The following is a 57,671-nucleotide window of genomic DNA, read 5'->3' as shown; positions in this document are numbered from 1 at the left end:
TTGTACTCATCCAAAAGAATCTTCTTGATGAGGCGGCTTGTCCCAGGTTGAACAACGATATTCATAAAGGCATGTTGACGATCAACACGCAACAAGCGACGGGGCGCAACAGATGTTCCACCTACTCGTCTAGGAACAGTTGAGAGCCCATAGATGTAAGAACCGTCTTCAGTTGGCACCTTGGTAATACCAATTTCATTGATATCACGCGATACAGTCGCTTGAGTAGCCTTTAATCCCTCATTTTGAAGTAATTTTACCAATTCTCCCTGGGTCGTAATTTTATTTTCTTGGACAATCTTTCGGATTAACTCCAAACGATCATTCTTCTTCATTCTTTTTAAACTCCTTATGTGCTTGTGCTACAACTTCCTTAATAGAGGTTTGAGCATCATTTTGAGGAGAATTTGTCTTCTCCAAGTGTGCGAGAAACTCAATGTTACCATGACCACCTTGGATAGGTGAAAAGTTCAGTTCTTTAACTGAAAAGCCATAGTCAACCGCAAAAGCTGTCACTGTTTCTAACACTTTTTCATGGACACTGCTCTCACGGACAATCCCGTTTTTCCCAATTTGTTCACGGCCTGCCTCAAATTGTGGTTTCACAAGAGCAACAACTTGCCCCTCATCAACCAATATCTTAGCCAACGGCGGTAGAATCAGATTAAGAGAGATGAAGCTGACATCGATCGATGCAAAAGACGGTAGTCCTTCTGTAAAATCAACAGGTTCAGCATAACGGAAATTATATTGCTCCATGGAACGAACACGCTCATCTTGACGCAATTTCCAAACCAACTGATTGGTACCGACATCAACAGCATAAACCAGTTTAGCCCCATTTTGAAGCATAACATCAGTAAACCCACCTGTTGAGGCTCCGATATCAATGGTCGTCATACCTTCAACTGACAGATTGAAAACTTCCAAAGCTTTTTCAAGTTTGAGTCCTCCACGACTCACATACTTAAGCTTCTCACCTTTAAGCTTCAACTCTGTACCGTCGTCGATTTTTTCACCAGGTTTATCGTAACGCTCACCATTGATAACATTAACAACTAAACCTGCCATTACGCCACGTTTTGCTTGTTCTCGTGTTTCAAAAAGGCTTTGTTTATAAGCCAAGACGTCTACTCTTTCCTTAGGCATGGAGTCGTAACCTTTCTATGATTTCTATAATACTATCTTTCTTGAAACCTTGATTCTCAGCTAGATTTTGGAAAATAGCCTCCGCTTTATTGAGTGATTCCTCGAGGATAGCATGTGATTTTTCCAGACCAAGAAGAGCCGGATAGGTTGATTTCCCCGCTACTACATCTTTTCCAGGTGTCTTTCCAAGTTCTTCGAAATCAGCAGTCACATCCAAAATATCATCACGGACTTGAAAGGCAAGGCCGATCAAACGACCAGCTTCTTGGAGATTTTCCAAAACCTCTTGATCTTTTTGAGCAACAATACCAGCCGCCACAAAAGGAAAGGTTAAAAGCTTCCCAGTCTTATGCTCATGAATCTCAGCCAGTTGCGACAAATCAAGTTCCTGACCTTCACCCTTCATATCCAACATCTGGCCACCTACCATACCGAAGGTTCCTGAGGAATGAGACAATGCTTGAATCAATTGAACTCGAATTTCTGCTGATAGCTCTGTTTGAGCCAGAAGGTCAAAGGGATCCAAAAAGAGAGAATCTCCAGCCAAGATTGCCGTTGCTTCATCGAATTTCTTATGGTTGGTTAAACGTCCTCGACGGTAATCATCATCATCCATGGCCGGCAGATCATCGTGAATCAAACTTCCAGTATGAATCATTTCAAGACTTGCAGCAACATCGAAATGACTAGGAGTAAGCTCTAAACCAAATCCTTCAAGTAAATCTAAGAAAATCAGTGGACGAATACGCTTGCCTCCACTATCAACTGAATAAAGGATGGCAGTGATTAAATCACTTGATACAGGAAGATTCTTTTTTTGGTAGTAATCACGGATAGCCGCATCAATTTTATTTAGCTTGCTCATTAGGCATCCATTTCCGTTTCTGTACCATCTGCTTGCATGACCTTAACTAGTGTCTTTTCAGCATCTTCCAAGGTCTTCTGCAAATCTTTAGACAAGGCCATTCCTTTTTGGAACTCAGCAATAGCATCCTCAAGAGCAACATCTCCTGTTTCGAGCTTAGTGACAATGGCTTCTAAGTCCTGTAAATTTTCCTCAAATGTTTTTTTAGTTGACATTTTTCACCTCTACTTCTAGTTCTCCATCTCTCATTTGGACGGTTAATTGATCACCTTCGGTAATATTCTTGGTACTGGTTAAAGGTTTATCATTTTTTTTGACAATGGCATAACCCCTTGCAACAATACGGCTAGTATCTAGAGACAATAAAGCATCCTGTGCCTTTTCTAATCTCACACGGTTACCATTAATGGTGTTCTTGGTTGTGGTCACCAATAAACGTTGCAAAGACTCTCGACGGTCTTGATAGTTCTGAACACTACTCAGAAGATTTAAGCCTTGTAACCGTTGTTTCAAAAGTTCCGCTTTTTTTTGCTTTCGCTCGAAATCTTGACTCACGAAGGTTTCAAGCCTTGTTGTTAGTCGATCCAACTTTTGTAAATAACCATCGTAAAGGCGCTCAGGTTGCCTAAAGACAACAGATTGTGACAGTTTAGCTAAACGTTCTTGATTGTACTGTATACGTCTCAAACAGGCTTGATAGGCTCTATTTTGTCTTTCACGAATCCAAACCAAGGTATCGGCCTTTGATACTGGAGTAGCAAGTTCTGCCGCTGCTGTAGGTGTAGCAGCCCTACGATCTGCAACAAAGTCAGCCAAAGTCGTATCTGTTTCGTGACCAACACTTGAAATCACAGGTAGACGACTCTCAAAAATGGACTGAACAACAATTTCCTCGTTAAAAGCCCAGAGATCTTCAATAGAACCTCCACCACGACCAACGATAAGTAAATCTAAGTCATCCCTTTGATTGGCTTTTTGAATATTTTCAGCAATTTCCTGTGCAGCTCCTTCACCTTGAACCTTGGTAGGGAAAAGTAAGATTTCTACCCCTGGAAAACGACGACTAACGGTCGTAATAATATCTCGAATAACCGCACCACTAGGACTTGTGACAACCCCGATTTTTTTGACAAAATTAGGCAGCGCTTGCTTATGACGATCATCAAAGTAGCCTTCTGCAGTCAATTTTTTACGAAGCTGTTCAAACTGGATAGCCAAAGCTCCAATACCATCCGGCTCAGCCTTCTCGATAATAATGGAATAAGAGCCACTAGGCTCATAAATCTGGACACGACCTACGACATTGATCTTCATACCTTCTTCGAGTTCAAAACCAAGTTTTTTGAAAACTCCAGCCCAAATCGTCGTCTGAATAACAGCTCCTTCATCCTTAAGCGAAAAATATTGGTGACTCGGGCGGCGACGAAAATTGGAAACCTGTCCCGTCAAATATACCCTCTCTAGATAAGGATCACGGTCAAATTTCATTTTCAAATATTTGGTTAAGGATGTGACCGATAAATAGTCTGACACGACAACTCTCCTTTATTTAAGCTATCCTTGAAAACCTGAAGACATTAAAAAAGTTCTGCAGAACTATCATCCCCAAATCTTCTCAGTCGGCTTTTTAATTGTATACACGATTACTTAAAATTATACCAAAAAAGACTGTCAAAAGACAGTCTCAACCACCATTATCAGATGTTTTATATGGTTTCATTAATCGGTTGTATATTTTTTTGAAACGACGTCCCAAGAATCACTTGAACCGTCAATACCACCATAGGCTTCAAGTTGTCCCTTCTTATCTACACGGAAAAGAAGAACATCATTACCATAGGCATCATAAAGTTGAGCATAAACTAGGTTATCATCATCATCCGTCCATGAATAAACATTCCAACCTAGATTTTTATAATTTTCTCCAGTTGAACCTTGTTCTTTAGCATAGGTAGAAACAACCCAGTCTTCTAACTGTTGATCAGACAAAGATGAGGTATCAACTTGAGAGGATTGATTATCAGATGATGCTGCAGCTGCTTCCTTACTTTTTGCCAACTGACCATTTTTCCATGGATTTGTTTCACTCTCTTTTTGGTTATTACTATACCACATCAAGGTAACAACAGGAATAACCACTGCAAGTACTGCAACAACTCCAATTACCCATCTAATGATTTTAGGATCTTTGAGTTTGTCAAAACTCGAAACTTTTCTTCCCTTTGTAGTTTCATTTTTACGACGTCTAAATTCGCTCACAGCTTTTTCCTCTTTTTCTTGAAAGTAGTCCCTTTTTTTCTTTTCCTCTTGTTCCAAGAGCTTTTGCACTTCCCTACGACCCTGTGGATCACTCGTTTGAGCCAATGAAATCTGCAACTGAAAAATACGATTATCCAAAGCTTGCTCATATTCTTTGGCTGCTTCTCTATCACCATTATCAGCTAAGGCTCTCAGATACTCTTCATTACTGAATTCAGCCATTCACTAAATCGCTCCTGCTTCTAAATCGTTTCTTCTATTTTCTTAAAGCCTGAGACTTTTGTCAAGTTACTAGTTTGTAACAAATTCTTACAGTTGTAAAAAGCCGAAGAAAATCACATTCTTCAGCTTATTTCTTAGTTGTTTCTTTATAATACTTACAATAACTTTGAAGAGGACAGGTCTGGCATTTCGGATTCTTAGCTAAGCAATGATAACGTCCAAAGAAAATCATACGGTGATGGCTGATAATCCAATCCTTCTTTGGGATTTTCTTCATCAATTCTGCTTCGATTTCCTCTACACTAGCATCCTCTGGGGCGATATTTAGCCTTTTGGAAACACGTGAGACGTGCGTATCTACTGCAATCGAAGGAATGCCATAAACCTCAGCTAAAACCACATTAGCCGTTTTTCGTCCCACACCAGGTAGACTTTCCAATTCCTTACGCGTTTTCGGAACCTGTCCATCAAAATTCATTAAAACAGCTCTAGCAGTCTTGATGATGTTCTTTGCTTTATTTTTGTATAGACCAATCGTTCGCAAACACATCTCAACGTCATCAAGATTAGCCGAAGCCAAATCCTCAATTTCTGGATAACGCGCCCACAAGCCTGGTGTAATCTTATTAACAGCCTTATCAGTTGTCTGGGCCGATAAAATAACAGCAACTAATAGTTGGAAAGGAGTTTCCCACTCCAGCTCTCCATGAGCATTGGGAAACATCTCCCCCATGAGAGCTAGAGCCTCATTAACACGTTTTCTTCCTAACATTATTGGCCACCCCATAATTGACGGGCTGCATCCATACCTGTTTTGAAGTCATCCGAAACTTGGTGATGGTGCTTCTTACCTTGATGCTCCAAACGACGCTCTTCAACTTGAATTTTCGTCGTAATACCACTCAATTTCCAGTTACGCAAAACCCCTTTGATGTAATTCCAATTTGTCTTGCGGTTAAATACTGCTTCTTTCAAAGCCTCACGGATAAGTTCAGGATCAGTATGTTCTTCTTGGATTTCCTTGTTTAAATCTTCGATAACCATAGGATTCAAGATTCCCAAAGCTTGTTCTAACTCATCTGTTAATTGCTTGATGAGCTGTGTATTTGTTGGCTGACCAACGACAGGCCCGGTCGTTGTCTTTTCATTGCTCACTAACTTATCCAAAACTGCCAAGGCAGGTGAAGCATCTACAACCATCTCAATTTCATTATTAACCTTAATAGTCGTGAAGTCAAGGAGTCCAGCCTCAGTCAATGTCGTAATACTTTTATTAACCTCAGTTGGTGTCTTTCCAGTTGCTTGCGCTATTTGACTAGAAGCTACTTCTCCAATCTGAGTTGTCGTCTGTAGATAGAGAAACTGCCAAACGAGAAAGTCATCCGCAGATGGGAAAATATCCTTAAAGTGGAAAAATAAAGCATTAGGAAGGACCAGATTGCCTGATCGATACTGTTCAAAAAAACTCATATTTACCTTTCAGAGTAGCTAGACACCCCAAAAGTCTTTATGCGCTCACATAAGTCTTTTGAGAATGTCTACTACAAATAACCGTAGAATGAAAAATCGTCTTCCAACTCTTCTAAACGATAAGGTGTTTCTTGATATACCGCATAGTTAATCCAATTGCTAAAGAAAGCAGATGCCGCAAGATTCCAACGAAGTTTAGGCTCCTGACTTGGATCATCCTCTGGAAAATAGTTTGCTGGTACGTCTGGATTAATCCCTGCATCCAAATCTCTTCGGTATTCTCTTGCCAGAGTATCACGGTCATATTCAAAATGACCGAAACTATATACTTCACGAAGATTCTTACTTGCTAAAATGGATAAACCAACCTCTGGTCCTGACACAACAATGTCTAAATCCGTCTTGTCTTTAATATCCTCGAGCGTAACCTCAGTATAGCGTGAGTGTGGTGACACAAAGCTATCATCAAAGCCATTCATAAGGAAGTTTTCAGGCATGTCAACAGTTTGTTTATAGATTCCAGATAATTTCTCTGACAATGGAACCTTGTCGACTCCATGCTTATAATAAAGACCTGCTTGAGCTCCCCAACACAGATGAAGGGTTGAATAAACATGCTTTTTAGACCAATCAAAAACTTGTGTTAATTCTTGCCAATAATCCACTTCCTCAAATGGCATTTGCTCAACAGGTGCACCTGTTACAATGAGACCATCATAATACTTATGCTTAATTTCATCAAAAGTCTTATAGAAAGTTTCCATATGTTCGGCATGTGTATTTTTTGACTTATGACTAGCCATATAAAGAAACTCGACGTTAATTTGAAGTGGCGTATTAGCCAAAAGACGTAGTAACTGAGTTTCTGTCACTTCTTTAGTTGGCATAAGATTTAGGATTAAGACCTCCATTGGTCGAATATCCTGGCTACTAGCTCTGTTCTCATCCATGATGAAGACATTTTCCGAACGCAATACATCAAGAGCTGGTAACTTATTATCAAGTTTTATAGGCATAACAATATCTCCATCCTTATTTATTCTATCTTCATATTATAAACCGGGGAGGTATTGTTATCAAATATATATTTTCTCTAGTTAGCTATAGCTTTAAACTATATTTAGAGGCCACCTTTGTTTTAAAAGAGTTAAAAAGGCCCTAAGGCCTTTTGTTAATTCATAGATAGATTTATCCTGGGAAGTTCATCAATACTTTAGTATCGTAACCTTCAATAGCTTTACGTCCATTAAGACCATCAAGCTCAATCAAGAAGGCACAGCCAGCAACGACTCCACCTAGGCGCTCAATCATTTCAATTGTAGCTTTAACGGTACCACCAGTTGCCAAAAGGTCATCAACGATAAGTACACGTTGACCTGGTTTGATTGCATCAGCATGCATACAAAGTGTATCGACACCATACTCTTTTTCGTAATCTGCTGAAATCACTTCACGTGGCAATTTACCAGGTTTACGAACTGGAGCAAAGCCAATACCAAGTTCAAAAGCAACTGGACAACCAACGATGAAACCACGCGCTTCAGGACCAACAATCATGTCAATCTTCTTATCAGTCGCATACTGAACGATTTCACGGATAGCATAGCTATAAGCATTTCCATCAGCCATCAAAGGACTAATATCACGGAAAGTAACCCCTTCTTTAGGGTAGTTTTCAATAGATGCAATATAATCTTCTAATTTCATTTGTTCTTCCTATAGGCTTTTCGCCAAAAAAATATTTACATACCATTATAGCATGAATCTTCAGATTTAGAAAATGCTAACCCTCATTTCGAGACGAATCCTTTGGATTCAGACTCCCCTACTTATAAAGCCAGTCATAAATTTCCTGTGGTGTTCCCAAAGCCATAAGTTCTTGGAACTTAACGAGTCGTTTCAGATCTTGGAAAATCTGACTGTCCTCAATCACACGTTTTTCAGCTTCTTTATTGACTGTCATAACACCATTATCAATAGTCACAAAATCCAATTCATCAAAGATTTGAATCATCTTAATCAGGAGAATCTTGTCGATTTTAAGGTAATGACTGAGTTCATCCAGTTTATAGCGGACATCGAATTCTGGGAATTGGTAAATGGTTTTATAGAGCCTTGCAAATTGCTCTCTTGTTCCATAACCTGTCAGATAATAGGCTTCCTTAATGCTATTTTTAAAATAGATAGCCTGAAAATCTTTACCTTCAAACCACTCTTTTAATTCTGTCGCTGATTCAGGTAGGGTGTTGAGGACAACCGCAGGCTCTGTGTCTGCTGCTTCTTCTACCGATGGTAGACCTTCAGGCAGTGACATGTTTTTTGATCGAAAATCAAATAATTGAACACCATCCACACGCGCATCTTCTAGCATGAGCTGTAGCGTTGTCTGTCCATTCCAAACATTAACAGACAAGGTCACTGCCAATTCCAAACCTTGAGCTTGTTGAAATTCTTGAAGCAGATTACCTTTATTAAAAGCGACAACGTCAAAGCTATCCTTGCCTTGCTTCACCTTAAACTTAAGATGGACTCCATTTTGTCCCATTGTCCTAGCTTGAGTAACGGTAATATCATGTAGCCAAAAGACTGGCTTTTTATTATCCATACCAAAAGGTGCTAGTTTTTCAAGGCTCTTAATGGTATCCAAGCTAAGCTCGCTGAGTTGAAGCTCCTCGTCTAAATTAAGTGTATTTTTAGTGCTTGTATCGATGTCATTGTCATAGACATAATTGCACAAAATATCTGAGAGTTGACCAAGATTTTCCTCCGGAAGGGTCATCCCAGCCGCTCCAGCATGTCCTCCAAAAGCAGTAAAGATGTCTCGGTGGTCATCAAGGGCATGGAAGATATTGATAGATTCCAAACTACGGGCTGAACCCTTTGCCAAGCCATCTTCAATATTCAAAACCACTACTGTCTGGCTGATTTGCTCCATGATGCGCCCAGCCACAATACCTAGAACGCCAGGATGCCAACCTTCCTTGGCTAAAACTTGAACTGGTTTGTCCAAGTCTACCATGGTCATAGCTTCGTCAAAGATTTTTTGAACAACTTCCTTACGTTCTTCATTTTTAGCATTGATTTCCAGAGCAATGGCTTGAGCTTCCTCATCGTCAAACCCGGTCAGTAGTTCAATGGCTGGATTTGGATCATCTAAGCGTCCCAAGGCATTGAGTTGAGGAGCCAGTTTGAAACCTACCGTTTCTTCGGAAATTGTTGTTGGGTCCACATCTGAAATGCGGAGCAATTCTTGAAGCCCAATACGCTCAGTAGTCTTGAGAATTTCCAGCCCGACCTTTACCATAATACGATTTTCATCCGTTAGGCTAACCATATCAGCAATGGTACCAATGGCTACCAAGTCCAACATCTCTGTAGGAATAGTTTCAAGGAGGGCAGTTGCCAATTTGAAAGCTACACCACAACCTGCCAAATACTTAAATGGATAATCAGCATCTGGATGCTCTGGATGGACAATGGCATAGGCATCTGGAAGCTGTGCCGGCATACTATGGTGGTCTGTAACGATAACGTCCACACCTTGCTCTTGCGCATAAGCAATAGCTTCATTACCCGCTACTCCATTATCCACTGTAACAATGAGTGAAATGCCTTCCTGCTCAATGAAATACTTGTAGACACTTTCGTTTGGGCCATAACCATCTGTAAAACGGTTAGGCAAATAGACTCGAGCCTCAGCGCCCATCATTTCAAGGGCTTCCTTGACAATCGATGCTGATGTCATCCCATCCGCATCATAGTCTCCATAGACTAAGATTTGCTCGTAATTTTCAATGGCCTGACGAATCCTAGCCACTGCCTTGTCCATATCATGAAGAAGATAAGGGTCATGAAGATGTGATAGATCAGCCTTAAGAAAGTCTTCAAGGGCTTCTTCTGTCGTCACGCCACGTTCATAGGCAATCTTGGCTGCTGTTTCTGCCAGCCCATGTTCTTTGGCAAGTTTAAAAAAGCCAGCATCTGGCTCTTTTGTGTTTATTTTCCAATCATACGTTGATGTAATCATGTTTTTATATTTTCTCCCTGTCATCTAGTCTATCTATTATATCATGAATAAATTTATCATAGTGGATAGAAGCCTAAGTTTCCTAAAAAGAGAATGGAAAACATCGTAAGTTGCTTAGACTTGCGGTACATTTCCAATCAAGCCCTGCTTTTCTAGACAAAATAAAAGACTGAGTATTGCTCCTTATTTGACTTATGTTTTCTCAGATATTCCTTTCTTCTCTTCCTTTTATATAACTCAATTCTACTATCACTTTCAAGCAACATAAGGAAAAGCAAGAAAAAGATTCCCTATTTGGAAATCCTTTACATCAATATTTATAAATCATCCCTGTACAAGCTTGCTCTGAAAGTTCGACAAAGCCCAGAGATTGGTAAAAGGCTAGATTTTTCTCGCTACGATCAGTTGCAAGGAGCTTTTGATAGACATTGGGGAAAGTCCCTAAAGCCTCTTCTAAGAGTTTCGTTCCGATGCCTTGGCGTTGGTGATCTGGTCGCACCAAGAGGTCCTGTACAAAAATGACAGAGTGGCCATCTCCTACCAAGCGAATGTAGGCTACTAACTCTTCCTCATCATAGACTGCCAACTGCCAGAGACTGGCTTTGACAGCTTCTTCTAGCATAGCTGGGTTGTTGGTATAATTGGTCCAACCGACTGAACTGTACAGTGCGAGTAGGTCTGTCATCTCTGGAATCTCTTGTTTGTACTCTAACATCTTAACTCCTTTTTAATCTATAGTGCTGGAAGAAGGCGATATCCCGATAAGGGGACTCTTGGCAGACCGCCAGCTCCATCTTGAGCATAGACTCTCGCCATCCCTCTTGGTCTTTGAAGCGATTATCCTGCAAGGCATAAAAGACACGGATTCCTTGGTAGTCTTTATTTTCAAGAGCTAGATTTTCTATTACTGCATCTAGATCATAGGCTTGAGCCAAACCCATGGAGTGGGTTTCCAGATCTTGGCCTGCTAGTAAATCGAGGGCCTTCTGAGTATCATTTTCAAAGACGACGGTCTGTAGGACTCGGCCGACTTCATTGTGCTTGACGATAGAGAGCAGGCCTCCTGGTTTCAAGAGGCGGATGAATGCCTTGAGAACAGCCTTGCGATTCTCTACATACTCTAAGACATTGTGGCAGAGAATGACATCAAAGCTAGCATCCTCAAAGCTTTCTAACTGATCCAGACTCCCGACTAGTTGCTGATATGGGTAATCCTGGGTCCGCAAGGCTACCATTTCTTCATTGGGTTCTATAGCTAGAACTTGATTTTCTTGAGCCAAGTGGTTGGCCACAAGGCCAAAGCCACTGCCAAAATCAAGAACTCGCTTACCCTTGATATCCTGTAATTGGTCAAAAAGAATATCATAATAGATTTGACCCCAGGGTTGCTTGAGATTCTCTAAATACGCTTGGATATTTGCGGCCATCTAGTATCCTCCTATTTGTAGTTAAACACATTGGTAGCTAGTTTGTCCGAGATGCGTGGAAATAGCGTATATCCTTTGTGGGCAACTGATAAGAGTCGTGGTAGATTGACTTCACGTTTGTTTTTACCCAGAATACGGACAATCTTTTTAGCCACGTATTTAGGACTAAGGACAAACTTCTTAACACTTTCAAGATAGGCTCCAGAGGGATCAGCTTGATCAAAGAAGCTTGTCTCAATTGGACCAGGATTGACTGTAGTCACATAGACTCCTTTATCAGCTAGCTCCAGACGCAGGGCATCTGAGAAGCCAATTACCGCAAACTTTGTCGCTGCATAGACACTTGAGTTGGCTGTCGCAATTTTCCCCGCCATACTGGCGATGTTGATGATATGGCCATGGCCTTGCTCCACCATTTTCTCAGCCATCAGACGTGAAAAGGTCATCGTTGCAAAAGTATTGATATCAAACATATCACGTACTTCTTGGCTAGTGTAATGATCATAAGACTTGAATTCACCGAAACCAGCATTATTGATAAAGGCATCAATACGTCCAAATCGTTGATAGAGATAATCGACCATTTCTTTAATGGCACTGTCGTCTCTAAGGTCAATGGCAAGGCAAGTTTTATTTTCAACATGGCGATAACATTTCTCAAGTTTATCCTTGTCTCTTCCTAAGAGGATAATGCCATCACTGGGTGAGAGCTGCTTGACAATTTCTTGTGCAAGCCCTCCTGAAGCACCAGTAATAGCGATAATACGTTGTTTAGCCATTAAATCTCTACCTCTTCTAGGTCACGAACGATGTGGGTGTTTTCGAAAATTGTTTTAGCATCTGCTGCCATCTTACCGATATCACGCCCTAAGAAACGTGCTGATACGTGATTTAGAAGAAGACGTTTAGCTGACGCATCTTTAGCGACCTGTGCTGCTTGCATGTTGGTTGAATGCCCATGGCTCTTGGCAATTTTTTCGTCACCTTTACCATAAGTAGACTCGTGCACCAAGACATCTGCTCCCAAGCCAAGACGAACACTGGCATTCGTCTTACGAGTGTCACCTAAGATAGTGATAACCTTACCTTTCTTAGGTGCGGAAATAAAGTCCTTGGCAATGATTTTTGTTCCATCTTCAAGGACCACATCTTGCCCATTCTTAATTTGACCAAAAAGCGGACCAAATGGTACACCTGCTGCTTTAAGGGCCTCAGCATCCAAGGTTCCTTCAAGATCCTTTTGAACCACACGGTAACCAATACAAAAAATGGTATGATCCAACTTATCTGCATAAACAGCGAACTTGTCATTTTCCATAACCAAGCCAAGCTTATGCTCATCAATTTCCTTAAAATGCACATGGTAAGGGAGGCGTGTTCCAGAGGTACGAAGACTAGTCATAACATATTGTTTAATGCCGACTGGACCATAAACCTCTAAATCTGTTTGTTCTTCACTCGATTGGAAAGAACGGCTAGCCAAGAAACCAGGTAGGCCAAAGATATGGTCTCCATGCATATGTGTGATAAAGATTTTTTTAACTTTACGAGGTTTGATTGTTGTTTCTAAAATCTGACGTTGGGTACCTTCTCCACAGTCAAACATCCAGACCTCATTGATTTCATCGAGTAACTTCAGAACCAGACTCGACACGTTACGGGCCTTGGAGGGCTGCCCGGCACCCGTCCCTAAAAATTGTAATTCCATGACTTCCTATACTTTCTATCTATCGTTCTTCTTATTTCTGGACAATATAAGCCAGGCATTCACGCTGAGCAAAGCCATAATAAACAGTTTGCCCTTTATATTGAGACAAAAGTTCCACTAATTCGTCTTGATTGAAGCTAGCCAACTTAATGACATTTCCCTTCAATTTAGTTACACGACTAAGTAACTGTGTCTCAGGTGTTAACTCTTCCAATACTTCTTCATCAAAATCAACCTTGGTCATCTTAATTTGAGTGCCTTCAAGATAAACCTTATACTGCGGGAAAACTTGAGCAAGCTCAAACAAAATGCTAGCCGTTGGAACCTCTAAATGCTCGGCAAAGACTAAGGCCACCTCATCAGCATTTTCATAGCAAAATCCATAAGATTTTCCTGACAGATTGAGACGAATAAAAGGCTTGTGCTCATCAAAAGATGGTTCAGGGTTAAAGAGGTTCAACTCCTTTGAAAGGTCCAAATAGTATTCCGTCGCTGCTTCAGGAGATTGTTTTTGGTAAATCTCTGCAAAATAAGCATTAATCACGCTTGGTGGTGGCGTAATGAAAGCCAATTTTTGACTGTCAGAAAGGTCTGACAAGGTATTTTCTAAATAGACCTTATCTAAACTTGTAAAACCACCATATTTTAAAGCTAAATCCATATAATCAGTCATAAAATTCTTCCAATTTCCATTTATTTTTCGGTGAAATATAACCTGTAATTTCTTCCACTTCTGTCTCAAAAGTGTAGCTATCTAGCAAGGCTAATTGACTCAATTGATAAAGTTTATAAGCTTGATTCTGATGTACCTTAATACTAAAAGGTTCAAAAATCTGTTGAATTTCGTCAATCAAGAGTCTTCTGAGGGCCTCACGACTTCCCTTGTCACGTGCTGAGAGGCGAACATTAGGAAAGACTGTAGCTACTAGATTATCAGCTACATCCATCTTATTGTAAATTGCTAGACGAGGGATATCAGTCATGTCTAAGTCTTTGAGAATGTCTAAGACCACCTTTTCATGCTCTTCGTGATTAGGATCACTCGCATCAATGACATGCAAAAGAAGGTCCACATTACGACTTTCTTCAAGTGTTGACTTAAAGGCAGCAACCAATTCTGTTGGCAAGTCCTGGATAAAACCAACCGTATCTGTCAAGGTCACTTGAAACTGATCCTTTAAGTAAATTTTCTTAGTCGTTGCATCCAAGGTCGCAAAAAGTTCATTAGCCTCATATTGCTTATCATCCGTCATAAGGTTCATGATCGTTGATTTCCCAGCATTAGTATAACCAATCAAACCAATTTTAAAGGTACTTGAATCAACACGCTTTTCGCGAATGGTTTCTCGGTTCTTCTCAACAATTTTTAACTGGCGTTCAATATCAGCAATCTGGTTACGAATCGAACGACGATTAAGCTCCAATTGACTTTCACCAGGTCCACGGCTACCAATTCCCCCTGCTTGACGGCTGAGCATAATCCCTTGACCAGCTAAACGGGGCAACATGTATTTTAGTTGAGCTAGGTGAACCTGAAGTTTCCCTTCATGGCTTCTAGCCCTCATGGCAAAGATATCCAAAATTAATTGCATACGATCAATAACTTTTACGCCAAATGCTGCTTCAAGATTTGTATTTTGACGAGGCGTTAAACGGTTATTAACAATGACTGTAGTAATCTCATCCGCATCCACCATGGCCTTGATTTCTTCTAATTTTCCTGAACCCACGAAAGACTTACTATCATAGCGTTCACGTTTTTGGGTATAGCTAGCTACAACCTCTGCTCCTGCAGTTTTGGCAAGACTGGCAAGTTCCTCCATTGACATGTCAAAATGCTCTGTTTCTTGCAATTCAACACCTACTAAAATAGCACGTTCTTGCTGTTTGGCTGTCTCTATCATAGCAAACCCCTTTTCAAAATAGTCAACTTCTATTATACCACAGGCAGGAGCAAAGAAAAGGTCACAGACCTTAATTTTTTTCAAAGAAAAACAAGTTGGATTAACCAACTTGCTTCTTCTTAATGTTTACGTGTCGGTTTCTTTTTCGAACCCTTACGACGCTTCCCTTGATGAATGCTTGGCGTATTTTGAGAAATGGTTTGACGCATTTTCTCAGTGGCCTTATCAACCTTATCTTTAGCCTTGACCAATTCTTGAGAGGCCTTGGTAACGCTCTTCGAAGGCTTGTTTTTCTTAGACTTGCTCTTAGAAACAGGTTGCACTTGACTAGTTCCAGACGTACGCATACGACGAGACATAGCCAGGAGAATTTTATTTTCCTCGTTGAGGTTAGTCTGATAAGCCATTGAAAGCACCAAACCAACACCAATCAAGTTAGAGATGAGCGATGATCCCCCTTGAGAAATGAAGGGCAAAGGAATACCTGTCAGAGGAAGAATTCCAACTGCCGCCCCAATATTTTCAAAAATATGGAAGACAATCATCATGATAAAGCCTGTCGAAATAAAGGTATAAAAACGGTTGTTAGATTTGAACGTCACTCGCAACATGCGGTAAATAAGGAAGAGATAGGTTAAAAGAACCAATCCACCGCCTACCAAACCAAAATCTTCCGCAATGACTGTGAAAATCATGTCACTCTCACGAACCGGTACGTTCAACTCCAGATGATTAAAGCCTTTACCATAGATTCCTCCAGTACCAATCGAAATCATCCCTTGTGTCTGTTGAAAGGCGATACCATCTGCATAAGTGAAAGGATCCAACCAAGCTGAGATACGGTTAATCTGGTAGGTTTGCACCCCCATCTTGAGCATGGCTTCCTTACCCCAATCTGTAGTAAATACCATTACAAACAAGGCTAATCCTGTTGCAAAAGCTAGAACTACCGGCAAGATAATACGCCAGGATATCCCCGAAACCACTACGATACCGGCTAAAATAGCCAGAAAGACTAAGGCAGTCCCCATATCTCCTTGAAGAACTAGTAAACCTAAAACAGGGAGTGTGACTGCAACATATTGGAAGAGCAGTAACCAGTCATCCTGAAGGTTGGTCACTTCCTTACCTTGTTTAGCCCAAACACCTATTCTCGATAGGAAAAGGATGTAGGATATCTTCATAAATTCAGACGGTTGAAAAAGGGTAACTGATCCAATGCTTACCCAGTTTTTCGCTCCCGTCGAGGCTACCAAAGCAGGGGAATAGAAAACGAGAGGTAGAACCATAAGCCCCAGACCGAAAATATAGAGCCAGGGGGTTACCTTCCAAAGAAACTCTGTATTAAATAACATGACAACAAAAGCAAGTACTGAACCTAGAAAAATCCATAGTACTTGCTGGGACATGACTTGCACAAGATTCTTTGGGTAATCAAAATTAGTCGCTATAAATATCGAAACCAAACCAACCAGTAGCAATATAAGGACTGGCAAGAGAATCGAGTAATCTATCCGACTTTCAATAGTATTTTTTGACTTAGCCATGTTTACTCCAAAATAAAGATTTAGCAAGAGTTATTATACCACTTTTTTGCCCAGACAAATGACCTGAATGTATAAAAGTTAGACAATTTTTTACGAAAAAAGCAACCACAAAAGTGATTGACTTCTTTCATTCATTAATCTTAATTTGACACGTAGCCTTTTCCTTGAGCATTGAAGTATACCCATTGCCCTGAAGGAATTTTAACCCAACGATTAATAGCCTTTTCCCCTGTATGAACATCATAGTAAGAGATTGAGCCATCAGGATTCGCAGCTGTTGCACCTTTCACTTGCTTACCAGTTTGGTCAAAGTAAAGGTTTTGGCCGTTGATCGTCTGTTCGCCAACAACAAGTTCACCTTTGGCATCAGCATAATACCAGTTGTTGTCTCCAGTAGTGAAGAAGGTTGATACTAACTTATTACCAGTAGCTCCATGGTAGTATGAACGGCTGCCATTCGCATTTGTTGCAAAGTCACCTTTAACCTGTTTACCATCAGTAGCAAAGAAGAGTTTTTGACCGTTAATCACTTGAGCTCCTGTAACGACATTTCCCTTATCATCAGCATAATACCATCTATCATGACCGGTAGTGAAGAAGGTTGATACCAATTTATCACCAGTATTCCAATGGTAGAATGAACGACTACCGTCAGTGTTCATTACGAAGCCACCCTTAACTTGACGACCATTTGCATCAAAGTAGAGATGTTGACCATTGATAATCTGAGCACCTGTGACATTACGTCCATGTGAATCTGCATAGAACCAGTTGTTGTCCCCTGTAGTATAGAAGCCTGGTGTATGTGCCTTAGTCACAACACCCTTAGCATCGATATTAAAGGTTTGACCATTAACTACTAGTGATGTATCCACAAGTTTCACACCTGTAATGGCATCGTAGTATGAAGTCGTTCCATCAGGATTGTTCACGAACTCACCTTTAACTTGTTTACCTGACTCATCAAAGTAGAGCTCGTCACCATTGATGGTTTGCGCACCACGAAGAACATCACCTTCGTTATTTGCATAGTATGTAGCATCACCAACTTGGAAGAAGCGGTTCTTAACTTGAACACCTTTTTCATTGAAGTAAAGGTTTTGTTTACCTACCTTAGTAAATCCAGTGGCAACATAGCCCTTATCATTAGCGTAGTACCAATTACCATCTTGTTCAAAGAAGCCTGAGTACTTACGTTCACCTGAATCGCCACAGAAGAACATCAAATGTCCATCTTTTGTAGGAATGAAGATACCTTTAGCTTGGTAACCATTGTCATAGAAGTATTTTTCCTTACCTTCTACTTCAGTCAAACCAGTAGCCATGATGCCACCCTTGAAGAAGTATTGGTAGAATTTCTCTTCCTTACCACTGTCATCTTTAACGGTAACTTCTTTCCAACCAGTTTGAGTCGTCAATTTACCTGACTTACCATAAACCAATGATTGACCTTTGGCATTTTTAATAACACCATCAGTAAACATAACACCATTTGGCAAGAAGAAATAGTTTGAACCGTCGATAGCTTGTTCACCAGTTACAAGGTAACCCTTATCGTTAAAGTAGTACTGTTTGCCATTATATGTCACAAATTGACTCTTAGCTTGAGTACCAGATGTTGTGTAATAAGTTACCCCTGTACCATCATAAGCAAATCCAGTTTTAGCTTTTGTATCACCAGTCAAGGCTGCTGGAAGGAAGGTACCTTTATCGTTAACGGTGAAGTACAATTTACCATCGCTGAGAACGTAGTCAGAACCACGTTTTTGGATATTTGTACCGTTAAAGTACTTAGCTTCCCATTGTTTAATCTTCACAGATGGATCAATTGTCTTACCTGACGCTTCCATAACTTCTTTGAAGATTTCTGGATAAAGTTTTTGAAGTTTGTCGAGGAAGGCACCACCATACTGTGCTTGGAAATCATTTCCTGATGACTTAGTATTTGTCACATAGAGTTTATTAACCAAGCTAGTATCATCAAGCACCTTACCATGTGTATCTGTACGAGTAGCTGTCACTACTTCTTTACCTGGGAGAGTATACAATTGGTCTGGAACCCAGTCAGCAATGACTTGAATACCTTGTTTGTGAAGAGCCTTGAGGGCATCACGAAGGTCTTCTTTTGAACCGTATTTATTATTTTTGCTCATGGCAAAGTCATAACGGTCTGTGAAGGCATAACCATTTTCAATAATAGAATCAAGGAAAGTGCCATCTTTAGATGAGACATATTGAGGTGCAATTTCAAATGACGTAATGCCCCATGACTTGAAGAGGTCTGCATTAGCTGCAATCAATTTATTAGTATATTGACTGTCTTCTTTAACAAAGTCTTGGAAGTTTGAGAAACCTTCGTAAATCACTTGTGCTTCAAGGGCTGCAGAAGAGCTATAAACCTTATCCCCTTCTTTGTAGGCTTTTGTTGATGGTTTAGCAAGAACGTTTTGATCGTCAGTCGCACCTACTGGTACCCAAACTGAAAGGTAACCACTCATATCAACAGTCTTAAAGCCTTTGATTTCATCAGCTGTGAAGACAAGATTTCCTTGTGCATCTGTATATTTAACAATCTTAGTATCTGAATCATTCAATGAGGACACGATACCTTTATCCGTACCAAGCAAGAGTGGACGGTAGGCTTGGTTCTTGTGGGCTGCACCCATATTTACAGTAATCGTTTCACCATCTGCTAATTTCAAATCTGGGTTATTAGCAATAAGGGTCAACATACCAGAATTGCGGCCGTATTTTCCACCTTCTGTATCTGTCTTAGACATCAAATCTTGACCGTAACGGACAGAGACAAGAACTTCTTTGTTGTCTTTAGCAGATGACACGCCATCACCAGCAAGGTTATGGATATAAGATGTTTGTCCACCGGCTACATATTTAGAACGAGCTTTAAGAAGTGTCGTGATTTGGTCAAAGTATGGTGATTTCTTAGCCATGTATTGACCGTTATCAGTATACAAGTCTCCATAATAAACACGTGTTGCCGCACCCATTGTTTGAAGCATCAAAGCATAGGCAGCAGGAATATTTGAATGTGTATATTCCTTATCAACTTTCAACATATCCGCATTATAAATGTCGAAAGCCTGTTTCAATTGGTCTAATGTGAATGTGAAACCATCTGTTGTAGGATCAATTTTCTTACTGATAATGTCTGCGATAACCGTTTGAACTTCTGAGTCGTGTGCACGAACAAAGAGGTAGGTTGCAAAACCAAGTTGATCATATGAGGTAACTTCCGCACGGTTTGAAAGACCAAAATAACCACCGTTAATAAGGTCCTTCATTGATGCATTACGTGCACCTGTACCCTTATTCGTTACCGGACGAGTCAATCCATGAACAATAGACAAACGGAGACCATTATCCATAGAAAGGGCAGCTGTATTGTGTTCGTCAACATAATATGGGTCATTTTGTGACCAAGCTTCAAGAATTGAGATATTAGCAAGGGCACGTGCTTCAGACTCATTGACCTTGTAAGCAGCCTTCATGTATGAAGACACTAATTGAAGCATATCGATGCTGACATTGTCCACAGCATCAACACGGATACCATCGAAGTGAGCATCTTTGTCCTTGTCTCCAAAGACGATTTGTCCCCAGTTCAAGAAGTAATACAATTGGTTAAGCATTTCAGCTTGCACAATTGGGTTTGAGTTGTCGATATCGCTTGAAAGCAAGAACTCATAACCAGCATCACTACCACTCTTGATCTTATCGTTTGCCAAACGACTTGTTGCCGTTTGGTCAAGTTTACGGTAGTCTGAGTTAGCCCACTTCGTTAAATCACTATTAACAAAGAGGAGAGCCCCTTTTTGGAAGTGTTCTTTACCTGGAGATTCAGAGTTAATGTTCCATTTATCTTGGTCTTTAACAAAGGCTTCGATTGACTGACGCAACCAGTCTGTTGACTTATTAGCAGCAATCTTAACCTCAATCTTACGTTGAATGATTTGAGCAGCGGCATTCAAGCTAGCTTGAGAATTTTCAATCGTAAAGACATCTTTTGTTTCTTCACCATTGCTAAGAGCCTTAGTCATGTAGTTCAAGTAAGCTACTTGAGTATCCTTATCAGGCCACCAAGACATCAAAAGTGGACGAAAATCTTTTTCAGTTGACGCTTTCCAAGTTGTTCCTGCTTCAAGGATTTCTTTTGGACGGTACCAACTATCAGCTGTCAAATAACCATCAACAAGTTCAAAGCTTGCCTTTGTTGAATCGTAGGCAGCATTATTTTTTGTAAAATCAGTGACAAGATTTGTTGTTTCTTGTGTAAATGAATATGTTGATGTGCTTGAAAGGGCACCATTCTCATCAAAATAAAGGACCTGACCATTTACAGTAATGGCAAAGTTTTTCTTGTGTGATCCATCTTCTAAAAGATAGTAATATTTACCATCTTTTTCTTTTTTAATATTATCGAGTGAGACTGCAGCTTTAATTTCAGCTTCAGAAAGCTCTTTAGACTTCTCAGTCGTTGGAGCGGCTACTCCAGCATTTGTAGCTACTTCCGATGTTGTAGCTGTTTCTGGCTTAGCTACTACTTCTGGCTTGGCAGTCGTTTCAGGTTTTGCTTCAACCTCTACTGCTGCAGCTCTGTCACTAGTTGTTCCTGAATTTGGTTGAACTGTCGTTTCAGCTGGTTTGTCAGCAGTAATTGCTGCTCGCTCTGTTGTCGTGGCATTTGAAGTATTTGCCACTTCAGTTGTTGCTCCTACCTCTTTTTCAACCACAGGATTTGTATTTTCCCCGACTGTAGTTGTTGAAGGTGATCCATTAGTATTATTTATTTCTTCTGCAGAGGTGAGTGAAGATGTGGCAACACTACCACCTACAATGGTAGCCAAAGCTGCTGAAGCGACAGCCAAAGTAACCCACTGCTTCTTCACTTTATGCAGTTTATAGCGTACTTTATTTTCCATATTCAATTTTTCCCCAATATATTTTTTGTCTTAAAATCTACACCTTAAAGACTTACTTATTATATCATTTTTCACTATCAAAAAAAACTTAATACAACTTATTTTAATGACTTTTTTACCATCTTAATATTAAATTAAAAATCCGTCATGTAAGCGACTTGAAAGGGTATTTTTCAAAAAGAACCTTTTCCTAGAAAATATAAAAAAGAGAACCGAAGTTCTCCTTTTTAAATCAATTAGTTTAGCACTCTAGGTGGGTAAGCAAGACCATTCTTATCAAAGTAAACGTAAACTCCTGGTTGAATTTCTACCCATGTGCTAACAGCTCTCTTACCACTATCACCATAGTAATAGCTGATTCGACCATTGCCAGCACTTACTGTTTGCCCTTTTACTTGTTTACCATCTTTAGCAAAGTAATAAGTATCGTCACCAATTTTAACTTCACCAGTCACTGACTTACCATTAGCACCGATATAGTACCAATTGTTGTCTCCTGTTGTGAAGAACTCATTAGTCAAGCGTTCACCTGTTGCAGCATCATACTTGCTATAAGTACCATCTGCATTCTTAACAATACCACCCTTAACTTGGCTTCCGTCTGCATTAAAGTAGAGGTGTTGTCCATTGATAACTTGAGCACCTGTAACAGTCTTACCATTAGCGCCTGCATAGTACCAAACATTGCCATCAGTTGTGAAGAATTCGTTAGTCACTAGCTCTCCAGAACCTTCTTTGTACTTACTATAAGTACCATCTGCATTCTTAACAACGCCACCTTTAACTTGACTTCCATCTTCATTAAAGTAAAGTTTTTGACCATTGATAACTTGAGCACCTGTAGCGGCAACACCATTTTCATCGAAGTGGTACCATTTACCATCGATGTTCCTCCAAGTGTTCTTGATAGCATTACCAGTATGAGCTTCGAAGTAATAAGTCTTACCTTTATAGGTTGCTAACTTATCTTTAGTTTGGAAACCATCTTCACCAAAGTATTGTGTGGAACCATCGATAACAGTAAGACCTTTAGCCATGACACCTTCATTAGTGAAGTAACGGAATTTCACAACCTTAGATTCATTACCATCTTTATCAGTTTCAGTTACATCAAATTTAGTGTAACCACCCTTGTACATTTGACCTTTATAGTTATAAAGGTAAGTATTACCGTTAGCATCAACATAGAAGGCATTGCTCAACATGATACCATTTGGCAAGAAACGATAAACATCTTTACCATTTGGTGAGTATTCACCATTTGTAACCATGTGACCACGTGCATCAAAGTAATAGGTATTTCCATTGAAAGTAACAAAGGCAGATTTAGCTTGATTACCACTTGTACCGAAGTAAGTGATTCCCTTACCATCATTTGAGAACCCAGTAACAGCCTTTTCATTTCCTGTCAATTGAAGAGGAATGAAGTTACCTTCTTTAGTGACAGTGAAATATTTACCAGTTGCTTCATCGCTAAGTACATAGCCAACACCGCGGTCAAGAACGTTTGTTCCGTTGAAGTATTTAGCCTTCCATTGTTTCAATTTAACAGAATCATCAATTGGTTTACCAGTTGAGATCATGTTTTCCGTGAACATTTTAGGGTACTTAGCTTTAAGTTCAGCTAAGAATTCGCCACCATATTGAGCTTGGTAATCCCTACCTGATGACTTAGAGTTAGCTACATAAAGTGAGTGATCAATGATAGCATCTGCAATCTTACGTCCTGCACCGTCAGTACGAGTCGCTGTTACGACTTCTTTACCTGGCAATTGGTAAATTTGGTCTGGAACCCAGTCAGCGATTGCTTGGATACCCGCTTTGTGAAGGGCTTTAAGAGCATCACGAAGATCTTCTTTAGAACCATATTTATTGTTCTTACTCATGGCAAGATCATAACGATCTGCAAAGGCATAACCATTTTGGATAACTGAGTCAAGGAAGGTACCGTCATCGGCAGATACAAATTGTGGTGCCATTTCAAATGATGTTACGCCCCATGATTTGAACAAATCAACATTTTCAGCAATCTTACGGTTAGTATAGACTGAAGGATCTGAACCATCCGGGATAGTTTGGAAGTTTGAGAATCCTTCGTAGATCAATTGTGAATCATAAGCCTCAGTCGCTTTAAGGGTCAATTCGCCTTCTTTTTTAGCTTCTGTTGAAGGTGCTACACGGATATCTTGATCATCTGAAGCTCCGACTGGAACCCAAACTGCTACGAAACCTGACATATCAAATGTTTCATAACCCTTGATGTCATTAGCGCCGAAAGTCAAGACACCATTGCTGTCTGTTTCTTTCACGTAACCTGCTGCGATTGCCTCTGCATCAGATGTAAAGTTCTTGATACCATCAGCTGTACCAACAATCAAAGCACGGTATTTCTGGTTGGCATGGATTTTACCCATTTCAACATTAAGTTTAGCTGACTCATGCAAAGTCAATTTTGGATTATTCACTACAAGAGTTACCTGACCAGAGGTACGGCTGTATTTAGAACCTTCTGTATCGTCAGCTGTCATGATGTCTTTACCATAACGTACTGAAGTGTAGACTTCACTTGTGCGGTAAAGTTCAACATCTGAATTGTCCATCTTACCATCAGTTGGCAACCAGTAAGAACGTTGCGCTTGTCCACCAGATACATACTTGATACGGTTCTTCATCAAGTTAACGATGGTGTCGTGATATGGTGATTTAGTTTCCATATAGTGACCGTCATCTGTATAAAGGTCTCCATAGTAGACACGAGTGATCGTTTCCATGTTCTGCAACATTACAGCATAAGCTGCAGGGATGTTATTCAAGGTATATTTCTTATTGCTGCTGAGCATGTCTTTGTTGTAAATTTCAAATGCTTGCTTCATTTCAGAATCAGAGATAGTGAAACCATCTGATTTTTTATTGATTTCTTTCTTAATGATTTCAGCAATAATATCTTGAACGTTGTTATCATGGGCACGGATAAAGACGTAGTTTCCTGACGCGTCTCCGTATTTCTCATTGTATTTACCAATTGTAGACTGTTTAGCTGTACCGTCTTCGTTGTAGGCAGTGCTTCCATCTTTGTTAATCCAGTCAGTCTTAAAATCGCGTTGAGTCGTATTGAAAGTATTGTTATACAAAGGACTTACAGCTGGTGTACGTTCTTTGATTGGTTTAGCCAATGAGAAAAGGAGGGCCAAACGTTGTTTATTTTCCATGGCAAGCGCAGCACCATCAGTCTTGTCATTGTAATGGTTGTCGTTAAGACTCCACGCTTCAAGAACTGAGATATGAGCAAGAGCTTGCGCCTCAGATTTATTTACACCATAGTACTCACGGAAATAGTTTGTGTAGAGTTGAAGCATGTCAGCATTGACATTATCTACCGCATCGACACGGATACCATCGAAGTTAGCATCCTTGTCACCCATAACAATTGAACCCCAGTTCATAAGGTAGTGGATTTGGTTCAATTGTTCCGCTTGAACAACTGGGTTAGATAAGTCTACGTCATTAGCAAGCAAGAAGTCGAAGCCACCCATGTGGTTTGGGTCAGACTGCTCATCAAGAACTGACTTATTAATCGTACCAGTCTGGTTAGTAGCCGTACGGTTCAAAAGACGATAGTTAGAATTTGCCCATGGTGTACGTGAGTCATTCACATAAAGAAGGGCTCCACCTTGAAGGTGATCCTCTCCTCCACCTTTTGAATAGTTTTCAGTTTCTTTGTTCCACTGTGGTTGTGTCTTAACAAAGGCAGAGATAGTTTCACGCAACCATTGTGTTGATTTTTCAGCCTGAATCTTTTGTTCAATCTTAACTTGGATATCCTTAGCAGCACGATTTAAGTCTGCTTGCTTATCTGTGCTTGTGTACTTAGCCTCCAAGTTGAAGACTTTAGACATGTAGTTCAAGTAATTAACTTGCGTATCTACATTTGGCCACCAAGCCATCAAAAGTGGACGGAAATCTTCTGCAGTTGATGCTTGCCAAGTCACACCATCTTTGATGATAGAAACTGGACGGTACCAGCTATCAGCAGTCAAATAACCATTAATCAATTCAAAACTTGCTTCAGATGAATCGTAGGCACGGTTATTGATTGAGAAACCATCAACAATATTTGTTGTTCCAGGTGTGAAAGAGTGTGTTGATGAACTTGTAAGGGCGCCATCTTTGCCGAAGTAAAGCAATTGACCATTTACAGTAATGGCAAAGTTTTCTTTGTGTGAACCATCTTCATTAACATAGTAATATTTACCATCAGTGTATTTGATGTTTTTCAAAGAAAGTGCTGCTTCCACTTCTGAATCTTTCAAAGCAGCTTGAGGAGCTTTAACTTCTGTATTAACAACTTCAGCCTTGACGGTAGCTGGCTGTTCTTCTGCTTTTTCAGTTGTAACAGCTGGTGCATCTGTTGTCACAACTGCTTCTTTATTTGGAACAGCTGCCACTGCTACATCAGCAGTTGTTGCTGTTGTAGCTGCTTCAGCTGTTGCTTGTGTGTTCGTTGTAGTCGCTGTTTCTACAGCATTTGTTTCTTTAGCAGGTGTTAAAACATCTGCTTCTTTTGTATTTGTACGTTTATCGGCTTCTTTGGTTGCTTCAGGAGAAGTAACTAAAGAAGCTGTTGTACCTGAATTTGATTGAGTTACTGTCTTATCTTGAGTTTCATCCGCTGAAACTGAAGATGTTGTTACAGACAATCCTCCCAAGACAGTAGCAAGTGCTACAGAAGCAACTGCAATTGTAACCCATTGCTTCTTAACTTTATGAAGCTTATAGTGTATCTTATTTTCCATTATAATTTTCCCCGTGATTTTATTTGTCAAAATCAGACTGAAATCTATCCGATTTCAAACAGTTATATTATATCATTATTTTCTAACTATTTCTCGAATTAATTATTTTTTTATAAAATATATGTTACATAACATTAATATTAGAAAAACTTTGTAACACACCTATTTCATAGGTTTTCATTTCTCATTTTTATATCATTTGATAAGTGAAATTATTTTTTAGAAAACAACTATAACACTTGATTTAATAGCATTTGTAGCCTTTCTGACTCAAAATTGATATTTGTCAGATTTTTTTCTTTCGGGCTCAAAAAAAGGCAAAATTTCTTTAAACGATTCTCGTTTTCAAGAAATTTCACCTATAAATTCATGTCAAATCATATCGTTTTTCACTTAATCTCTCAGATTAAGATTAGATTGATTGATTATTTATCAAAATCAGCATAACCATTTTCATCGAAGAAGACAGTCTTACCATCTTGGAAGGTAATCCAAGTGTTTGTCACACGTTCTCCAAGAACTGATTCGTAGTATTCTACTCCTTTTGGTGTACTGATTGGGCTACCTTTAACTTGACGTCCTAATTTATCAAAGTAATACTCTTTACCATCGATATTTTGACGTCCTGTTACAGCCTTACCATCTTTGAAGTAGTACCAAACATTATTTCCAGTTGTCAAGAAACGGTTATTAAGACGCTCACCTGAATCTTTATCATAGTAAGAGAGTGATCCGTCAGCATTCTTCACAAAGTCACCTTTAACTTGGCTACCATCTTCTTTGAAGTAATAGTTTTTACCACCAACGCTATACGCACCTGTCACGATTTCACCATTATCTTTGGCGTAGTACCATGTCTTACCACCATCAAGAGTGAAGAAATCAGATTTAACTTGGCTTCCATCAGCATTGAAATAATAGTTAAGGTGGTCAATGGTTTGACGACCTGTGGCGAGGTTACCATCCTTATCAGCATGGTACCACTTACCGTTTACTTCGAAGAACTTGTCTTTAACCTTGTAACCATTATCTACAGTGTAGTAGCTAATCTTGCCATTTTCAGTAACAAATTCACCTTTAACTTGGGCACCATTTGCACGGAAGTAGTATTCGTGACCATCCAAAGTAAGGGCACCTGTCACATTTTTACCAGCTGCATCACGGTAGAACCATGTTGAGCCATCTGTTGTGTAGAATTCACCCTTCTTAGCTTGTGCATAGCCTTGATCATTGAATTCATACCAGATACCATCGATTTCAGCCCAACGATTTGTGTAGGCATTACCTGAATTTTTATCGAAGAAGTAGAGTTTTCCGTCTGGAGTAACATACTTAGTACCTTTAGCTTGGAAGCCATTTTTATCAAAGTATTGCAATCCTCCACCAGCATGAGTCAAGCCAACAGCCATTTCTCCAGTTGGTGAGAAATAACGGAATTTAGCTTCTGTTTCTGAAGTACCTTCTTTCGGTACATCGAATACAAAGTAACCATTTTTGTACTGCTCACCAAAGCTACCAAAGTAATAATATTTACCATCCTGTTGATAAATAGAATCACGAAGCTGGATACCGTTTGGCAAGAAGAAATAAGTCTTACCATCGATATCTTGACGACCAGTTAACATATAACCTTCTTTATCGAAGTAATAGTAATTTCCAGCATATTTAATGAAAGCATTCTTAGCTTGGAAACCACTATTATCAAAGTAGGCCATACCCTTACCATCATAGTAGAAACCTGTCTTACCACCTTGGTCTGTCAAAGGTTTTGGCAAGAAGATGCCATTATCAGTAACTTGATAATAGCGACCAGTAGCATCGTTGCTGAGAACATAACGATTACCACGACCAAGGATATTAGTACCATTCATGTACTTAGCAGACCATTGCTTGATTTTAACAGATGGATCAATCTTCTTACCAGTTGATATCATCACATCTTCAAACAACTGTGGATATTTCTTTTGGAGCTCATCAAGGAACTCACCACCATATTGAGCTTGGAAGTCCTTACCTGATGATTTAGAATTTGCAACATATAAAGTGTTATTGATATAAGCATTGGCCTTTGGAGTACCATAACTATTTGCACGTGTTGCTGTTACCACTTCTTGTCCTGGCAATTGGTAAAGTTGATCTGGAACCCAGTCAGCAATTGCTTGAATACCTTGCTTGTGAAGCGCCTTAAGGGCATCACGAAGATCTTCTTTAGAACCATATTTGTTATTCTTACTCATGGCAAGGTCATATCGGTCAGTAAAGGCATAGCCATTTTGGATAACAGAATCAAGGAAGGTACGGTCATCAGCCGATACAAATTGAGGAGCCATCTCGAATGATGTGATTCCCCATGACTTGAAGAGTTCTGCATTTTCTGCAATCAATTTATTAGTATATTGGCTATCTTTTTCAACAAAATCTTGGAAGTTTGAGAAACCTTCATAGATAACTTGTGAGTCCAATGCTTCAGTAGCAGAAAATGTCTTGTCAAGTTTCTTATCTGAACCTTTAACACGGATATCTTGGTTATCAGGTGCACCTACTGGTACCCATACACCAAGATAACCTCTCATATCAACAGTTCGATACCCCTTAATTTCATCTCCACTAAAAGTCAAGTTCCCTTCAGCATCAGTGTATTTAATTTTTCCAGCTGCAGCTGCATCATTCTCGTAAGTGACAATTCCCTTATCAGTACCAAGAAGTAATGGACGGTAGGCTTGGTTAGCATGAAGTTTACCCATGTTAACTTTCAAAGTACCATCACCCAATGAGAAATCCTGATTATTGGCAATAAGGGTCAACATACCAGAATGTTTACTTGTTTCTGCTACACCCGTAGTTTGGTCAGCAGTCATAATATCTTTACCGTAACGAACAGATGACAAGATTTCTTTTCCATTGAACGTGTCGACTTTCATCGATTGTCCACCTGAAACATATTTCATACGGTTCTTCAAGAGTGTTGTGATAGCATCGTAGTAAGGAGACTTGGTAGCCATATATTGGCCGTTATCCGTATAAAGATCTCCATAATAAACACGAGTTACCTGCTCCATATTTTGAAGAATCAAAGCATAGGCGGCTGGAATATTGTTAATAGTATAACGTTTTTCTGCCTTCTTCATATCTTCATTATAGATTTCAAAGGCACGTTTCAATTCAGCATCAGTCATGGTATAACCATCTGATTTTGGATTGATTTCTTTTTGAACAATATCACGAATGATATCTTGAACAAGGTTATCATGAGCACGCGCAAAGATATAGTTAGCTTGTGTATCTCCATACTTACTATTATTTGTACGGTCTGTCAAACTGCTAGTAATCAAATCTTTCAATGAAGAGCCCGAACCATAAAGTGCACCCATAATTGCATAACGAAGGTTATTATCCATGGCAAGGGCTGCACCATCATGTTTTTGATTATAATCATTATCATTTAAATCCCAAGCTTCAAGGATAGAAATGTGAGCGAGTGCATTAGCTTCAGATTTATCCACACCAAAGGCTGCGCGGAAGTAGTTTGTATAAACTTGGAGAAGGTCTGCATCAACATTATCAACTGCATCAACACGGATACCATCAAAGTTAGCATCCTTATCACCCATAACAATTGATCCCCAGTTCACAAGATAGTGAATTTGGTTCAACTGCTCAGCTTGCACAACTGGGTTTGAGTTATCAACGTCATTGGCAAGTAGGAATTCATAACCACCCAAGTATCTTCCTGTACCATTTAGAGAACCATCTTGGTTACTTGGTGTACGGTTAAGCAAACGGTAATCGGAATTTGCCCAAGGTGTCTTATCACTATTGACATAAAGAAGAGCTCCCCCTTGAAGGTGGTCAGCAAGGGTATAGTTTTCAGTTGTAGTATTCCACTGGTCTTGTTCTTTTACAAAAGACTCAATTGCTTGACGAAGCCATTCAGTTGATTTTTTAGCTGAAATTTCTTGTTCAATCTTAATTTGAATTGTCTTAGCAGCTGCATTCAATTCAGATTGACTTTGGCTAGTTGAATAAGTTGCGTTAAGGTTAAAGTGTTTAGAGAAAGTATTGAGGTAGGCAACTTGTGTATCTACATCAGGCCACCATGCCATCAAAAGTGGACGGAAGTCTTTCTCAGTTGATACACGCCATTTTTCACCATTTTCCAAAATAGTAACTGGACGGTACCAGCTGTTTGGTGTCAAGTACCCATCTACCAACTCGAAGCTTTCTTTCTTAGAATCGTAAGCACGGTTATGTGAAGAGAAAGCATCAACTAGATTAGTTGTACCCGGTGTGAATGAGTGTGTTGATGTGCTTGTCAAAGCACCGTCTTTACCGAAGTAAAGCAACTGGCCATTAACTGAAACAGCAAAGTTTGTTTTGTATGAACCATCTTCTTTGACATAGTAGTACTTACCATCAACTTGTTTAATGTTGTCCAAAGAGAGGGCTGCTGTTTCTTCTTTTTCTGTAACACCAGATTTCGGTTGTTCAGCTACTGTGAGTGTCACATCTGTCGCTGCTGCAGCTGGTGTTTCTGTTGTCGCACCATTTGCTACTGCTGCACGATCAGTTGTCGTTGGTGCTGCTGTATTAGTAGTTGTATCAGTTGTAGTCGTTGCTGCCGCAGGAGTTGCGACAGTTGCAGTATCAGCTGCCTTGTCATTTGTTGTTGCTGCTGCATCTGTCGTAGCAGTTGCTGCTGGAGCCGCTACTTCATGTGTTTCAACCACAACATCGCTTTCAGCTGTCGTAGAAGCAACTGGTTGAGTTGCTTCATCGGCTGAAACCTTTTGATTAGCTACTGTAGCACCACCTACAATAGAGGCAAGTGCTGCCGAAGTGACGGCAATCGTCACCCATTGCTTCTTAACTTTGTGAAGCTTGTAATGTACCTTTTTTCCCATTTTAGGTCCTCTTTTCATTTTCCTCGTTTGAATAAAAATCTACATAATTCAAACAATTTCATTATAGCATATTTTTTTTAAGCATTTGGAAACTTTATCAGCCCTTTTAACTTTTTAATCATAATGTAAATTGAACAACATTTCGATAAATATTAAAAACTACCGAATATAGAAAACAGTAGTTTTTAATATTTTTTAGGAAAGGTTTTAGAGGTAATTTAATTAGCTATCTCAATTCAATCAGTTGGCAGTTTTCAAGTCAGCTATTAAGCAAAAACCACGTTATGTTGAACCCGATAGCTGACTAAAAAGAGCAAAGTTTCTGTAACCAATTTTGCCAGAACTAGTCCTAAACCAATGGCAACTAGACTACTAAGTAAAAAATAGTTACAGGCCAAGAGGACCAGGACCAACATAAAGTAGCGAACACTCGATCTAAAGAGAGAGCTTGTCGGATTGAAGACCACATTGGCGTTCAGCAAACACTGGCTGGAAGCCGAAATCACACGAGCTAGCACGACCGAAAGGAGCAGATTCTTCGTCAAGGCAAAGAGCACAAATAAGGCTGTTGCATCAATGACTGAGGCCAAGACGGCCGTGCCAGAGAACTTTAAAAAAGGGCTGTAAATACGGATGGAATCACGAATGGGCCGAAAGTGCGAACTTTTATTTTCCTCCAGATAAACGGTTTCAATAGGGACTTCAGAGATTTGGTGGCCTGATTTTTTGGCTTCAAGTAGCATATTAAACTCATACTCGAAACGATTGCCGTCCAGGTTAAGAAGCCATGGAATCAGGTCGGTTGACATGCCTCGAAGTCCTGTCTGAGTATCTGTTACCTTCTGACCAGTTACCAGATGGAAGAGCCCTGCAGTCACCTTGTTGCCGATGCGACTACGTGCTGGTACCTTACCAACAAAGGCACGCGCACCTAAGATAAGATGGCTTGGATTATTCTCGGTTGCCTTGGCAACACGGACAATATCCTTAATCAAATGCTGACCATCACTGTCAACTGTGACAATAGGCTGAGCTGATAGATGTTGGCTAACCACTTCTTCTTGAATATAAGCGAAAGCAGTCTTGAGAGCTGCTCCTTTACCCTTATTGACCGGATGACTTAGGACGGTTGCCCCGAAGAGGGCTGTTTCGTCATAATAGTCGCCATAGTCTGGGCCACTTCCATCATTAACGACAATAATACGGGCTGTTGGGAGTTTTATGGTAATATCTTGAACCACCTGGATCAGTCGTATATCTGGTTCATAAGCTGGAATAATAATATACATAGGTACTTCCTTTCTGTTTCATCCTATGACTCTTTAGTGTCCTCCGCTAAAGCCACCTGTTTGTCCTCCATCTTGGGGACCACCGCCGCCAGGCATTGAGTTTTCAATCTTAGTTTGTTTCTCACCATTGATAGTAATGTCACCACCGGTATAGGTCGCTGAACCATCGAAGTCAAAGCCAGACTGACCAGTCAAATTGATTGTTCCACCCGATACAATAATATCGCCGTTAGAATCAATTGGGTCGGTATCGCCCTGGCCAACCTCAACATTTAGGGTTCCACCGGTCATCTTGAAGAAAATCTCACTTTGACTGGCATTAGCATTGGCGGCATTAACACCATCGTCCGTTGCATAGACATCTATATTTCCACCATTTATAGTCACAGATTTACCTTCGATACCTTCAGTTGATTTTTCAACCTTGTAAGTACCGCTATCAATAATCAGGTCACCAGAAGCATGGATACCATCATCACCTGCCTTGATGGTCATGGTATTGTCAGATAGATACATGGTACCTGCTGAAGTGTCGTCATCATTGTCGACCTTAACAGCATCTTCCTCAGCCTCAATGGTCATGGTTGTTCCCGTGATGTTGAGTTCATCATTGACATTGAAGGCATCACCAACTGAGGTAATCTTATAGGTACCACCAGTCATATGAAGGCTGTCATTGGCTTTAATACCGTTATTTTTCTTGGCATCAATGTTAAGAGTACCTGAACCGTTAATGGTCAAATCTCCTTTAGAGAAAATCACGGCATCCGCATCTTCATCACTATTAGAACTTGAATCAGAGAGGGTGCTTGTGGTGCCATCTTTGAGGGTCAGATAGACATGACCAGCTTTTGTGGCGTTGATTGCTGCATTTGTATTTGTCATGGTAACGCCATCTAAAACAATATGGACATCGTCTGAATCACCAGCGTCTACCTTGATTTGCACACCGTCGGATTTTCCTGAAATGACGTAGGTCCCAGCTTTGGAGATGGTTACGGTTGAACCTGATAGGGCTGCACCATCACCTGAAACATCTGCAGATGAGCCTGATAACTTAATCTTAGTAGCTGAGCTTTCATTATAAGAGGTATCAGAATCTTTAGAAGTAAAATAGTTGCTGTTGTTCTTATTTGTTTTCTTACTAGTCGTTGCTGTTACAGCACTTGTTTTTGAGCTTGACATCGTCCCAGTTGCTTGACTGCTTGATTGACTACAAGCTGTCATTACTGTTAGGGCAGTCGCACAGGTCAATAAAGTCGTCCATTTTTTTAGTTTTTTTAATTTCATATTTTTTCCTCTCGGGTTCGTTTGGATGATTACAGTTTACGGGACTTAGCTAAAACATTTCTAAAGGTTAACTAAAACTTATCTTAAGTTAAGTTTGGTGAAAGTTTAGCTTAGGAAAACTTTCAGAAAAGTCCCATAGACTAATAGGCAAGCAAGTAAGTGCTTTATAGAAATAGTACATTTGCGATCAACTTTTCTATTGTAAAAAAGAATTAAAACAATAAGTCGACTGTTTGAAAACAGATGTTCCTGCAACAAATTCCCTATTTTCCTGGGAGTTGCTTCACGGCTTTGTATCTTATCTAATTGAACACGCCTACAACTCGGGGGAAAAAGATGGGCCCTGCTTGGAGATAAACTCCTTCGGCTGGTCCCCCTATTTTCCTGGGAGTTGCTTTACGGCTTTGTATCTTATCTAAAAAAGGAGTTTTTTCATGGTTAAACAATTGGAAACACGTTTTAAACGTATTGAAACAAAATATGTGGTCTCAAAGGAAAACCTTGAGGACCTGCTCACTGATCTTAAGGAGTATTTGGTAGAGGATGATTATCCGACATCTACCATTTCAAATATTTACTTTGATACGGATAATTTTGACGTCATCCAAGATGCCCTAGATGGTAATCACCGTCAAGAGAAAATCCGCATGCGTACCTACCTAGCCAATCCCAAAATTGATAGTAAGGTCTTTTTAGAGGTTAAAGCCAAAGATGATGAAGGAATCGGTCATAAGTTTCGTCTCGTTTCAACTCCGCTTGTCATCACTAACTTGATGACAGACGGTAAGAATCATGGTCAAATCACTGACCGCCAGCTATTACAGGATATCCACCACTTACGTCAACGCTATGATGAGGGACTTAAACCTCGTATGTATATCTACTACGACCGTTTTTCGATGAAAGAAAAAGAGACTATCGAAGGCTATGCCTACAATAAAGTTCGTGTTACCCTTGACCAAAATTTGACTTACCGTGATGAAGACGTCAGTCTCTTTAAGGGAAATCATGGTTTTCCCCTTCTTGATGAAGATACGATTATCATGGAAATCAAGGCACCTGGCAAAAAGCCTGACTGGCTTCAAACTATCTTAGACAAACATGGTTTGGAAGAGCAGAAATTCTCAAAATACAGCTGTGCCTATCATAAGTCTCAAGGTCTAGACTATGGACCACGTCCAGCACAAGAAAAAGGAGCTGCTGCCTATGTCTAATCTCTTCAATTCTATCTTTAATGATGCGACCGCAACCGCTAGTCCTCTTCAACTCATGCTGGCCTTACTGGTCAGCCTAGTTTTAGGTTTGGCCTTGACCTGGACTTATAAATACCGAACCCTCTACACCAGAGAATTTGTCATTAGTTTGACCCTACTTCCATGTTTGATGACCCTGGTTATCTTCCTTGTCAATGGGAGTTTGGGGACCTCTATCGCCGTGGCTGGGACCTTTAGCCTCATTCGTTTTCGTTCAGCTACCAGTGGTTCCAGGGAGCTGATTGCTGTCTTTATGGCCATGATTATTGGTCTGGCATCTGGGACAGGCTATCTCTTACTGGCTGTCCTCTTTACCATCTTCCTTTTGGCTGTTTGGCTTCTTTTGGAAAATCGTCAAAGTCGTACCGACAACCAACGTCGTAGGCTCCTGACCATTAACGTCCCTTACCAAGACTTGATTGACCAAAAAATCACTAAAACCTTGCTCAATTTCACAAGCGAATGCGACCTGATTTCCCTTAACACCACAGGTGGGGGTGAGACCATGCAACTGGTCTACGAAGTGGACTTGAATCCCCAAGTGGATGACTTCCAATTGACGAATCACCTTATCTCAAGTATTAAAAATTGTGACCTGGCTCTAACAAAAAAAGCTAAAAAGAAAAAGAATTTGTAAGACAAAAAGACATCTCCGACTAGTTTTTGGAGATGTTTTTGCATGTTTTGAGGTTAACATTTTCACTTAGCTATAACCCTCACTTCTAATACCCTAGTATGACATGCTAGATTATCGGCAGAAAGTAAAATATCTGCTAATCATATTCATATGGGATAACCTTACCATCTTGTACGTTAAAAGTGTAGTGGATGTACTTGTCCTTGTTATAATCACTACTATCTTCATCAGTTGTGAAAAAATAAAATTCGTACTCTCCGTCTGGTAGCTTGCTAGCATCCAGTTTAGTTACTGCCTCTTCTAAATCTTTCTTACTAGTATTTTCTGTATCGCCTACTTCTATTCTCATAGTGACAAGGTGTTCATCAATCATTGTTTGGTAGGGAATTTGATAATAGCCATAAAAATCATTCTTCCCATTTTTACGGTTTTCTTCAGCTAAATGAGCTTTACGATTATTAGCTTCTTGATCTATCAAAGTATTATCACTGAAGGAGAAATCTTCGATATCAAGGCCTAACGATTGCTTTTTAAGCTCCTTGAAGAGTTTTTGCTCTTCTTTTTTTACAGATTTTTGTTGTAAATAGGTTTGCGAGTAAAGGCCAGGAGTCTTATATTCCTCACGAACAACTGTCCAGTCCAGGTTAAAAGTAATCTGTCCATCTAATGATATAGTTTGATTATCGTAGGTTTCTTCTGAATAGATATAATCGACATAAATACCATCTGAATCTAGAAACACCTTTTTGATAAGCTTAACTTGGACCTTTCCCTTAAAACCATTATGAGCCAAGATCTTTTGCGTTTTTTCCCTAGCCTTGAAGTAAGAATTTGGCAGTACAACTTTACAACCAACTAAAAGAATAGAACAGAGGAGGAGAATAGCTAAGCAAGAAAGCTTTAAAATATTAGGAGTATTTTTCTTCATAGTACATCCTTCCTTTCCTCAATGATTTGTATAAATAAGCACACCAAATCCTTCAAATAAAACGAGCTTCCTTCACTCCTATCATGGCATTTTAAAGCGCTTTCTCATGGTGGTTCGAGAAACAAGCTTGTCAGGATTACTCTAAAACAAAATACTGGAGAATTATTCTCCAGTATTTTTAATTCCATAATCCATTCTCCTTTGCAGCTTTTTCTGCAAGTGAAATGGCTTTATTATATTTAGTGCCAAACTTCGTACGAATGTCCTTTACATCCATATCAAACGCTTTTTTCCAGTCCTTATTTTTTATATACTCAGCTTGTTTCTCACGATATTGTTTTGCAGCTGCTGATGCGCCATAACTTGCTGTCTTTTGGTGATCTTCTTTTGTCATCACAATAGCAGGGCCATTCTTTCTTGACATAATAGTCTCTTCGCTAGCAGCATTGGCAGGAATATGATGAATCTCTAAACCATTACTTTTTAACTTATTTTTTAATTTTTTAAATAAGTCTCCGTAAGTTCCTCCAAACTTTGTAGCATTTTCTGGAGTTATTTCCACATCTCCCTTAGGATATCTCCTTGTTGAAATAAACTTCTTGCTACTTGTTAATACCTTACTAGCTCCTGAGAAAAAAGCAGAATATTTAAAAGCTTCTGAAGAAGCTAACATACTATCTTCAAGAATCTCAGTATTATTTTTTCCATTTATTTTAGATACTCCGGCAGTAACGACACCCGATATGGCAGCTGCAATAGCTGCTTCTGATGCCGTCTCTCCAACAACCATCATAACGGCCATTGGAGTTGTTGCTCCACCAGATAATACAACCGAAATTGAAGCACATACAATAATAACTCCACTCCCTACTGCAACATTTTTTATTGACTTTTCAAATACTTTAGTATCAAAAGGAAGTGGATCTAACTCTGCAACTGTTGTTCCTAACTGATTAACTGTGAAACTATATTCAGATGTATCAAACATCTCTAATAACTTTTTATCTGTGTATCCAAAATATACATTTTCTTGGGAATTAAACTCTAACTCCTCATAATACTCTTTTGACATGTATTGGATAGCAACATCTTCAACCAAAACTGGATATTCCGAAGAATCAAGTGACTCCTGTACAAGATATGAAACCTCAGACATATTGACCTTAGTCGTCTCCAGATCAATACGATTCCTATTATTCTCATTTAATTTTTTAGAACTACATGCAGACAACGCTGGTAATAATAAGATGAGTATTGATATTATATAAATCGTTTTTTTCAGTAAATTATTCTTTTTCATTTCTTTTACTCTTATACCTTACAGTAATACAACTTACAGCTGTGATTAGAAGAACAATATGCAGAATATGCTTTTTTATTGAACTTTCGTTTTTACGGGGACCGACTGTCACTTCTTTTTTTACTGTTTTTGTCACAGATTTTTTTTTCACATAAATTGTTTTCTTGGTTGCAATATTTGAGTAGTCTGTAGTAATTGAAATTTCATATTTTCCTTCATCATCAATTGATTCCCCAGACTTGTAGGGAACATTCTTTACTACTTTGCCATCTTGATTAGTTTTTACAATTTGAATATTTAAGTATTTTGAGTTAGCAGTATCAATTGTGAAACCATTTGTAGTAGTTGCTCCATCTTCTAACTCACTTTTTGTCGAAATATCCTTAATAAAAGCATTGGCATTCCCATTTCTAATTTTAAAATTATAATCTATCCGATAGTACTGATGGCGATTTAAGATATCTCCAAGAAAAGAGGTATCATCAATTGCATAACATAATACTGCATGATAATCTCCCTCTTCTAAGGTAATTACCTCAGTATTTGCATTTTTATTAACACCCGACAAATAGTTTTTATAAACCTTCGCTTTTTCAAGTTTACCGGATGGTTCTTTCATTTGAACTACCAATGTACCTAAACCGTTAATTTTTCCTTTTAGCGTCGGATTTACAAGATTTGCATTTTTTATAGATGCAATTTGAAAATTTTCATTATTATTCAATTTCTTGATATTTTGTTGTAAATCAAAAGAGAGTGTTATTTTATCACCAATTTTTTTTAAAAAAATATCATTTCCTGATGAATCCGACAAGCGTGATGAATAATCAGATACAATAAAATCACCGAGTGTCCATCCTTGTTGCCTGTCTCCTACTTTGACTTGTTCAGCATTATCATAATTATTATCTGTTTTTTGAACATTCGAACCATCGTATATTGTTTTTTCTTCAGTCTCAACATTCAAAATAGGAACTAATAACATTACAAACAAAAATAATACAAAATAAATTTTTTTCATAATTGGTTCTCTTTTTTCTTTTTAATAAATCTAACTACTACAAAATATATTCAAAAAATACCATAAAATCCTCTATAATACAATGTTTTTTTAATTAAAAGATGCTTAGAAATAGTATTTGTTTTGTTGAAAAAGATTTCTCTAGCAAAAAAGCCCGAAGCATCACTTCAGACTTTTCATCTTGGTTCAAATCGGTTGAGATAATCCTCAATAATCTGTTACTTCCTTTCGGTCATGGACATTGCTTTGTTTGCCTTGACGAGCTTTAAGAACGGCTTCAACGTCCTCAGGGCTAACCCCTGTTTCAACGAGCATGACTGCTAGGTGGTAGAGGACGTCTGCTGTCTCGTTGGCAATTTCTTCTTTATCAGCATTTTTGGCTCCAATCACAACTTCTGTCGCTTCTTCGCCAACCTTTTTAAGAATCTTGTCTAGCCCCTTGTCAAAAAGGTAATTGGTATAAGATCCTTCTTTGGGATTTTTTTTACGATCTAAGGCTTCCTTATAAAGTGTTTCTAACATAGCTACTCCTATTTATCTTGATTGTCATCATATATATCCGTAAAGAAACAGCTGTAGGCTCCTGTATGACAGGCTGCTCCTTCTTGTTCCACAGCGATAAGCAGGGTGTCCTGATCACAATCTGTCTTGATGCTTTTGACATGTTGGAAATGACCAGATGTGGCACCTTTATGCCAAAGCTCATTTCGAGAACGGCTCCAGTAATGCATTTGTTTGGTCTCTAGGGTCAACTGATAGGACATCTCATTCATATAGGCCAACATGAGCACCTGCCCCGTCTTGTAATCTGTCACAATGACTGGTACCAGTCCGTCTTGTTTGTCAAAATCAAGTTTAACCTCTGTCATCGTCTCACCTCAATTCCTGCATTTGCCAAGACTTGTTTGGTTTCGCCTATATTTACCTCACCAAAGTGGAAGATAGAGGCTGCCAGAGCACCCGTCGCTGTTGTCTTTTCAAAGACATCTACAATGTCCTCAATATTTCCTGCACCACCAGAGGCAATGATCGGAACATCGACGACTTCCGCTACACGATTGAGCATTTCCAAATCAAAACCAGACTTAGTGCCGTCCTTGTCCATGCTGGTTAAGAGAATTTCTCCAGCCCCCAGGGCGACGACTTCTCGAGCCCATTGGATGAGGTCCCTACCTGTATCCTTACGGCCACCTGCCACAAAGACATGCCAGCTCCCATCAGCCATCTTTTTCGCATCAATCGCAGCCACTACACACTGATTCCCAAATTTTTGAGCACAATCAGCGATTAGTTGTGGATTGGCAAGGGCTGAGGAATTGACGGCAACCTTGTCAGCACCAGCTTTAAGCATCTTGTTCATATCTTCAACTGAACGGATACCACCACCAACTGTGAAAGGGATAAAGACTTGATCGGCAACACGACGCACCATGTCAACCGTTGTTTCACGGTTATCCGAAGTCGCTGTGATGTCCAAGAAAACAAGTTCGTCACAACCAGCTTCATAATAAGCACGCGCAGAATCAACAGGGTCACCAACATCTGTCAGATTCACAAAATTAACCCCCTTGACGACACGGCCATCCTTGACATCCAAACAGGGAATAATACGTTTTTTAAGCATATTAACCTCCGAAAGACTTGAGTTGGTCTAGAGTGATATTGCCGTTATAGTAGGCTTTGCCAACAATGGTTCCTGCCACACCAATCTCTTGTAGGTGATTTAAGTCAGCTACTTCTGCAATCCCACCTGAAGCAATGACTTTGGCGGTCGTGAGTTCAGATACCAAACGTTTGTAGTGATCAAGATTGGGTCCTGTCAGTGTGCCATCTCGATCAACATCTGTATAGACAAAGAGGGTTACGCCCATCTTTTCCATTTCCTTGGCCAAGGTGATGTAGTCTACATTGCTTGTTTCCAACCAACCTTCGGTAGCGACAAACCCTGCCTTGGCATCAATACCTACGACAATTTTATCGGCACCAAATTCCTCTAAAGCTGCTCGAACGAAGTCAGGATTTTTAACGGCCATTGAACCGATAATGATACGGTCGATGCCAACTGCCAAATAGTCACGAATCTGCTCCAAGGTACGGATACCGCCACCAACTTCGATGCCAAGTCCAGAAACCTTCTTGACCTCTGCAATCAAGTCACGGTTAGTGGCACGACCATCAAGGGCACCGTCCAAATCGACGACATGAATAAATTGAATGCCCGCATCCTTAAAGGTCTTTGCCTGCTCAATAACATCTGGATTGACAACGGTTTGTTGGTTGAAATCTCCTTTAAAGAGACGAACAGCCTGTCCATCCTTAATATCAATTGCTGGTAGAATTTGCATCTCCCCTACCATCCTTTCTAACTAAAAAGTCTTTGCTCTCACTAGCTTCTAGGCTTTACATAACCCTGCAAACTTTTCAAGAATACCTAAGCCAATATCCCCTGATTTTTCAGGATGAAATTGAGCCCCATAAACATTGTCTTTATGAATCATGGCTGGTACCTCAATACTATAATCTGCGGTAACATCAATGTATTGGCTAGGGACATCTGTGAAATAACTGTGAACGAAGTAGACAGCTTGGCCATCTAAACCATCTGTCAAAGGGCTGGCTTGCTTAACAGCCAAATCATTCCACCCCATATGTGGGACAGGTTGCTCCTTGCTGGCTGGAATAGGACGGCAGACACCTGGAATAAAGCCAAGACCATCTGTTTCTTCATGTTCCAGTCCTTTTTCTGTTAAAATCTGCATGCCTAAACAAATTCCTAAAAGGGGAACTCCCTGTGCGACTGCCTCTTTGATAACAGCTACCAAACCTCTTCTCTCCAACTCTGCCATAGCCGTTGGATAAGCACCTACACCAGGTAAAATCAACCCATCTGCAGCTAGAATTTTTTCTTTATCGGCAGACAATTCTGCAGTCACTCCGATTTTTTCAAGGGCACGCAGAACATTTGCAGTATTCCCCGCATCGTAATCAATGACGATAATCATAGCATCCCCTTTGTCGAGTTTACGCCGTGAATGTCAGGATTGATTGTGATGGCTTCACGCAAGGCACGTCCTGTTGCCTTGAAAAGACTTTCTGACTTGTGGTGATTATTTTTTCCGTGGAGAATCTTGAGGTGGAGATTCATCTGAACATTGAAGGCCAAGGCTTGGAAAAATTCTTCTACCAATTCTGTGTCAAAATTACCCAATTTTGGATTATCAAAACTAGCATCAAAGACCAAGTAGCTACGTCCAGACAAGTCTAAACTTGCCATTCCGAGGGTTTCATCCATAGGTACAAAAGCCGTTCCATAACGGTTGATACCTGCTTTATCGCCCAAGGCCTCTTTAAGAGCTTGACCAAGGACAATACCGACATCTTCAACGGTGTGGTGACTATCAACCCAAAGGTCGCCATCAGCCTTAACCACCAAAGACATACGACCGTGGCGGGCAAACAAGGTCAACATGTGGTCAAAAAATCCGACACCTGTTTGAATATCTACTGGTTCTTGAGCATCCAAATTGAGGCTTAACTTAATTTTGGTTTCAAAGGTATTACGTTCAATTTCTGCTTGTCTCATAACTTCTTCCTCTACTCTCTCAATTATTGTCGTTTCTGACTTCAATAGCCTTAGCGTGGGCCTGCAAACCTTCCGCGTAAGCCAAGGTTGTGATATCGTGTTGAGCCTCATTGACTGCTGCTTTGTCATACTGCGTATATTGGATACGTTTGACAAAATCGTGCACACCTAAAGCTGATGAAAATCGGCTGGTTGCTGTCGTTGGAAGAACGTGATTGGCACCAGCATAGTAGTCACCAATTGGTTCACTGGTAAAGTGACCAAGAAAGACGGAACCAGCATTCTCCACTTTTTCTAGATAATCATAGGCGTTGTCCATAGCAATTTCCAAATGTTCTGGCGCAACCAAGTTCATGAGTTCAAACATAGCATCTGTATCATTGGCAATAATAATCCGACCGTTATTTTCGATAGATGGACGAGCAATCGCCTCACGTGGCAAAAGCTTGAGTTGACGTTCAATCTCACTTTCAACTGCATCAGCCAAGGCTTCAGAATCTGTGACCAAAATGGCGCGTGCGCGTGTGTCGTGCTCTGCTTGAGACAAGAGGTCGGCTGCCACGTATGTTGGATTGGCGCTACTATCAGCGATAACACCAATTTCTGATGGTCCTGCAATCATATCAATACCGACAATACCGTAAACTTGCTTCTTAGCAGTCGCCACAAAAATATTTCCGGGACCTGTAATCTTGTCCACCTTTGGAATCGTTTCTGTACCAAAGGCCAAAGCCGCAACCCCTTGAGCCCCACCAACTTGGTAAATGCTATCCACACCAGCCAATTTGGCGGCTACCAGAATCGCAGGAACAAAGTGCTCTTGAGGCGGCGTAATCATAATAATCTCTTTAACCCCAGCAATTTTAGCAGGAATAACATTCATAAGAACTGACGATGGATAAGCCGCAGTTCCTCCAGGCACATAGACACCCACACTATTGATAGGACGAATCAATTGACCACGAATAACACCCTCACTTGGTTGGTCCTCAAAACCAGTTTCCAACTGATGTTTGTGATAAGATTCAATGTTTTCTTTAGCATTAACTAGGGCTTGGTAAACCTCTGGATCAATCTCTTTAAAGGCTTGATCAATCAAGTCCTGTCCAACTTCAAAATCAGTCAAGTCAACCTTATCAAATTTAGCTGAATAGTCACGAAGGGCCTCGTCTCCACGTTTTTTAACGTCTTCAATAATGGCTTGAACCGTGCTTTCAACGTCTCTATTTTCTTTTGACAGTTCCAATTGCTCCTGATAAAGAAGCTCTGCAATTTCTTTATTTGTTCCAGTTAATCGTTTCATTCGAACGGTACCTCCTCGTTCCCTACAAGTGATTCAATCTTACAAATGAATGGTAGAACTTCCTTGTTATTTTTCAAAGAAGCCTTATTAACAATCATTCGTGCTGAAATCCTGCAAATATCTTCATAAACTTTTAAGCCATTGGCAACAAGGGTATTCCCTGTTTCCACAATATCGACAATGGCATCCGCTAGACCAATAACAGGGGCAATCTCAACGCTCCCTTGAATCGAAATAATCTCGACATCCTCACCCTTTTGATTAAAATAATCAGTTGCAATGGTTGGATACTTGGTCGCAATACGTTTACGTTTATGGTCATCAGGATTATAGTCTTCTGTTGAGGCTACGGAGAATTTACAAAGGCCAAAATTAAGGTCTAACATTTCCAAATAGCCTGTCGGATGTTCAACCAGAACATCCTTCCCGACAATCCCAATATCTGCGACACCATGTCGAACATAGGTGGTCACATCTGGAGCTTTGACCAAGAGAAAACGGAAACGTTTATCAGGACTCTCAAAAATCAAATTACGGCCCTTATCAGCCATGAAAGACATATCAAAGCCAGCTTTTTCTAGTAATTTAACCGTATCTTTCTCAATACGTCCCTTGGTCAAGGCAATTGTGATTTGATTGCTAGTCATCCAAGTCACCTCCAAATTCCACATCATCATGCACTGCTTGATAGACCGAATCGACATCAATCGCCCAACCAACCGCTGTTAACTCGGTAGCACCAAAGCGTTCAAACAGTTTATCGTAACGGCCACCAGATACAAAGGCATCTGGCACCTTATCACCAAAGACTTTAAACATCATGCCTGTGTAGTAAGGCACTGCTGGCAATTGAGCCAAATCAAGCGTCGTCTCTGGGAGACTATCTGCTAGGCGATTAGTTAAGACTTCCAAACTATCCAAGGCTGTCAAAAAAGCTTCACTGTCTGTCAATTCTCTAGCCTTGGTCAAAACAGCCTTGGTCTCACCAAAGAGGAAGGGCAACTGTTCCAAGACCTTGTCATATTGACTTGGATTTTCTTTGGTGAATTCCTTGAGGCCTGTGATTGATTTGTCACGGATATAGGCGGCCAACTCTGCTTCTTTTACAGCTGGAAGGTCTAATTCTTCAAAAATGAGTTGCAAGAGGCGAGCATGTGAAAACTCAAACTTGTAATTTTTGACACCGGCAGCATCCAGAGCCTCTTTAGCAGATATCACAGCTTCTTCCATGGCCTGGTGAACGGGGAATCCTATGATCTCAATACCAGCCTGCGTATGCTCATTGGATAGGCCACGCATCTCCTCATTGTAGTTAAAGACTTTTCCAGAGTAAGAAAATTTAATCGGTGTATGAACTTGCGTCGAAGCAATCACGCGCCCAATTTGGCTGGTAATATCAGGACGTAAACTAACAAGATCTCCATTTTTATCAAAGAAATTGTAGTTACCATTGTCCACAACGTCGCTAAAGACTTCGAAATGCTCCAAGGTTGGTGTCTCAATTCGAAGGAAACCCTTTGTCATCAACAAGTCACAGATACGATGCTCAATCTGATACATGGTACGGGCACGTTTGAAAAGTTTATCGTGCATTCCTAAGGCTAATGTCGTTTTTTTCATGCTTGTAACTCCTGTATTGTCATTAGTACGCGCTCCATCTCATCCTGAGTTCCAATCGAGATGCGTAGTCTGTCTGAAATACGCTCCACTTTTGGAAAATAACGGACATAAATTTTCTTACTTTGGAGATAGTCAAACAATTGCCCTGCTGTCACTCCATGCGGTTTGACCAAAACAAAATTGGTTTTTGAAGGAAGCACATCAAAACCAATAGCTTGCAATTCTTGACTAAACCAGTCACGTGTGGCCATAATCTTAGCGCAGCTATCTTCATAATAATCCCATGACTGAACGGCTGCAGTCGCCAAGACTTCCGCAATGCTATCCACATTATAGGGATTGACCGAATTCTTGACGGCATTGATCACAGCCATTAGCTTTGGACTTCCGATGCCATAACCGACACGCAAGCCTGCAAGTGAGGCGTCCTTAGAAAAGGTCCTTGTGATAAACACATTGTCATACTTTTCTAGAAGAGGTAAGGCAGTCTCCCCACCAAAGTTAATATAGGCTTCATCAATAATCACAACTACTGACTGATTGGCCTTTACGATTTCTTCAATTTGATCGAGAGGTTTATAAATACCTGTTGGCGCATTTGGGTTAGTAAGGACAATCCCACCATTTTCAACCAGATAATCTTGAGTATCAATCTCAAATGAAGAGTTCAAGGGCACTTCTCTAAATGGGATGCGATACAAATCTGCCCATACCTTGTAAAAACCATAGGTCAAATCTGGAAACAAGACTTCTTCCTCGCTATTAAAGAAAGCAAGAAAAGCCATTGACAAAATATCGTCTGACCCATTTCCAATAATCACTTGATCGGCAGAAACACCTAACTGTTCAGATAAGGCTTGACGCAAAGCCGCTTGATTCAAAGTCGAATACTTGCGTAACTGATGGGCATCAAAGGAGGCTAAAGCTTGATGGACTGCTGGACTTGGTCCATAGGCATTTTCATTAGTATTCAACTTAATGATATTTTTCTCAGCAGGCTGACTACCCGCCACATAGGGTTCAATCTTTCGTAATCCTTTGATTTCCATAGTTTATCCTTTCTGTTCAACTCCGACCAAGTGTACTGCTAGCTACATCTCCTTAAAGCAAGGGTAACAAAAAAACGCCCTCGCAAAAACAACTTTTGCAAGGACGTTGGCACGTGGTTCCACCTTAATTCGAACAGGGGTCACCCCCTCTTCCTCATGAAGTCACAAAGACTCACTTGTAACTCCTAGTCTCTAACGGAACCACCCGTCGTACACTACTGTCATCCAGAGTTCGCATACGCTCTCAAGAATGTGTCGTCTTTGATCTCATGCGTTTTCAGCTTCCCGCATTCTCTGTCAAGCGATCAGACTTTTTCTCTCAACGATTTAGATTTGAAATTATTCTACATGAAAATTCAGAACAATGCAAGCCTTTTTTGTATATTTTTGTAAAAAAATAAAATTCTTGTATATTTTATAAAAAAAAACAAACTACTGTGAAGTTAAGATCTAAGAGATAGAAAGTTGACTCGGTGTATTTTTCAAACTAAGTGGATACCTAACGAGACTTTTTACTGTGGTAAAAACTCCTGAAAACACCACTTTTTCAAGCTTTCTTATCGCTAGGAAAAGTCTCATGTTATCTATACTCCTGTCACAAAAAATCTTGCTCAGTTATTTTTATGAAAATCGCTTTAGTCTATTCCCTGATTTAAAATAATTTCTTCATATTATGATTTGTATATTTATCCTAAATAAATTTTCAAAGCAAGACAAAAAGCCTGAAGCAAAACTCCAAGCTCTTATTTTAAGCCAATTTTCTAGGTCTGATAAATCCTGTCATAATACTCAAACAAAGCAGCCCTGCAGCAACATACCAATAAGGCATATCCACGCTAATCGTACGACCTGAAACCTCAACGATTCCCTTAACCAAGCAGGCACTAGCAACAACTGCAATAAACGAATTAAAGAGAAGTTTTGAAAGACGTGTTTTCACCCAAGACATTCCCACTCCTGTTAGCAGATAGATAAGTGCTCCAGCCAATGGTGCAAAAAACATCATACGCATAAACATGGACGATTCCCCATAAGAAAAACGTTCATAGACAAAGGTGAATAGAAGGCTGAAAATAGTTAAAGCAATGTAAGTGAAAAAGTGCTTGCTGGCTGATTTTTTAGTAACCGATGTAAACAATATCGCTCACCGCCCTTTCTGAAATTTTGTTTCCGTTTGTGGTTGGCTTATTAATGACTTGACCATTGAAGTACATAGTAGATGAGCCACCACCGTCAAGGTTATAGGCTGTCGTCACACCATATGATTTCATCAACTCTGCCATTTCATAGAGGGTCAATCCTGACGATTCACTGGTACGACCATCAGAGACAATGACAATATAGTGCACACTGCCATCACTCTCTTCGATGACTCCGATAGCTGTACGTGGATTGTCAGCCATAGCTTGACCAACCTCTTCATTTTCCGATACAGCTACCTTACCATTTTCAACTAAAGTTGGACCAAAGGCGAAGGTGTTCACCACACCTGAATCGACCAATTTTTGAGCTGTTGTATCACTCTCCTTAAAGGCCTTGAAGCTACCATCTGAGTATACCGCAAGGTCCTCGTAGTCACTGTTTCGATCAGTATCACGATAGACTTGACCATTTTTAATCACATAGCCCGACTGGTTAGCTCCATAATAGTCACCATTGATGGCAAAGATTGCATTGTTTTGCTGGGCAATACTTGAAGTAGTGTCGGTGATGTTGGTCCCATAGGTATTTTGTGCCAAAGCCGTTTTAAGGTAGTCTGCACTTGAAAGCTGGATATCGGCCACATAGTAAGTGGTATCACTGGTTTTACCTGTTGTGATTTTGATATCCATATTGTCATCTTTATAAGTCGTATCCGTCTTAGTCACCTTACCAGTGCTGGTAGATGCCGTCGACGACGCTGTGGTTGAGCTAGTCGTATTGGCCGAAACTGTTGAGACCGCTGAGGGAATGACAAAGACCTTTAAGAGAGAGTAAACATTTGCCCCCATCAAAAAAAGGGTAAAGAGTAAGGCATAGGCATGCCTTTTGAGAAATTTCATAGAAGACCTCCAATTTTGAAAGATAAGATTGAAACCATAAGTTCCTTTTGCTTGAAATTAGCATAACAAGCAAAGCTTAAAATCTTCTATAATTCCCATAACCACGCTTTTTCTTTAAGTTTTCCTTAAGAAAAAGACAGCTTCAGTTGAAGCTGTCTTCGCTATATAATCATATCTTCTGTAATGCCGAATTCTCTCAAGATCTCCTGAATCTTGTCAAAGTTCAGACGGAAATGCTCTAATTTATGACCATCAGACCCAATAGAATACTTGCGACATCCCAAATCCTTAACAAGGCCTAGGGCATAACGGTAGAGGTCTTCGTGATGATAGAGATACATACTCTTTGCATTCAGCTCAAAAGCCAAATCATTAGCAATCATTTTCTGGAAAATACGTTTGAGCTGTTCTTCATAAGCTTTTAGCTCATCAACAGTCACGTCAAACAGGCGAAAACCATAGTCAAAGTGGGCCAAAACATCTGCGTCCACACGACCAATAGCGTACTCCAACTTGTCCAGATATTCTTGAATAATGCTTGCCTTATCCATATCAGCTACCTCATCATCAAGATAATCATTGACCCCATTATGGTGAACAGATAAAAGTTTGAGATCATAGTCCTTACCATCCAGAAAGTCTAAAATATCCCTCTCCCTAGGCTGGTAATAACCAATCTCGATACCACGTTTTATACGATTGCCATACTTACGGTTAAGACTTTCAATCTCACGACTATAGGCCTCGTACTCGGGCACATCATCCTGTTTGGTATAAGGATTAGAGAGATCATAATGCTCAGTCGTTACAATCTCCCCATCAAAATGCGTCAAATAGTCAGTAAAGTTCGCATCCGAATCATAAGAATGATGGGTATGCAAATGGTTATCACGAATAGACATAACTACTCCTTATTTTTCAAATACATTTTAAGCTGCTTACGGGCCAACCAGGTCAGACTCACCATGATTCCCTCATAGACAAGAAAGAAAATGACAAAACACTGAAGGAAATACTCTTCTGGCAAAACGTTGATAATCGGGTCCAACATGGGATTAAAGAGCCAACTGCTATCCCCAGGAAAGAGTGCTTCATGAAAGAGCGTAAAAAACTCATCAAATCCGAGAAAAAGCCCCACAACCCCAATAAGGACCGGCAAGAGTGCTAGACTCATATAAAGTTTAACGTAAAGACCAAAGGTCCCTTTCTTCACATTTCGCCAAAGAAAAGTCAGAGCTGGATAGGCCAGTAGGATAACAAGCCCCTGTACCAAATGAAAGAGCCACTTCACATCATGAAAATGCTTAAGCCCACTCTCCGACGATGGAAAATCAGGCATGGACAGATGACCAACCCAAGGAAAGGTCAGGTACTGCATGAGGATATTGAAATTATGCCAGAGCTCTGTCTTGCCAAGAATGACATAGTCCAAAAGATGCATCCAATCAATATCAAAATAATAAAAGCCCCATGCCAGATAAATCGTCACTAGGATAGACAGGGCCAAGAGCCAAATCGGAGTCAGAACAGCCTCAATTTTAGTTCGCATCAAAATCCCACTCCGCTAAACTAGAAAGCACATGGTCTGGTTTTACTGGTAAATTCGCAACCTCTTCTGCCTTGGTAAATCCAGTTGTCACTAGAAGGGTTGGAAAGTCATTTTTAATGCCAGCTGTAATATCAGTCAAGTAATTGTCACCAACCACAATCGTTTGGCTACGTTCTGTCCCAAGGATTTCAAGAGCCTTGTTCATGATAATAGCTTTAGGCTTACCAATAATGATTGGTTTCACACGGGTAGCCGCCTCGATAAGAGCTAAGAGGGAACCAGCACCTGGAAGAAGACCACGTTCAGTTGGGATATTCAAATCTGGGTTAGTTCCAATAAATATAGCCCCTTTGTGGATAGCAAGCGTTGCTTTAACCAACATTTCATAAGTGACTTCACGGTCCAAGCCCACCACAACATAGGCAGGATTTTCCTCATCTACCGTATATCCCGCTTCCGCAATGGCAGATTTAAGCCCAGTCTCACCGATAACATAAACTGTCTTGCCACGATTCATATCGTTCATGTAATCAACTGTCGCCAAAGTAGCTGTGTAAATGGTCTCAAGGGGCGTTTCCAACTCACACTGATTACGCAAAAGCTCTTGTACCATCTCTGGTGTACGCATACTGTTATTAGTCACAAAAAGATAGGGAATCTGACGCTTCTGCAACTCCTTAACGAAGGCTTCTCCCTCAGGGATACGATCCTTCCCCTTGTAAATAGTCCCATCTAAATCAATCAAATAACCTTTATATGTCATCTTACTCGTCTCCTATTTCTTTCCATTGGATAATGGCCTGAGCATGAATATTGCCATCAACACAAATCTGATGTTGACTGCTCAAACTTTCTTGGTCAAACTCATAGCCTGAATAAATCTCTGACCCATGATGAATTTCCTTAACATACTTGAGGTCAATATGGGCTGGTGTGTACTTGGTCAAAAAATCCAAATCGAAAACATCCAACATCCACTCCAAGTACTTGCTATTATTAACGTGGCCATTCATATCTAGGTCAAAATAACGCACACGATAAAGCGTCTCAATTGGATTTTCCAAAGCCTTATAGCGAGGCCCTCTAAGCAACTTTTTAGTCTTATCAGCCCCATAAGGTGCTACCACCTCATCTGGCACTTCTAATACCTTACGCGTTTCATAATCCATGAGAGCAAAAGTAGTCTTAAAGAGCATAATTTGCTGACCAGTTTCATCTGTGATGTAAAAATTACGGTAACAGAAAATCTTATTATAGGAAATAGCTTCCGTTGTAATGGTCACCTTTTCATTGTAGCGAGGCAGACGGTCAATCTCAATCGCATAGTCTGTCACAATCCAAACCAGACCGTATTTATCAAAAACGTCCTTATCCGTATTTCCCAGAGATTCTGACTGCATACCAGATACTTGCAATGAAAAAGCCAATAAGTGCGGTAATTTTACCTGATGCGTGATATCCGTCTCATAAAACGGAATTTGATAAGGAATACTAAATTTTAATCCCATCTAATCCTCCAAGATAAATTGCTCAGCGACACTATCACCCAGGAAGAGTCCTCGTTTAGTCATACGAACCACCTCTGGATCCTTGACCAAGAGCCCATCTTCCTGTAGTTTTTTTACAATGTCCCCATAAGTATCCGCGAATGACAAGCCAAACTTCTCTTCAAAACGTTTAATAGACACACCCGACTTTTTACGCAAACCAAGGAAGAACTCCTCCTCCATCATCTCCGCCTTAGTCAGATGTTCTTCGTGAAGTCTAGCATAGCCATCCTCAGCTATAGCCTTTAGGTAATGCTGGATAGGGCCTCTATTGCGATAACGAACACCATTGACATAACCAGAGGCTCCAGCACCCACACCATAATACTCATCATTATTCCAATACATGAGATTGTGACGACTCTCCATCCCAGGTTTGGTAAAGTTTGAAATCTCGTAGTGCTCAAAACCATTGTTTTCCAACTCTTGGATAATATAGTCAAACATCTCTGCCTCCAAGTCCTCAGTTGGCAGATTGAGCTTACCCCGACGCATCTTATTCATAAAGACCGTGTGATGTTCCAATATCAAACTATAGAGACTTAGGTGTGGAATATCCAGTTCCAGTGCCTTTCTCACATTTTCCTTGACCTGATCCATGGTTTGACCAGGTAGTGCATAAATGAGGTCAATAGAAATATTATGAAAACCAGCAGCCTTTAAGCTATCAATACTTTCATAAATCTGTGCTTGATTGTGACTGCGACCAATTTGACGCAAGTGCTTGTCATCAAAGGTCTGAACCCCTAAAGATACGCGATTAACAGCTGATTTTTTGAGCACCTCAATCTTATCAACCGTCAAATCCCCAGGATTGGCCTCAATGGTAAACTCCTCCAACTTAGACAAATCCAAGTTTTTCTGAAGATTGCTTAAAAGGTAGTCCAATTGCTCCGCAGAAATAGCTGTCGGTGTCCCACCACCAATATAAAGGGTGCGTAGCTCCTTGATATCTAAAAGCTCCCACTCACGAATCAAAGCCCGTAGGTAGTCATCAACGGGCTGATTTTTAATGAAGACCTTGGAAAAGTCACAATAATAACAAATTTGTGTGCAAAATGGAATGTGCACATAGGCTGACGTTGGTTTTGTTTGCATGTAACTATTCTACCATTTTTTAAGCAGAAATGAGACCTCGAATGATAAGAGTTTGAGCCAAAAAGAAGCCATCTCTCCAGATAGCTTCTTTACTTTATTTTGTTAATGAGAATGGGAAAGCATTATAGTTGCTATAATCAAAGGTTGGTCCCAAGTCAGAGATGAATTGAACTGGCGTGTAAGTTCCATTTTCAAGAATAAAGCCAGGCTTAGCTTGGAAACCAGCTCCCCCTAGTCCTGTAATACCAGGAAGCAAGGTAGAAAAATCGCCACCCTCCCAAACATAGAGATTTCCAGAAATTTGAACAGCTTTTGCAGTTGTAGAGCTTTGACGATAGGGTTCGTAATCGACATTGAAATTTGCCTTTGAAGTGATGTTGCCATCAGCATCAACTGTAAAACTAATGTCTGTTGCTTGAGGACTAGTACCTGTCCAAGTTCCAACCAAAGCTGCTGGGACAGGAGCATCACTTTGAGTATCAGCTGTTGCTTGACTAGACTTGTTTGACTCAGAAGCAGCACTACCACTTGTTCCTACTTGACCATCAGTTCCTTCTGTAGCTTGATTTTTTGAAGAGCTAGCTTCAGGAGCACTCGCTTCTTCTTGACCTTGAGAATCCTTTGAAGCTGAAGCTTCTGTCTTACCCTTTTTAACAGACTTTTTCTCAGAAGTTTTTGTTTTAGCAGAGGACTTCACTACTTTAGAAGTTGACGTTGTAGATGATGTTGCAGTGTCTTTTTCTGACTTAGAGCCACATCCGACAAGTGCTGTAGAAACAACTACAGACAACAAAACAAGTGAACAAACACGAATAACTTTTCTTTTCATTTTCATAAACCTCTTTTCTATATTTCTATTATATCTATTTTGTTACAAAATTCAAGTATTTTATGTAATTTTTGTAACAATTATGTAATTAATTGTATCGCTGTCATAAGTTAATGTCGTATTTACAAGTAAAAAAAGCCCATCACTCCTAGAGGAATGATAGGCTTCTGCATCTTATTTAGGTACTTCTTACCTTCTAGAGGTATCCTAATTACTATTTGTCTTCTCTTTCAATATAACCCCATATGGAGGGAAGGTTGGAACTATCCTCCAAGACAATAATGCGCTTGCCACCATCTACAACGACATAATAGTATGACTTTCTCGCATTGTGGTAGATGTCATTAACACTCTTAGCCTGATAACCATATGACTTAAGAGACTTCTGTATTTTAGCAAACTCTTTTTGCACCTTATCATTATCTACGCTGCCTGATTGATCCGCCAGATATTCTTTTAAAGGCTTAGCAATTAAGATATCTAAAGGCTTAACATTTAAGATATCTATATCATCAGAATCTGTAGTCATAACACCATTTTCAGAGATAGTCAATTCTCCTTCTGATTCATCTTCATCATCATATGTCTTCCATTTTCCAACAAAAACTTTTGCAACCTCTGCCTTATGAAAAAGACATTTCTTTTTTAAATCTTTGGTTCTTCTTGATCCGTAGTAGAGATCTGATAAGGTTAAATCTAGAACTAAGTTTGTCCCATCCTTCTGAATCAGATTATAGTAGCCAATCCATTCCCATTTCGTCTTAACCAGTATGATCTCTTTGGTCTGTAATTGATATTTCTTGTCAAAATCAGCAATCGTTTTTAGTTTTGAATTACTGACATCTTCTAAACGTGCTTCAAACTCCTGTCTAACTTTATTACCAATAGAGATTTCTTTGATTTCTTCTTCCCTATAGCCTGCAACAAGTTTTGACTTTTTCCCACTTAACTCATAAACCAAACCAACATTATCATTAGTTACCCACAAACCTCCCAAGTTTGTTCCTTTGGAAGAAAACAAAAAGAGGCCAAGACTTGTTGCTACAACAAGAAATAAAGCAATCCCAAGACCAATAAAAGTCTTCTTGCCAAACTTTTTCTTCTTAACAAAGACCATTTGTTGTGAATAAGCTGGGTTGACCATTTGACCAGTCATTTAATTTGGTAAAGGTCCGACTCCTGCAGTCACGGAATTTCCATTGTTGGAAAAAGTAGCTTGTTTTCCTTCTATAACAAATTCACCATTTAGAAGGGCCTGCTGACACTCCTGAATAGTGGGCTTACGATTATTAATCGCTTCAAAATATTCAATCCATTCTTTTCTATTCATCATCTCTCCTAACAGTTCTTAACAGAAAAATCTATCACTAGCTTGGAAGTGATAGATTTTCCAATTATTTAAGCACTTCTTGTGTCTTAGCGTAGTTAGCTTCAACAGCTTCTTTTTCGGCTTTCCACCAGTCTTGGTGATCTGTGTACCACTTGATTGTTTCTTCCAAACCTGATTCAAAGTTTGTAAATTGTGGTTCCCAACCAAGTTCTTCACGCAATTTTGTTGAGTCAATAGCGTAACGCAAATCATGACCAGCACGGTCTGTTACACGATCGTAAGCATCTTTTGGTTGACCCATTTTTTCAAGGATGAGTTCAAGAACTTCCTTGTTATTCTTTTCACCATCAGCACCAATCAAGTAAGTTTCACCGATACGGCCTTTAGTGAGGATAGCCCAAACACCAGTTGAGTGGTCGTTAGTGTGAATCCAGTCACGGACATTTTTACCTTCTCCATAAAGTTTTGGTTTAATTCCTGACAAGATGTTGGTGATTTGACGTGGGATGAATTTTTCGATGTGTTGGTATGGTCCATAGTTGTTTGAGCAGTTTGAAATAGTTGCCTTAACACCAAATGAACGCACCCATGCTTTAACGATAAGGTCTGAAGCAGCCTTAGTTGATGAATAAGGTGACGATGGGTTGTATTTTGTTTCTGCTGTGAATTTTTCACCAGGACCTTCACCGTGTCCAGGAAGATCTTCGCGCAATGGAAGGTCACCATACACTTCGTCTGTTGATACGTGGTGGAAACGAATATCGTATTTACGAGCAGCTTCCAAGAGTGTGTAAGTACCAATGAAGTTTGTGTGGATAAATGGTGATGGGTCGTTCAATGAATTATCATTGTGGCTTTCAGCCGCATAGTGAACGATAGCATCAGCCTTAGCAGCCAATTTATCAACCAATTCAGCATCAGCAATATCACCAACAACCAATTCAACACGGTCACCAAGGATTTCTTCAATGTTAGCACGGTTACCAGCGTAAGTGAGTTTGTCAAGGACAGTCACATGTACGTCTGGATGATTGTTGTAGACATAGTGTACGAAGTTTGAACCGATGAAACCTGCGCCACCAGTTACGATGATATTTTTATATTCAGTCATTTTTTCTCCAAAAAATATTGTTTTTTTCTTAATCGTTCCTTTGGCTAGTGAGGGACGCCAGCAACCCTTTGGTTTCATGGCTAAATCCGGAGCCGAAGTCTCCGGATTTCCCTACAAGATTCCCATAAGGGAATCTTGTTATCACTAGGGCAGGAACGATCCTACCAGGCTCCTTGCAGTCGCAAAAATACTGTGCAAGGTTTATTCTTAAAAATCTTCTGCTCTTAGTGGTTTAACGTCTTTGAGCAATGGGTGGTTTTTATCTGCTTCTGAGACTTCTGCTTCTTCCAAGTTTTCCCACTTGATATCAAGGCTTGGGTCAGCATAGTTGACAAAGGCGTATTTAGGTTTAAGCTCAAGTGCCCAGTAGTCGTTCACAAGATAGCTGTATGCGACCTTATCAGACAAAACTTGGAAACCATTGGCAACACCACGAGGAACAAAGATTCCTTTTGAGGCATCAATGACTGTTTGGTAAGTATTCCCAAACGTTTCGCCTTCACGAAGGTCAACCCATGTTCCAAGAACCTTTCCTTCATCTGCTACTGAGATGTATTTATCCCAAGGCTCAGCGTGCAAACCACGTAAAACATTTTTACGTGAGAAAGAAACGTTGTTTTGCAATTTTCCTTCTGCAAAGAATGATTCTGGAAAACCAAGCGGCAACATTTTTTCCTTTTGGAAGTTTTCCTTGAACCATCCACGGTTATCTCCATGTACTGGAATATCAAATTCAAGTAAACCTGGGATGGCTTCAATCTTACGTGCAGCTAATTCTTTACCAAAAAATTGTTCAGTCATTATGCTTCTCCAATCAAACGGAGCAAATATTGCCCGTATTCATTCTTCTTAAGTGGTTGTGCCAATTCGAGGACCTGCTCTTTAGTAATGTAGCCCATGCGATAGGCAATTTCCTCAAGGTTAGCCACTTGAACATTTTGCAAACGTTGAACTGTTTCAATGTACTGAGCAGCTTGCAAGAGACTTTCGTGAGTGCCTGTATCCAACCAAGCAAAGCCACGTCCCATAAGTTCAACAGAGAGGTCACCACGTTCTAAGTAAGCCTTGTTAACATCCGTGATTTCAAGTTCGCCACGAGGACTTGGCTTGATATTTTTGGCAATTTCCACAACATCATTGTCATAGAAATAAAGACCAGTTACAGCAAAGTTTGATTTTGGATGCTCAGGTTTTTCCTCGATTGAGATGGCATTCATATTGTCGTCAAATTCAACAACACCAAAACGTTCTGGATCCTTAACTTGATAACCAAAGACTGTAGCTCCTTTTTCCTTAGCTTCGGCACGTTGAAGCATGGCAGAAAGACCATTGCCATGGAAAATATTGTCCCCAAGAACAAGGGCAACACTATCATCACCAATGAAGTCTTCACCAATGATAAAGGCTTGAGCCAATCCATCTGGACTTGGTTGTACTGCGTAAGAAAGGGAAATACCGAACTCAGAACCATCACCAAGGAGCTCTTCAAAACGTGGAAGGTCCTGTGGTGTTGAGATGATGAGGATTTCCTTAATACCAGCCAACATAAGCGTTGATAGTGGGTAATAAATCATTGGTTTATCGTAAATCGGCATCAGTTGTTTTGATGCAGCACGAGTCAATGGATACAAACGCGTCCCTGAACCGCCTGCAAGAATAATACCTTTCATAAGAAGGCTC

At 40.0% G+C, this 57,671-nt stretch carries 50 protein-coding genes and 1 pseudogene (1 of these 51 only partly in view); 2 read left to right on the top strand and 49 right to left on the bottom strand.

What is annotated here, in order from left to right; all coding sequences use genetic code 11:
• The 23 genes and pseudogenes from ADH51_RS04035 to ADH51_RS03925 all read right to left on the bottom strand — a co-directional run.
• On the bottom strand, positions 1 to 335 hold the 5' portion of the coding sequence (locus tag ADH51_RS04035) for an arginine repressor (RefSeq protein ID WP_048674586.1). 112 nt of this gene lie to the left of the window's left edge; 335 of the gene's 447 nt are visible here — the first part of the coding sequence; the start codon lies at positions 333 to 335; the stop codon falls past the left edge of the window.
• Complete coding sequence (locus tag ADH51_RS04030) at positions 322 to 1,149, bottom strand: TlyA family RNA methyltransferase (RefSeq protein ID WP_048674584.1); 828 nt, start codon at positions 1,147 to 1,149, stop codon at positions 322 to 324. The genes ADH51_RS04035 and ADH51_RS04030 overlap by 14 nt, the downstream gene beginning before the upstream one ends.
• Positions 1,142 to 2,014, bottom strand: coding sequence for a polyprenyl synthetase family protein (locus ADH51_RS04025; RefSeq protein WP_048674581.1), 873 nt, complete (start codon positions 2,012 to 2,014; stop codon positions 1,142 to 1,144). Before ADH51_RS04025 ends, ADH51_RS04030 begins: the two co-directional genes overlap by 8 nt.
• Positions 2,014 to 2,229, bottom strand: a complete 216-nt coding sequence (locus ADH51_RS04020) for an exodeoxyribonuclease VII small subunit (protein ID WP_002884058.1) — start codon at positions 2,227 to 2,229, stop codon at positions 2,014 to 2,016. The genes ADH51_RS04025 and ADH51_RS04020 overlap by 1 nt, the downstream gene beginning before the upstream one ends.
• The gene (gene xseA, locus ADH51_RS04015) at positions 2,219 to 3,547 is read right to left on the bottom strand and encodes an exodeoxyribonuclease VII large subunit (protein WP_048674578.1); all 1,329 of its coding nucleotides are present in this window, start codon (positions 3,545 to 3,547) and stop codon (positions 2,219 to 2,221) included. Before xseA ends, ADH51_RS04020 begins: the two co-directional genes overlap by 11 nt.
• A gap of 186 nt (positions 3,548 to 3,733) precedes the next feature.
• The gene (locus ADH51_RS04010) at positions 3,734 to 4,495 is read right to left on the bottom strand and encodes a hypothetical protein (RefSeq protein ID WP_048674575.1); all 762 of its coding nucleotides are present in this window, start codon (positions 4,493 to 4,495) and stop codon (positions 3,734 to 3,736) included.
• A 127-nt stretch (positions 4,496 to 4,622) separates the two neighbouring features.
• A complete protein-coding gene (gene nth, locus ADH51_RS04005; RefSeq protein ID WP_013990728.1) occupies positions 4,623 to 5,267 on the bottom strand; it encodes an endonuclease III in 645 nt (214 codons plus the stop codon).
• Positions 5,267 to 5,965: a DnaD domain-containing protein gene (locus ADH51_RS04000; RefSeq protein ID WP_004182658.1), complete on the bottom strand. Its 699-nt coding sequence runs from the start codon at positions 5,963 to 5,965 to the stop codon at positions 5,267 to 5,269. Before ADH51_RS04000 ends, nth begins: the two co-directional genes overlap by 1 nt.
• A gap of 71 nt (positions 5,966 to 6,036) precedes the next feature.
• Entirely contained in the window at positions 6,037 to 6,981 is a 945-nt protein-coding gene (gene metA, locus ADH51_RS03995) for a homoserine O-acetyltransferase MetA (protein WP_013990730.1), read from the bottom strand.
• Positions 6,982 to 7,153: 172 nt separating this feature from the next.
• On the bottom strand, positions 7,154 to 7,672 hold the full coding sequence (locus ADH51_RS03990; protein WP_002890753.1) for an adenine phosphoribosyltransferase: 519 nt from the start codon (positions 7,670 to 7,672) through the stop codon (positions 7,154 to 7,156).
• Between the two features lie 118 nt (positions 7,673 to 7,790).
• Positions 7,791 to 9,992 (bottom strand): single-stranded-DNA-specific exonuclease RecJ, encoded by a 2,202-nt coding sequence (gene recJ / locus ADH51_RS03985; RefSeq protein WP_048674572.1) that lies wholly within the window; start codon positions 9,990 to 9,992, stop codon positions 7,791 to 7,793.
• A 310-nt stretch (positions 9,993 to 10,302) separates the two neighbouring features.
• The gene (locus ADH51_RS03980; protein WP_014634313.1) at positions 10,303 to 10,707 is read right to left on the bottom strand and encodes a GNAT family N-acetyltransferase; all 405 of its coding nucleotides are present in this window, start codon (positions 10,705 to 10,707) and stop codon (positions 10,303 to 10,305) included.
• Position 10,708: 1 nt separating this feature from the next.
• Positions 10,709 to 11,419 (bottom strand): class I SAM-dependent methyltransferase, encoded by a 711-nt coding sequence (locus ADH51_RS03975; protein ID WP_014634312.1) that lies wholly within the window; start codon positions 11,417 to 11,419, stop codon positions 10,709 to 10,711.
• An 11-nt stretch (positions 11,420 to 11,430) separates the two neighbouring features.
• Positions 11,431 to 12,198, bottom strand: coding sequence for an SDR family NAD(P)-dependent oxidoreductase (locus tag ADH51_RS03970; RefSeq protein WP_014634311.1), 768 nt, complete (start codon positions 12,196 to 12,198; stop codon positions 11,431 to 11,433).
• Entirely contained in the window at positions 12,198 to 13,127 is a 930-nt protein-coding gene (gene rnz / locus ADH51_RS03965; protein WP_002884122.1) for a ribonuclease Z, read from the bottom strand. Before rnz ends, ADH51_RS03970 begins: the two co-directional genes overlap by 1 nt.
• A gap of 31 nt (positions 13,128 to 13,158) precedes the next feature.
• Positions 13,159 to 13,800, bottom strand: coding sequence for a hypothetical protein (locus ADH51_RS03960; RefSeq protein WP_021144310.1), 642 nt, complete (start codon positions 13,798 to 13,800; stop codon positions 13,159 to 13,161).
• Positions 13,793 to 15,031, bottom strand: coding sequence for a GTPase HflX (hflX, locus tag ADH51_RS03955; RefSeq protein WP_048674669.1), 1,239 nt, complete (start codon positions 15,029 to 15,031; stop codon positions 13,793 to 13,795). The genes ADH51_RS03960 and hflX overlap by 8 nt, the downstream gene beginning before the upstream one ends.
• Before the next feature lie 377 nt (positions 15,032 to 15,408).
• Positions 15,409 to 16,578, bottom strand: a pseudogene (locus ADH51_RS03950) (FtsW/RodA/SpoVE family cell cycle protein); the annotation flags it as partial.
• 140 nt (positions 16,579 to 16,718) lie between these two features.
• The gene (locus ADH51_RS03945) at positions 16,719 to 21,518 is read right to left on the bottom strand and encodes a glycoside hydrolase family 70 protein (protein WP_048674563.1); all 4,800 of its coding nucleotides are present in this window, start codon (positions 21,516 to 21,518) and stop codon (positions 16,719 to 16,721) included.
• A gap of 236 nt (positions 21,519 to 21,754) precedes the next feature.
• Positions 21,755 to 26,311 carry a glycoside hydrolase family 70 protein gene (locus tag ADH51_RS03940; RefSeq protein ID WP_048674560.1) on the bottom strand — a complete coding sequence of 1,519 codons (4,557 nt, stop codon included), beginning with the start codon at positions 26,309 to 26,311 and terminating at the stop codon, positions 21,755 to 21,757.
• 425 nt (positions 26,312 to 26,736) lie between these two features.
• The gene (locus tag ADH51_RS03935) at positions 26,737 to 31,212 is read right to left on the bottom strand and encodes a glycoside hydrolase family 70 protein (protein WP_048674557.1); all 4,476 of its coding nucleotides are present in this window, start codon (positions 31,210 to 31,212) and stop codon (positions 26,737 to 26,739) included.
• A gap of 266 nt (positions 31,213 to 31,478) precedes the next feature.
• Positions 31,479 to 32,501 carry a glycosyltransferase gene (locus ADH51_RS03930; RefSeq protein ID WP_048674553.1) on the bottom strand — a complete coding sequence of 341 codons (1,023 nt, stop codon included), beginning with the start codon at positions 32,499 to 32,501 and terminating at the stop codon, positions 31,479 to 31,481.
• Positions 32,502 to 32,534: 33 nt separating this feature from the next.
• Positions 32,535 to 33,791, bottom strand: a complete 1,257-nt coding sequence (locus tag ADH51_RS03925) for a carbohydrate-binding domain-containing protein (protein ID WP_048674550.1) — start codon at positions 33,789 to 33,791, stop codon at positions 32,535 to 32,537.
• Positions 33,792 to 34,225: 434 nt separating this feature from the next.
• On the opposite strand from ADH51_RS03925, the gene ADH51_RS03920 reads away from it, so the two are divergent.
• The gene (locus tag ADH51_RS03920) at positions 34,226 to 35,005 is read left to right on the top strand and encodes a polyphosphate polymerase domain-containing protein (RefSeq protein ID WP_002884127.1); all 780 of its coding nucleotides are present in this window, start codon (positions 34,226 to 34,228) and stop codon (positions 35,003 to 35,005) included.
• Entirely contained in the window at positions 34,998 to 35,681 is a 684-nt protein-coding gene (locus tag ADH51_RS03915; RefSeq protein ID WP_002884056.1) for a DUF4956 domain-containing protein, read from the top strand. Before ADH51_RS03920 ends, ADH51_RS03915 begins: the two co-directional genes overlap by 8 nt.
• A 136-nt stretch (positions 35,682 to 35,817) precedes the next feature.
• Here the strand turns inward: ADH51_RS03915 and ADH51_RS03910 are convergent, their stop codons facing one another.
• The 26 genes from ADH51_RS03910 to rfbA form a co-directional block, all read right to left on the bottom strand.
• Positions 35,818 to 36,609: a hypothetical protein gene (locus ADH51_RS03910; protein ID WP_065427694.1), complete on the bottom strand. Its 792-nt coding sequence runs from the start codon at positions 36,607 to 36,609 to the stop codon at positions 35,818 to 35,820.
• Positions 36,610 to 36,787: 178 nt separating this feature from the next.
• Positions 36,788 to 37,909 (bottom strand): hypothetical protein, encoded by a 1,122-nt coding sequence (locus ADH51_RS03905; protein WP_048674547.1) that lies wholly within the window; start codon positions 37,907 to 37,909, stop codon positions 36,788 to 36,790.
• The gene (locus tag ADH51_RS03900) at positions 37,896 to 38,930 is read right to left on the bottom strand and encodes a hypothetical protein (protein ID WP_048674544.1); all 1,035 of its coding nucleotides are present in this window, start codon (positions 38,928 to 38,930) and stop codon (positions 37,896 to 37,898) included. The genes ADH51_RS03905 and ADH51_RS03900 overlap by 14 nt, the downstream gene beginning before the upstream one ends.
• Before the next feature lie 207 nt (positions 38,931 to 39,137).
• Complete coding sequence (gene hisE / locus ADH51_RS03895; RefSeq protein WP_002884043.1) at positions 39,138 to 39,452, bottom strand: phosphoribosyl-ATP diphosphatase; 315 nt, start codon at positions 39,450 to 39,452, stop codon at positions 39,138 to 39,140.
• Positions 39,453 to 39,460: 8 nt separating this feature from the next.
• Positions 39,461 to 39,799, bottom strand: a complete 339-nt coding sequence (gene hisI / locus ADH51_RS03890) for a phosphoribosyl-AMP cyclohydrolase (RefSeq protein WP_048674539.1) — start codon at positions 39,797 to 39,799, stop codon at positions 39,461 to 39,463.
• Entirely contained in the window at positions 39,796 to 40,554 is a 759-nt protein-coding gene (gene hisF / locus ADH51_RS03885; protein WP_048674535.1) for an imidazole glycerol phosphate synthase subunit HisF, read from the bottom strand. Before hisF ends, hisI begins: the two co-directional genes overlap by 4 nt.
• 1 nt (position 40,555) lies before the next feature.
• Positions 40,556 to 41,275: a 1-(5-phosphoribosyl)-5-[(5-phosphoribosylamino)methylideneamino]imidazole-4-carboxamide isomerase gene (gene hisA / locus ADH51_RS03880; protein ID WP_048674532.1), complete on the bottom strand. Its 720-nt coding sequence runs from the start codon at positions 41,273 to 41,275 to the stop codon at positions 40,556 to 40,558.
• Positions 41,276 to 41,323: 48 nt separating this feature from the next.
• A complete protein-coding gene (gene hisH, locus ADH51_RS03875; protein WP_002884066.1) occupies positions 41,324 to 41,932 on the bottom strand; it encodes an imidazole glycerol phosphate synthase subunit HisH in 609 nt (202 codons plus the stop codon).
• The gene (hisB, locus tag ADH51_RS03870; protein ID WP_048674527.1) at positions 41,929 to 42,513 is read right to left on the bottom strand and encodes an imidazoleglycerol-phosphate dehydratase HisB; all 585 of its coding nucleotides are present in this window, start codon (positions 42,511 to 42,513) and stop codon (positions 41,929 to 41,931) included. The genes hisH and hisB overlap by 4 nt, the downstream gene beginning before the upstream one ends.
• 19 nt (positions 42,514 to 42,532) lie before the next feature.
• Positions 42,533 to 43,816 (bottom strand): histidinol dehydrogenase, encoded by a 1,284-nt coding sequence (gene hisD / locus ADH51_RS03865; protein WP_048674524.1) that lies wholly within the window; start codon positions 43,814 to 43,816, stop codon positions 42,533 to 42,535.
• On the bottom strand, positions 43,813 to 44,463 hold the full coding sequence (gene hisG, locus ADH51_RS03860; RefSeq protein ID WP_002883998.1) for an ATP phosphoribosyltransferase: 651 nt from the start codon (positions 44,461 to 44,463) through the stop codon (positions 43,813 to 43,815). Before hisG ends, hisD begins: the two co-directional genes overlap by 4 nt.
• A complete protein-coding gene (locus ADH51_RS03855; protein WP_048674521.1) occupies positions 44,456 to 45,436 on the bottom strand; it encodes an ATP phosphoribosyltransferase regulatory subunit in 981 nt (326 codons plus the stop codon). Before ADH51_RS03855 ends, hisG begins: the two co-directional genes overlap by 8 nt.
• A complete protein-coding gene (hisC, locus tag ADH51_RS03850) occupies positions 45,433 to 46,485 on the bottom strand; it encodes a histidinol-phosphate transaminase (protein WP_048674518.1) in 1,053 nt (350 codons plus the stop codon). Before hisC ends, ADH51_RS03855 begins: the two co-directional genes overlap by 4 nt.
• A gap of 748 nt (positions 46,486 to 47,233) precedes the next feature.
• Positions 47,234 to 47,623 carry a hypothetical protein gene (locus ADH51_RS03845; protein ID WP_048674515.1) on the bottom strand — a complete coding sequence of 130 codons (390 nt, stop codon included), beginning with the start codon at positions 47,621 to 47,623 and terminating at the stop codon, positions 47,234 to 47,236.
• The gene (locus ADH51_RS03840; protein WP_048674512.1) at positions 47,604 to 48,527 is read right to left on the bottom strand and encodes a phosphodiester glycosidase family protein; all 924 of its coding nucleotides are present in this window, start codon (positions 48,525 to 48,527) and stop codon (positions 47,604 to 47,606) included. Before ADH51_RS03840 ends, ADH51_RS03845 begins: the two co-directional genes overlap by 20 nt.
• A 161-nt stretch (positions 48,528 to 48,688) precedes the next feature.
• Positions 48,689 to 49,423, bottom strand: coding sequence for a PHP domain-containing protein (locus ADH51_RS03835; RefSeq protein WP_037604449.1), 735 nt, complete (start codon positions 49,421 to 49,423; stop codon positions 48,689 to 48,691).
• 8 nt (positions 49,424 to 49,431) lie between these two features.
• Positions 49,432 to 50,076 carry a TIGR01906 family membrane protein gene (locus ADH51_RS03830; RefSeq protein WP_048674509.1) on the bottom strand — a complete coding sequence of 215 codons (645 nt, stop codon included), beginning with the start codon at positions 50,074 to 50,076 and terminating at the stop codon, positions 49,432 to 49,434.
• Positions 50,066 to 50,839 carry a TIGR01457 family HAD-type hydrolase gene (locus ADH51_RS03825; protein WP_021145568.1) on the bottom strand — a complete coding sequence of 258 codons (774 nt, stop codon included), beginning with the start codon at positions 50,837 to 50,839 and terminating at the stop codon, positions 50,066 to 50,068. The genes ADH51_RS03830 and ADH51_RS03825 overlap by 11 nt, the downstream gene beginning before the upstream one ends.
• A 1-nt stretch (position 50,840) precedes the next feature.
• Complete coding sequence (locus tag ADH51_RS03820; RefSeq protein ID WP_048674507.1) at positions 50,841 to 51,584, bottom strand: acyl-ACP thioesterase domain-containing protein; 744 nt, start codon at positions 51,582 to 51,584, stop codon at positions 50,841 to 50,843.
• The gene (gene hemW / locus ADH51_RS03815; RefSeq protein WP_048674504.1) at positions 51,585 to 52,721 is read right to left on the bottom strand and encodes a radical SAM family heme chaperone HemW; all 1,137 of its coding nucleotides are present in this window, start codon (positions 52,719 to 52,721) and stop codon (positions 51,585 to 51,587) included.
• A 94-nt stretch (positions 52,722 to 52,815) separates the two neighbouring features.
• The gene (locus ADH51_RS03810; RefSeq protein ID WP_048674501.1) at positions 52,816 to 53,556 is read right to left on the bottom strand and encodes a hypothetical protein; all 741 of its coding nucleotides are present in this window, start codon (positions 53,554 to 53,556) and stop codon (positions 52,816 to 52,818) included.
• Between the two features lie 208 nt (positions 53,557 to 53,764).
• Complete coding sequence (locus ADH51_RS03805; RefSeq protein WP_414717665.1) at positions 53,765 to 54,706, bottom strand: hypothetical protein; 942 nt, start codon at positions 54,704 to 54,706, stop codon at positions 53,765 to 53,767.
• Positions 54,707 to 54,880 carry a hypothetical protein gene (locus tag ADH51_RS10315; protein WP_414717664.1) on the bottom strand — a complete coding sequence of 58 codons (174 nt, stop codon included), beginning with the start codon at positions 54,878 to 54,880 and terminating at the stop codon, positions 54,707 to 54,709.
• A gap of 64 nt (positions 54,881 to 54,944) precedes the next feature.
• Complete coding sequence (rfbB, locus tag ADH51_RS03800) at positions 54,945 to 55,991, bottom strand: dTDP-glucose 4,6-dehydratase (protein ID WP_002884100.1); 1,047 nt, start codon at positions 55,989 to 55,991, stop codon at positions 54,945 to 54,947.
• 207 nt (positions 55,992 to 56,198) lie between these two features.
• Positions 56,199 to 56,792 (bottom strand): dTDP-4-dehydrorhamnose 3,5-epimerase family protein, encoded by a 594-nt coding sequence (locus ADH51_RS03795; RefSeq protein WP_048674498.1) that lies wholly within the window; start codon positions 56,790 to 56,792, stop codon positions 56,199 to 56,201.
• On the bottom strand, positions 56,792 to 57,661 hold the full coding sequence (gene rfbA, locus ADH51_RS03790) for a glucose-1-phosphate thymidylyltransferase RfbA (protein WP_002883992.1): 870 nt from the start codon (positions 57,659 to 57,661) through the stop codon (positions 56,792 to 56,794). The genes ADH51_RS03795 and rfbA overlap by 1 nt, the downstream gene beginning before the upstream one ends.
• Between the last annotated feature and the right edge of the window lie 10 nt (positions 57,662 to 57,671).

The organism is Streptococcus sp. 449_SSPC (assembly GCF_001073005.1).
Classification (GTDB): domain Bacteria; phylum Bacillota; class Bacilli; order Lactobacillales; family Streptococcaceae; genus Streptococcus; species Streptococcus salivarius_F.
This window is presented reverse-complemented; position numbering and strand designations above follow the sequence as displayed.

Excerpts from the sequence above, each read along its gene's own strand:
- ADH51_RS04030 (WP_048674584.1), bottom strand. The coding sequence starts at position 1,149 with ATGCCTAAGGAAAGAGTAGACGTCTTGGCTTATAAACAAAGCCTTTTT.
- ADH51_RS04025 (WP_048674581.1), bottom strand. The coding sequence starts at position 2,014 with ATGAGCAAGCTAAATAAAATTGATGCGGCTATCCGTGATTACTACCAA.
- ADH51_RS04020 (WP_002884058.1), bottom strand. The coding sequence starts at position 2,229 with ATGTCAACTAAAAAAACATTTGAGGAAAATTTACAGGACTTAGAAGCC.
- ADH51_RS04010 (WP_048674575.1), bottom strand. The coding sequence starts at position 4,495 with ATGGCTGAATTCAGTAATGAAGAGTATCTGAGAGCCTTAGCTGATAAT.
- nth (WP_013990728.1), bottom strand. The coding sequence starts at position 5,267 with ATGTTAGGAAGAAAACGTGTTAATGAGGCTCTAGCTCTCATGGGGGAG.
- ADH51_RS04000 (WP_004182658.1), bottom strand. The coding sequence starts at position 5,965 with ATGAGTTTTTTTGAACAGTATCGATCAGGCAATCTGGTCCTTCCTAAT.
- metA (WP_013990730.1), bottom strand. The coding sequence starts at position 6,981 with ATGCCTATAAAACTTGATAATAAGTTACCAGCTCTTGATGTATTGCGT.
- ADH51_RS03990 (WP_002890753.1), bottom strand. The coding sequence starts at position 7,672 with ATGAAATTAGAAGATTATATTGCATCTATTGAAAACTACCCTAAAGAA.
- recJ (WP_048674572.1), bottom strand. The coding sequence starts at position 9,992 with ATGATTACATCAACGTATGATTGGAAAATAAACACAAAAGAGCCAGAT.
- ADH51_RS03980 (WP_014634313.1), bottom strand. The coding sequence starts at position 10,707 with ATGTTAGAGTACAAACAAGAGATTCCAGAGATGACAGACCTACTCGCA.
- ADH51_RS03975 (WP_014634312.1), bottom strand. The coding sequence starts at position 11,419 with ATGGCCGCAAATATCCAAGCGTATTTAGAGAATCTCAAGCAACCCTGG.
- ADH51_RS03970 (WP_014634311.1), bottom strand. The coding sequence starts at position 12,198 with ATGGCTAAACAACGTATTATCGCTATTACTGGTGCTTCAGGAGGGCTT.
- rnz (WP_002884122.1), bottom strand. The coding sequence starts at position 13,127 with ATGGAATTACAATTTTTAGGGACGGGTGCCGGGCAGCCCTCCAAGGCC.
- ADH51_RS03960 (WP_021144310.1), bottom strand. The coding sequence starts at position 13,800 with ATGACTGATTATATGGATTTAGCTTTAAAATATGGTGGTTTTACAAGT.
- hflX (WP_048674669.1), bottom strand. The coding sequence starts at position 15,031 with ATGATAGAGACAGCCAAACAGCAAGAACGTGCTATTTTAGTAGGTGTT.
- ADH51_RS03945 (WP_048674563.1), bottom strand. The coding sequence starts at position 21,518 with ATGGAAAATAAAGTACGCTATAAACTGCATAAAGTGAAGAAGCAGTGG.
- ADH51_RS03940 (WP_048674560.1), bottom strand. The coding sequence starts at position 26,311 with ATGGAAAATAAGATACACTATAAGCTTCATAAAGTTAAGAAGCAATGG.
- ADH51_RS03935 (WP_048674557.1), bottom strand. The coding sequence starts at position 31,212 with ATGGGAAAAAAGGTACATTACAAGCTTCACAAAGTTAAGAAGCAATGG.
- ADH51_RS03930 (WP_048674553.1), bottom strand. The coding sequence starts at position 32,501 with ATGTATATTATTATTCCAGCTTATGAACCAGATATACGACTGATCCAG.
- ADH51_RS03925 (WP_048674550.1), bottom strand. The coding sequence starts at position 33,791 with ATGAAATTAAAAAAACTAAAAAAATGGACGACTTTATTGACCTGTGCG.
- ADH51_RS03920 (WP_002884127.1), top strand. The coding sequence starts at position 34,226 with ATGGTTAAACAATTGGAAACACGTTTTAAACGTATTGAAACAAAATAT.
- ADH51_RS03915 (WP_002884056.1), top strand. The coding sequence starts at position 34,998 with ATGTCTAATCTCTTCAATTCTATCTTTAATGATGCGACCGCAACCGCT.
- ADH51_RS03910 (WP_065427694.1), bottom strand. The coding sequence starts at position 36,609 with ATGAAGAAAAATACTCCTAATATTTTAAAGCTTTCTTGCTTAGCTATT.
- ADH51_RS03905 (WP_048674547.1), bottom strand. The coding sequence starts at position 37,909 with ATGAAAAAGAATAATTTACTGAAAAAAACGATTTATATAATATCAATA.
- ADH51_RS03900 (WP_048674544.1), bottom strand. The coding sequence starts at position 38,930 with ATGAAAAAAATTTATTTTGTATTATTTTTGTTTGTAATGTTATTAGTT.
- hisE (WP_002884043.1), bottom strand. The coding sequence starts at position 39,452 with ATGTTAGAAACACTTTATAAGGAAGCCTTAGATCGTAAAAAAAATCCC.
- hisI (WP_048674539.1), bottom strand. The coding sequence starts at position 39,799 with ATGACAGAGGTTAAACTTGATTTTGACAAACAAGACGGACTGGTACCA.
- hisF (WP_048674535.1), bottom strand. The coding sequence starts at position 40,554 with ATGCTTAAAAAACGTATTATTCCCTGTTTGGATGTCAAGGATGGCCGT.
- hisA (WP_048674532.1), bottom strand. The coding sequence starts at position 41,275 with ATGCAAATTCTACCAGCAATTGATATTAAGGATGGACAGGCTGTTCGT.
- hisH (WP_002884066.1), bottom strand. The coding sequence starts at position 41,932 with ATGATTATCGTCATTGATTACGATGCGGGGAATACTGCAAATGTTCTG.
- hisB (WP_048674527.1), bottom strand. The coding sequence starts at position 42,513 with ATGAGACAAGCAGAAATTGAACGTAATACCTTTGAAACCAAAATTAAG.
- hisD (WP_048674524.1), bottom strand. The coding sequence starts at position 43,816 with ATGAAACGATTAACTGGAACAAATAAAGAAATTGCAGAGCTTCTTTAT.
- hisG (WP_002883998.1), bottom strand. The coding sequence starts at position 44,463 with ATGACTAGCAATCAAATCACAATTGCCTTGACCAAGGGACGTATTGAG.
- ADH51_RS03855 (WP_048674521.1), bottom strand. The coding sequence starts at position 45,436 with ATGAAAAAAACGACATTAGCCTTAGGAATGCACGATAAACTTTTCAAA.
- hisC (WP_048674518.1), bottom strand. The coding sequence starts at position 46,485 with ATGGAAATCAAAGGATTACGAAAGATTGAACCCTATGTGGCGGGTAGT.
- ADH51_RS03840 (WP_048674512.1), bottom strand. The coding sequence starts at position 48,527 with ATGAAATTTCTCAAAAGGCATGCCTATGCCTTACTCTTTACCCTTTTT.
- ADH51_RS03830 (WP_048674509.1), bottom strand. The coding sequence starts at position 50,076 with ATGCGAACTAAAATTGAGGCTGTTCTGACTCCGATTTGGCTCTTGGCC.
- ADH51_RS03825 (WP_021145568.1), bottom strand. The coding sequence starts at position 50,839 with ATGACATATAAAGGTTATTTGATTGATTTAGATGGGACTATTTACAAG.
- ADH51_RS03820 (WP_048674507.1), bottom strand. The coding sequence starts at position 51,584 with ATGGGATTAAAATTTAGTATTCCTTATCAAATTCCGTTTTATGAGACG.
- hemW (WP_048674504.1), bottom strand. The coding sequence starts at position 52,721 with ATGCAAACAAAACCAACGTCAGCCTATGTGCACATTCCATTTTGCACA.
- ADH51_RS03810 (WP_048674501.1), bottom strand. The coding sequence starts at position 53,556 with ATGAAAATGAAAAGAAAAGTTATTCGTGTTTGTTCACTTGTTTTGTTG.
- ADH51_RS03805 (WP_414717665.1), bottom strand. The coding sequence starts at position 54,706 with ATGACTGGTCAAATGGTCAACCCAGCTTATTCACAACAAATGGTCTTT.
- ADH51_RS10315 (WP_414717664.1), bottom strand. The coding sequence starts at position 54,880 with ATGAATAGAAAAGAATGGATTGAATATTTTGAAGCGATTAATAATCGT.
- rfbB (WP_002884100.1), bottom strand. The coding sequence starts at position 55,991 with ATGACTGAATATAAAAATATCATCGTAACTGGTGGCGCAGGTTTCATC.
- ADH51_RS03795 (WP_048674498.1), bottom strand. The coding sequence starts at position 56,792 with ATGACTGAACAATTTTTTGGTAAAGAATTAGCTGCACGTAAGATTGAA.
- rfbA (WP_002883992.1), bottom strand. The coding sequence starts at position 57,661 with ATGAAAGGTATTATTCTTGCAGGCGGTTCAGGGACGCGTTTGTATCCA.